This is a genomic window from Streptomyces olivaceus (assembly GCF_000721235.1).
Lineage (GTDB): Bacteria > Actinomycetota > Actinomycetes > Streptomycetales > Streptomycetaceae > Streptomyces > Streptomyces olivaceus.
The window spans coordinates 1-49,231 of record NZ_JOFH01000040.1; the positions used below are offsets into that span (position 1 = coordinate 1).

The 49,231-nt window shown below is 69.2% G+C and carries 46 protein-coding genes, 1 tRNA gene and 2 pseudogenes; 11 read left to right on the plus strand and 38 right to left on the minus strand.

What is annotated here, in order from left to right:
- Window positions 1-380: 380 nt before the first annotated feature.
- Together IG94_RS0132480 and IG94_RS0132485 are read right to left on the minus strand one after the other, a co-directional pair.
- Entirely contained in the window at window positions 381-587 is a 207-nt protein-coding gene (locus tag IG94_RS0132480; RefSeq protein ID WP_031045617.1) for a DUF397 domain-containing protein, read from the minus strand.
- Window positions 584-1,429 carry a helix-turn-helix domain-containing protein gene (locus IG94_RS0132485; protein WP_031045619.1) on the minus strand — a complete coding sequence of 282 codons (846 nt, stop codon included), beginning with the start codon at window positions 1,427-1,429 and terminating at the stop codon, window positions 584-586. Before IG94_RS0132485 ends, IG94_RS0132480 begins: the two co-directional genes overlap by 4 nt.
- Window positions 1,430-1,566: 137 nt before the next feature.
- On the opposite strand from IG94_RS0132485, the gene IG94_RS0132490 reads away from it, so the two are divergent.
- The gene (locus IG94_RS0132490) at window positions 1,567-2,031 is read left to right on the plus strand and encodes an ATP-binding protein (RefSeq protein ID WP_043485236.1); all 465 of its coding nucleotides are present in this window, start codon (window positions 1,567-1,569) and stop codon (window positions 2,029-2,031) included.
- Window positions 2,032-2,499: 468 nt separating this feature from the next.
- On the opposite strand, the gene IG94_RS0132495 is transcribed toward IG94_RS0132490, so the two are convergent.
- The 5 genes and pseudogenes from IG94_RS0132495 to IG94_RS0132510 all read right to left on the minus strand — a co-directional run bounded on the left by IG94_RS0132495 (window position 2,500) and on the right by IG94_RS0132510 (window position 5,462).
- Window positions 2,500-2,970: a hypothetical protein gene (locus tag IG94_RS0132495; RefSeq protein ID WP_031045625.1), complete on the minus strand. Its 471-nt coding sequence runs from the start codon at window positions 2,968-2,970 to the stop codon at window positions 2,500-2,502.
- A 15-nt stretch (window positions 2,971-2,985) separates the two neighbouring features.
- Window positions 2,986-3,600 (minus strand): SUKH-3 domain-containing protein, encoded by a 615-nt coding sequence (locus tag IG94_RS43800; protein ID WP_248783098.1) that lies wholly within the window; start codon window positions 3,598-3,600, stop codon window positions 2,986-2,988.
- Between the two features lie 58 nt (window positions 3,601-3,658).
- A pseudogene (locus tag IG94_RS43805) lies at window positions 3,659-3,946 on the minus strand (SUKH-3 domain-containing protein); the annotation flags it as partial.
- Complete coding sequence (locus IG94_RS0132505; protein ID WP_031045627.1) at window positions 3,943-4,128, minus strand: hypothetical protein; 186 nt, start codon at window positions 4,126-4,128, stop codon at window positions 3,943-3,945. The gene IG94_RS0132505 and the pseudogene IG94_RS43805, both read right to left, overlap by 4 nt.
- 206 nt (window positions 4,129-4,334) lie before the next feature.
- A complete protein-coding gene (locus IG94_RS0132510) occupies window positions 4,335-5,462 on the minus strand; it encodes a PP2C family protein-serine/threonine phosphatase (RefSeq protein WP_031045631.1) in 1,128 nt (375 codons plus the stop codon).
- 318 nt (window positions 5,463-5,780) lie between these two features.
- On the opposite strand from IG94_RS0132510, the gene IG94_RS0132515 reads away from it, so the two are divergent.
- Window positions 5,781-6,668, plus strand: coding sequence for an NmrA family NAD(P)-binding protein (locus tag IG94_RS0132515; protein WP_052410973.1), 888 nt, complete (start codon window positions 5,781-5,783; stop codon window positions 6,666-6,668).
- A gap of 36 nt (window positions 6,669-6,704) precedes the next feature.
- Entirely contained in the window at window positions 6,705-7,133 is a 429-nt protein-coding gene (locus IG94_RS0132520; protein ID WP_031045638.1) for a pyridoxamine 5'-phosphate oxidase family protein, read from the plus strand.
- Between the two features lie 45 nt (window positions 7,134-7,178).
- On the opposite strand, the gene IG94_RS0132525 is transcribed toward IG94_RS0132520, so the two are convergent.
- The 4 genes and pseudogenes from IG94_RS0132525 to IG94_RS0132535 all read right to left on the minus strand — a co-directional run.
- The gene (locus IG94_RS0132525; protein WP_031045641.1) at window positions 7,179-8,159 is read right to left on the minus strand and encodes an SUKH-3 domain-containing protein; all 981 of its coding nucleotides are present in this window, start codon (window positions 8,157-8,159) and stop codon (window positions 7,179-7,181) included.
- Between the two features lie 57 nt (window positions 8,160-8,216).
- Window positions 8,217-9,239: a hypothetical protein gene (locus tag IG94_RS43810; RefSeq protein WP_224326558.1), complete on the minus strand. Its 1,023-nt coding sequence runs from the start codon at window positions 9,237-9,239 to the stop codon at window positions 8,217-8,219.
- Entirely contained in the window at window positions 9,236-9,883 is a 648-nt protein-coding gene (locus IG94_RS41055; RefSeq protein WP_078892520.1) for a hypothetical protein, read from the minus strand. The genes IG94_RS43810 and IG94_RS41055 overlap by 4 nt, the downstream gene beginning before the upstream one ends.
- Window positions 9,884-9,949: 66 nt before the next feature.
- Window positions 9,950-11,155, minus strand: a pseudogene (locus IG94_RS0132535) (acyltransferase family protein); the annotation flags it as partial.
- Window positions 11,156-11,883: 728 nt separating this feature from the next.
- On the opposite strand from IG94_RS0132535, the gene IG94_RS0132540 reads away from it, so the two are divergent.
- Both IG94_RS0132540 and IG94_RS0132545 read left to right on the plus strand, forming a co-directional pair.
- Complete coding sequence (locus tag IG94_RS0132540; RefSeq protein WP_031045651.1) at window positions 11,884-12,240, plus strand: MerR family transcriptional regulator; 357 nt, start codon at window positions 11,884-11,886, stop codon at window positions 12,238-12,240.
- A gap of 49 nt (window positions 12,241-12,289) precedes the next feature.
- Window positions 12,290-12,649, plus strand: coding sequence for a hypothetical protein (locus IG94_RS0132545; protein ID WP_031045653.1), 360 nt, complete (start codon window positions 12,290-12,292; stop codon window positions 12,647-12,649).
- 95 nt (window positions 12,650-12,744) lie between these two features.
- Here the strand turns inward: IG94_RS0132545 and IG94_RS0132550 are convergent, their stop codons facing one another.
- From IG94_RS0132550 to IG94_RS0132575, 6 genes are all read right to left on the minus strand, one after another.
- Entirely contained in the window at window positions 12,745-13,149 is a 405-nt protein-coding gene (locus tag IG94_RS0132550; protein ID WP_031045656.1) for a CBS domain-containing protein, read from the minus strand.
- 47 nt (window positions 13,150-13,196) lie between these two features.
- Window positions 13,197-14,657 (minus strand): DEAD/DEAH box helicase, encoded by a 1,461-nt coding sequence (locus IG94_RS0132555; RefSeq protein ID WP_031045659.1) that lies wholly within the window; start codon window positions 14,655-14,657, stop codon window positions 13,197-13,199.
- Window positions 14,658-14,896: 239 nt separating this feature from the next.
- Window positions 14,897-15,100: a cold-shock protein gene (locus tag IG94_RS0132560; RefSeq protein ID WP_031045667.1), complete on the minus strand. Its 204-nt coding sequence runs from the start codon at window positions 15,098-15,100 to the stop codon at window positions 14,897-14,899.
- 392 nt (window positions 15,101-15,492) lie between these two features.
- Entirely contained in the window at window positions 15,493-16,851 is a 1,359-nt protein-coding gene (gdhA, locus tag IG94_RS0132565) for an NADP-specific glutamate dehydrogenase (RefSeq protein ID WP_031045670.1), read from the minus strand.
- Window positions 16,852-17,165: 314 nt separating this feature from the next.
- Window positions 17,166-17,375, minus strand: coding sequence for a 4-oxalocrotonate tautomerase family protein (locus tag IG94_RS0132570; RefSeq protein ID WP_031045672.1), 210 nt, complete (start codon window positions 17,373-17,375; stop codon window positions 17,166-17,168).
- Window positions 17,376-17,428: 53 nt separating this feature from the next.
- Window positions 17,429-18,199, minus strand: a complete 771-nt coding sequence (locus IG94_RS0132575; RefSeq protein ID WP_031045675.1) for an SDR family oxidoreductase — start codon at window positions 18,197-18,199, stop codon at window positions 17,429-17,431.
- Window positions 18,200-18,276: 77 nt separating this feature from the next.
- Between IG94_RS0132575 and IG94_RS0132580 the strand changes: the two genes are divergently transcribed.
- A complete protein-coding gene (locus IG94_RS0132580) occupies window positions 18,277-19,134 on the plus strand; it encodes a helix-turn-helix transcriptional regulator (RefSeq protein ID WP_031045677.1) in 858 nt (285 codons plus the stop codon).
- Window positions 19,135-19,158: 24 nt separating this feature from the next.
- Here the strand turns inward: IG94_RS0132580 and IG94_RS0132585 are convergent, their stop codons facing one another.
- Window positions 19,159-19,581 (minus strand): LmrA/YxaF family transcription factor, encoded by a 423-nt coding sequence (locus IG94_RS0132585; protein WP_224227743.1) that lies wholly within the window; start codon window positions 19,579-19,581, stop codon window positions 19,159-19,161.
- Window positions 19,582-19,740: 159 nt separating this feature from the next.
- On the opposite strand from IG94_RS0132585, the gene IG94_RS0132590 reads away from it, so the two are divergent.
- Window positions 19,741-20,598: an alpha/beta fold hydrolase gene (locus IG94_RS0132590; RefSeq protein ID WP_031045681.1), complete on the plus strand. Its 858-nt coding sequence runs from the start codon at window positions 19,741-19,743 to the stop codon at window positions 20,596-20,598.
- Between the two features lie 42 nt (window positions 20,599-20,640).
- Here the strand turns inward: IG94_RS0132590 and IG94_RS0132595 are convergent, their stop codons facing one another.
- Together IG94_RS0132595 and IG94_RS0132600 are read right to left on the minus strand one after the other, a co-directional pair.
- A complete protein-coding gene (locus IG94_RS0132595) occupies window positions 20,641-20,850 on the minus strand; it encodes a DUF397 domain-containing protein (protein ID WP_031045683.1) in 210 nt (69 codons plus the stop codon).
- Window positions 20,847-21,695 (minus strand): helix-turn-helix domain-containing protein, encoded by an 849-nt coding sequence (locus IG94_RS0132600; protein WP_031045685.1) that lies wholly within the window; start codon window positions 21,693-21,695, stop codon window positions 20,847-20,849. The genes IG94_RS0132595 and IG94_RS0132600 overlap by 4 nt, the downstream gene beginning before the upstream one ends.
- Window positions 21,696-21,852: 157 nt before the next feature.
- On the opposite strand from IG94_RS0132600, the gene IG94_RS0132605 reads away from it, so the two are divergent.
- Window positions 21,853-22,284, plus strand: coding sequence for an ATP-binding protein (locus IG94_RS0132605; RefSeq protein WP_031045690.1), 432 nt, complete (start codon window positions 21,853-21,855; stop codon window positions 22,282-22,284).
- Between the two features lie 2 nt (window positions 22,285-22,286).
- Here IG94_RS0132605 and IG94_RS0132610 read toward each other — a convergent pair whose 3' ends face one another.
- From IG94_RS0132610 to IG94_RS0132640, 7 genes are all read right to left on the minus strand, one after another.
- The gene (locus IG94_RS0132610) at window positions 22,287-23,423 is read right to left on the minus strand and encodes a hypothetical protein (protein ID WP_031045693.1); all 1,137 of its coding nucleotides are present in this window, start codon (window positions 23,421-23,423) and stop codon (window positions 22,287-22,289) included.
- Between the two features lie 206 nt (window positions 23,424-23,629).
- Window positions 23,630-24,577, minus strand: a complete 948-nt coding sequence (locus IG94_RS0132615; protein WP_031045694.1) for an RpnC/YadD family protein — start codon at window positions 24,575-24,577, stop codon at window positions 23,630-23,632.
- Window positions 24,578-24,791: 214 nt separating this feature from the next.
- Window positions 24,792-25,985, minus strand: a complete 1,194-nt coding sequence (gene tuf / locus IG94_RS0132620; RefSeq protein WP_031045706.1) for an elongation factor Tu — start codon at window positions 25,983-25,985, stop codon at window positions 24,792-24,794.
- Window positions 25,986-26,158: 173 nt separating this feature from the next.
- Window positions 26,159-28,285, minus strand: a complete 2,127-nt coding sequence (fusA, locus tag IG94_RS0132625) for an elongation factor G (RefSeq protein WP_031045721.1) — start codon at window positions 28,283-28,285, stop codon at window positions 26,159-26,161.
- 39 nt (window positions 28,286-28,324) lie between these two features.
- Window positions 28,325-28,795, minus strand: coding sequence for a 30S ribosomal protein S7 (rpsG, locus tag IG94_RS0132630; protein WP_031045724.1), 471 nt, complete (start codon window positions 28,793-28,795; stop codon window positions 28,325-28,327).
- 2 nt (window positions 28,796-28,797) lie between these two features.
- Window positions 28,798-29,169 carry a 30S ribosomal protein S12 gene (gene rpsL, locus IG94_RS0132635; RefSeq protein ID WP_003948652.1) on the minus strand — a complete coding sequence of 124 codons (372 nt, stop codon included), beginning with the start codon at window positions 29,167-29,169 and terminating at the stop codon, window positions 28,798-28,800.
- A gap of 309 nt (window positions 29,170-29,478) precedes the next feature.
- The gene (locus tag IG94_RS0132640) at window positions 29,479-30,552 is read right to left on the minus strand and encodes a glycosyltransferase family 2 protein (RefSeq protein WP_078892519.1); all 1,074 of its coding nucleotides are present in this window, start codon (window positions 30,550-30,552) and stop codon (window positions 29,479-29,481) included.
- 101 nt (window positions 30,553-30,653) lie between these two features.
- Between IG94_RS0132640 and IG94_RS0132645 the strand changes: the two genes are divergently transcribed.
- Window positions 30,654-31,949 carry a glycosyltransferase family protein gene (locus IG94_RS0132645; RefSeq protein WP_031045730.1) on the plus strand — a complete coding sequence of 432 codons (1,296 nt, stop codon included), beginning with the start codon at window positions 30,654-30,656 and terminating at the stop codon, window positions 31,947-31,949.
- 182 nt (window positions 31,950-32,131) lie between these two features.
- Here IG94_RS0132645 and IG94_RS0132650 read toward each other — a convergent pair whose 3' ends face one another.
- The 11 genes from IG94_RS0132650 to IG94_RS0132700 all read right to left on the minus strand — a co-directional run bounded on the left by IG94_RS0132650 (window position 32,132) and on the right by IG94_RS0132700 (window position 46,444).
- Window positions 32,132-36,031, minus strand: a complete 3,900-nt coding sequence (locus IG94_RS0132650) for a DNA-directed RNA polymerase subunit beta' (protein ID WP_031045732.1) — start codon at window positions 36,029-36,031, stop codon at window positions 32,132-32,134.
- A 97-nt stretch (window positions 36,032-36,128) separates the two neighbouring features.
- A complete protein-coding gene (gene rpoB / locus IG94_RS0132655) occupies window positions 36,129-39,614 on the minus strand; it encodes a DNA-directed RNA polymerase subunit beta (protein ID WP_031045735.1) in 3,486 nt (1,161 codons plus the stop codon).
- Window positions 39,615-40,202: 588 nt separating this feature from the next.
- On the minus strand, window positions 40,203-40,592 hold the full coding sequence (gene rplL / locus IG94_RS0132660) for a 50S ribosomal protein L7/L12 (protein ID WP_031045738.1): 390 nt from the start codon (window positions 40,590-40,592) through the stop codon (window positions 40,203-40,205).
- 118 nt (window positions 40,593-40,710) lie between these two features.
- Window positions 40,711-41,241, minus strand: coding sequence for a 50S ribosomal protein L10 (gene rplJ, locus IG94_RS0132665; RefSeq protein WP_031045742.1), 531 nt, complete (start codon window positions 41,239-41,241; stop codon window positions 40,711-40,713).
- Window positions 41,242-41,558: 317 nt separating this feature from the next.
- Window positions 41,559-42,410: an SCO4651 family lipoprotein gene (locus IG94_RS0132670; RefSeq protein WP_031045745.1), complete on the minus strand. Its 852-nt coding sequence runs from the start codon at window positions 42,408-42,410 to the stop codon at window positions 41,559-41,561.
- A 147-nt stretch (window positions 42,411-42,557) separates the two neighbouring features.
- A complete protein-coding gene (locus IG94_RS0132675) occupies window positions 42,558-43,424 on the minus strand; it encodes an SCO4651 family lipoprotein (RefSeq protein ID WP_031045748.1) in 867 nt (288 codons plus the stop codon).
- A gap of 145 nt (window positions 43,425-43,569) precedes the next feature.
- Window positions 43,570-44,295: a 50S ribosomal protein L1 gene (gene rplA, locus IG94_RS0132680; protein ID WP_031045752.1), complete on the minus strand. Its 726-nt coding sequence runs from the start codon at window positions 44,293-44,295 to the stop codon at window positions 43,570-43,572.
- Window positions 44,296-44,372: 77 nt separating this feature from the next.
- Window positions 44,373-44,807, minus strand: a complete 435-nt coding sequence (rplK, locus tag IG94_RS0132685) for a 50S ribosomal protein L11 (RefSeq protein WP_003974315.1) — start codon at window positions 44,805-44,807, stop codon at window positions 44,373-44,375.
- 200 nt (window positions 44,808-45,007) lie between these two features.
- Window positions 45,008-45,895 carry a transcription termination/antitermination protein NusG gene (gene nusG, locus IG94_RS0132690; protein WP_031045754.1) on the minus strand — a complete coding sequence of 296 codons (888 nt, stop codon included), beginning with the start codon at window positions 45,893-45,895 and terminating at the stop codon, window positions 45,008-45,010.
- 80 nt (window positions 45,896-45,975) lie between these two features.
- Complete coding sequence (gene secE, locus IG94_RS0132695; protein WP_031045756.1) at window positions 45,976-46,263, minus strand: preprotein translocase subunit SecE; 288 nt, start codon at window positions 46,261-46,263, stop codon at window positions 45,976-45,978.
- Window positions 46,264-46,371: 108 nt separating this feature from the next.
- A tRNA-Trp gene (locus IG94_RS0132700) sits at window positions 46,372-46,444 on the minus strand.
- A gap of 248 nt (window positions 46,445-46,692) precedes the next feature.
- Between IG94_RS0132700 and IG94_RS0132705 the strand changes: the two genes are divergently transcribed.
- The gene (locus IG94_RS0132705; protein WP_031045759.1) at window positions 46,693-47,919 is read left to right on the plus strand and encodes a pyridoxal phosphate-dependent aminotransferase; all 1,227 of its coding nucleotides are present in this window, start codon (window positions 46,693-46,695) and stop codon (window positions 47,917-47,919) included.
- Between the two features lie 136 nt (window positions 47,920-48,055).
- The gene (locus IG94_RS0132710; protein ID WP_031045762.1) at window positions 48,056-49,087 is read left to right on the plus strand and encodes an adenosine deaminase; all 1,032 of its coding nucleotides are present in this window, start codon (window positions 48,056-48,058) and stop codon (window positions 49,085-49,087) included.
- Window positions 49,088-49,231: the final 144 nt, after the last annotated feature.

Consider the following 49,231-nt stretch of genomic DNA (forward strand, 5'->3'; position numbering starts at 1 on the left):
GTGCGCACCCGCTGCGGATCACCCGGCGTCGGGTCCTTGTCCAGGTCCAGGACATGCCAGTCACTCGGCCTGTGGCCCACCATCACGCAACCCCCGTCACCCCGCGCGCACCAGTAAGCGCCTGTCAGCACAAGTGAACTTACCGGGCACGGCAGTTCGACGGAAAGGTGCTGGGGCCCAGCGGTCCGCCCGGCGGTGGGGCGAACCGCGGTGCCGGCAGCAGTGCAGACGAGCCCTCGCTGAGCGACGCCCGCAAGGTGCATCGCCTTGGACGCTCCGGGGCGAGGCGCCCGCCAGCGAGCGAGCTGCTCGCCCCGGCCGGGTGACCTCGCGCACCGCACATGTCACCACGCGAGGCACGGACAGGCGACGGGCTCAGGTCACCGTGACCGGTGGCGTCCCAGGTCCGCCGACGACGCGACGAACGCCGTCCACGCCTGCGGCGTGAGCGCGAGTCGGGGGCCGGACGCCTGCTTGGAGTCGCGGACGTGGATGGTGAGGGCGGTGGGGGCGACTTCGATGCAGTCGTTGCCGTTACTGCTGCTGCTGTAGCTGCTCTTGAACCAACGGAGTTCCGGCGTGCTCATAGCTCTCCCAGGATTTGCTCGATGAAGACCAGAGACTCCTCTGGTGTGAGCGCCTGAGCCCGGATGATGCCATGGCGCAGATCGAGAACGCGGACTTGCCTGGGCTGCGAGACGGGGCGACCTCCGAAGTCGCCGTCGGTACGCCCCATCGCCGTACCGTCCGCGAACTTGAGCACCTCGACAAGCCCACCCGTTCCCGGGTGGTTCGCGCAGGCGGTCGGCATCACCTGAAGCTCCACGTACGGCAACTTGGCCACGTCCAGCATGTGTTCGAGCTGACGGCGCAGCACCATTGTGCCCCCGACCGGGCGGCGCAGCGTCACCTCTTCCAGGACGAAGCTGAACTCCGGCGCGGGCGGGCGCTCGAATACGGACTTCCGGGCCATACGAGCGACCGTCATGCGCTCCAGTTCGTCCGGCGAGTAGGCGGGACGCCAAGTGCGGAGCAGCGCCCGCGCGTACTCCTCCGTCTGCAGGAGCCCGTGGATGTTGTGGTTGCTGTACAGCAGCATCTCGACCGACCGTTCCTCCAGCTCGGCCAGTTGCCGCACCTTCTTGGGGTACCGCGCCTTGCGCATGTCCTCCATGAAGGCCCTGAGATGCCCCTGCGCCTTCAGGATCTGGTCCGCCCTGTCCAGGCACTCCGGGCGAGGGATGCGGGCCCCGCGTTCGATCTTGCGGATCATGTCCTCGCCGTAACCGAGGGCCGTCGCCAGCTCGGGCACGCTCACCCCGGCCGCCTCCCGGCAGACCTTGAGCAGCCGGCCCACCGCCTGCACCACCGGCTCGCTCTCGTCGCCCGGCTCGACATCCCAGCCCGCCTCGTCGACACCCTTGTCCACGGCTCCTCCTCGGCTCGCACGCGTACCTGTACAACGCCCGGGACAGTCGAGACAGCCGAGACAAAAGCCGGGACAGTGACGGTACGTACAGGAGTTGTCACTCACCCACGGAAGCACGTTCCGACACGCTGAGTGATGTGAATGAGGAATCTCAGGGTCCCGCGCCCCGGCTCGCCGGCCCCGTCCGCAACTTCAGCCTCCAGCTGTCCCACACGCCACGCGGCGCCCGTCTCGCCCGGCTGCTCGCCACCGAGCAACTGCGCACGTGGGGGCTACCGTCGCACCCGGCGGAGCTCATCGTCGCGGAGCTGGCCACGAACGCCGTCGCCCACGGCCGCGTCTCCGGCCGGGACTTCCGGCTGTCGCTGTACGTCATCGGCGACACGCTCCGCATCGAGGTCACCGACACGCGCGGTGCCCGGCTGCCGTGCCCGCAGCACTCCGCGACCGACGCCGAGTCCGAGTCCGGCCGCGGCCTGCTGCTGGTGGAGGCGCTCGCCGACCGCTGGGGAGTCGTACCCGGCCCGCCTCCGCGCAAGACTGTGTGGGCGGAGGTGGGGACGGGCCTGGCCGGAGCACGCCCCCTCGTCCCGCCCCAGTGACAGGCGACGCCGCTCAGTACGTGCTGGGACCGGACGTGCAGGCCGGGTGCTCAGTCGGCCCAGGGGACACGTACCGGCTTGCGCTTCCACCACTCACCGAGTTCCTCTTCCGGTCTGTCCTTTGTGGGCCGAATCCAAGGACGGAGCGAAAGATTCGGATCGGGAGCAGTGGCAGCATGGAAACGGGCGTCCAAGCATTCCAGGAGCTGAGAGAGTGCCTGCCCTCCTTCCTCCTCGACAGCTCTACTTCCAACCGATCCGGCATCGCATCTGGCGACAGCTTCCAGTACGGGCCCGAGAAGCCTCTCCCACACAGTTCTGCTCTCCGGGGCATCCCGGAATACGTCGAACGGCTGTCTCCTGACCCGCCTGGACCGGCTGCCCTCGCCCTCATCCGCCAATTCATTCCCCCTTCAGCTGTCATCTTTCGTTCGACGCCCCCGTCGTCAGGGTGTTCGATCATCGTGGTCAGCGACGCCCGCGCACCGTCCTCCAGATGTCGCCGACCGCGTAGGCGGATGTGAGCCGCCAGGCATCCAACTTGTTACGCACAGACGACCAGACGTTCCAGCACTTCAGCCACGTCGGCAGATCGCGGAACGGCACGAAGGTGAGGGTGTCGCCGATGCCGTTGAGCGCGATGCTGCGGCGGCCCAGCCCCTTGGCCCGCAGCGCGGCGTACAGCTCCGGCGTCAGCGCGCCGTTGAGACGAGCCGCGGTGCCGGCCGCAGTGCAGGCGAATACTCGCTGGGCGACGTCCTCCAATTGCATCGCCTTGACGATCCGGGGCGACGCCTCCTCCAACGAGCAGTTGAAGGCCAGTCCGATCGCCGCCGTGCCGAGGCTCTTCTCGCCGCGCTCGAACGCGGCGTCCCATTCCGCGGGGTCGTCCAGGGCCAGTAGTCGCTCCCCGGTTTCCCAGTTCCAGTCGGTTGTCATGACGTTGCCCTCCCGCTACTCGGCCAGAGGGCCAATCGCCCTGGCGAGGCGCTCGATGGCCTGGTCAGGTGCGGCTGCCAGGAGCCAGACCTGGTCCATGCCCTCGTAAACCGCACCGTCCGCCGCCATCATCAGGTGCGTGTTTCTGCGGTCTCGCATACCGACGGGGTAGAGGTCAGTTCCCGCCTGCTCGGCGAGGTCTTCGATGATCTCTGCGTCCCAGACCGCCAGCAAGGGGTCCAGCGAGAAGTCACGCCGCGGCATCGAGACACCGGAATCGCGGTGGGGCACCCCTACCGCACCGAACTCGGCCAGGAAATCCCGTGCGGCGTTGTGTATCTCGAACGTACCGATGCCCCGCAGAATGCCCTCCCAGGTCGCAGTGGGTAGGGAACGCCCCGGAAACCAGCCACCCGCCCACAGCACCCTGTCCGTCTCCGCTGACCACCGCGATCCGGCCTCGGGACCGATGTTCCCGGCCTCGAAGCGCTGTCGGAACGCCTGCCCGGCCGACGATGGCTCCGACACCCAGAGGCCGGCCCGGGATCCCTGCACTTCCACCAGGCGGTCCAGTGCCTGGTCGGCGTCCGTTGCCAGCCGTTGCACACGGTCCCTTACGAGGTACAGCACGCCCCCCCTCGCTCATGCCGAGAAGACTTGCTCCCTCGTCGGCCGCGCCCACGGGATACAGGGACACGCCCGCTTCCCTGCCCGCCCCGGCGAAGCGTTCGTCCTGCCATTCGGCCATGAGGGGGTCGAAGCGGACGGCCGATGCCGTGGTGATCGAATCCGCGGGCAGGCCATACGTCACCAGGCCGCCGAATTCGGAGAGGAAGCGTTGTGCGGCGTCATGGATGACGAAGGCTCCACGCTCACGCAGTATTGCCTCCCAGGTGGCCGTCGGCACGCGGCGGCCCGGGTGCCAACCCGCCCGCTGGAGCACCCTGTCCGTCCGCGTCGTCCATTGCCGGATCACTCGCGGAGCGTCCAGAACGGCGAGTCTTTCAGCGGGATCGGCTGAATCGGCAACCGGGAGACGTCGGCGTGCGCGTCGACCTCCGGGCGGGAGGTGCCGCAGCCCTCTACGAGTACGTTCACCATGTCCCGGAAGTACTCCAGCATCCCCGCGTCGAGGTCGAGCACGAACTCGGCGGTCATGACGCCAGACTCCTTTCGTCCTCTCCTCGCGCATCGGAACCCAGACGCTACCGCTTGGAGAACGTCGCGCCGGAGCCGCGAGACGGGTGGACTGCCGTCCGGCGAAGAAAGCGGAAGGGAGCGTACGGCTCCCTCCCCCAGGCTTACTCGGCAGCACCCCATGAGACACGTGAACCTACAGGGCGCCCTGCTGAGCCGCGCTCGCGCTACGGACGCCGCCTACGCCGTACCGTCAGGATGGCGATGTCGTCGTGGGGTGAGGTCTTGCCCGCGTAGGCGTGGGCGTCCTGCTGGAGGGCCCGGGGGAGGTCGCTCGGCGGCAGGGTGCCAAGGGCGGCGAGGCGGTCGGACAGGGGATAGAAGGCGCCGTCCGCCGCGCGGGACTCGGTCAGGCCGTCGGTGCTGAGCAGCAGGGTCGTGTCGCCGGGGAAGGGGAAGCGGCCCACGCGCACGGGCTCGGTCGTGAGGGCGGCGAGGCCGAGGGGGACGCCGTTGTCCAGCGGAGGCGTGGTCACCGAGTGCGCGGCGATCAACTGCGGTGGTACGTGGCCGCAGTTGACTGCCTGCACTTCCCCGCGGGCGTCGATGTTGAGGACGAGGACGGTGACGAACCGTTCGTCGTCGCCGTCCCGTGCGACGGAGGAGTTGTGCCGCGTCACGGAGGCGTCGAGGGCGTCGACCAGCGCGGTGAGGGTGGGCTCGCGGTGGGCGGCCTCGCGGAAGCTGCCGATGACGGCGAACGCCGCGCCCACCGCGGCCAGCCCCTTGCCCTGGACGTCGCCGATGAGGACGCGGGTTCCCCAGGCCGACTCGACGACGTCGTAGATGTCCCCGCCGACCAGCCGGTCCTCCTGCACCGGTTCGTACACGCCGTCCACCCGGACGTCCTCGGTGAGCAGGGGCAGCGGGCGCAGGATCTGCTGCTGCATGGCCACGGCCGCGGAGTGCAGCCGCACCATCGTGTGCTCCCGGTGGATGCGGCGACGGCAGGCGTACAGCGATGCCGCGATCAGGCAGGCGGTGAGCACCAGCAGCAGCACGCGGTCGGCCAGCGCGATGTCGCTGCCGCCCGTCAGGAACGCGCTGGAGCCGAGGAGCGCGGTCCAGACGCAGACCAGCGCCGTCTGCCGAACCGTGCACAGCGCCGCCGCCGCGGCCGGCAGGAACACCAGCAGCCCGACCAGTGCCATGACCGAGTTCGCCAGCGATCCGATCAGCGCCACCAGCAGCGTGACGGTGAGCATGCCGAGGAGGAGCTGGCCCGTCCTCGGCGGCTGGACGGTCTCGCGGGAGGCGGTGGGGGCGGCGGAGTGCTGGCGAGGGGGTCGCGACACACGGTCTCCTCGATCGGGCGGTGAACTCCCGCATTGTCGGGTGTCCGCCGTCGTACCGGCCCTCGCCCCGCCGGGGCATTCGGGGGACGCGACCGCCCCGGGGAGAGCGGTCGGCGCCCGGGCAGCGTGCCGTCGCGGCCGGGGCCCAGACCCCGGGGCGCGGTCAGAGTCGAACTGCCGAACGGCGGCGAGCCGTGGGCCCGCATGCCGCGGAAGGGGGCACCGAAGGCTTTCATGACCCCGAAGGGAGACGATGGCAAAGGCCATCCGGCTTCTCGACCATGGATTCGTCCAGGCTGACGCCGTTGGATGGTGGTCATGAGCAACGACGTCACTCACAGCGGCAGTACACACAGCACCGGCAAGACGGCGGATCTCGTCCTCGTCCTGGGCGCCACCGGCAAGACCGGCAGGCGGGTGCTGGCCCGGCTGCGGCTGCGCGGTACACCGGCGCGGCCCGCCTCCCGGTCCAGCCCGACCCGCTTCGACTGGTCCGACCCCGGCGGCTGGGACGCGGCCCTGCGGGGTGCCACCGCCGTGTACGTGGTCCCGCCGTCCGTACCGGGGCCGGTGCACGAGTTCGCGGCGCGGGCCGAGGCCGCCGGCGTACGGCACCTGGTCCTGCTCTCCGGGCACGGCGCCGACCGGTGGGGCGACTCCGCCTTCGGGCTGGACATGCGCTCGGCCGAGGACGCCGTACGCCGGTCCGGCCTGGAGTGGACGATCCTGCGGGCGTCGAACTTCAACCAGAACTTCGACGAGGACGTCTTCCACGCCCCGTTGCTCGACGGCGGGCTGGCCCTCCCGGCCGGCCCGGTGCCCGAGCCGTTCGTCGACCTGGAGGACGTCGCCGACGTCGCGGCGGCGGTCCTGGCCGAGCCGGACCGGCACGCGGGGCGGACGTACGAGCTGACCGGGCCGCGCGCGCTGACCTTCCCGGAGGCCGTCGAGCTGATCTCCCGGGCATCCGGGCGGCCCCTCACCTACACGCGGGTCTCCCCCGACGCGTACACAGCGGCCCTGGTCGCAGAGGGCCTGGGCGAGGAGGACGCCCGGCACGTCGCCGAGATGTTCGTGATGATGGAACGCCAGGACATCTCCGACACGGCGGACGGCGTCACCGCCGTACTGGGACGCGCGCCGCGGACCTTCGAGGAGTACGTCGTACGGGCCGCGGCGGCGGGAGCCTGGCGGCAACGGCCGTGACCTCCGACCCCCCGCCCCCGTACGAGAGGGCACACCATGAGTAACGCCACCAGCCTGCTGACCGCCGACGACCTCCGCTTCCTCCGACGTCCCCTGCACGGCTTCCTGTCCGTGGCCGCCGGGCCGCGACCCCCGCAGCCCCGGCCGGTGTGGTTCGAGGCCACCGCGCGGGGGACGCTCCAGTTCTTCACGGCGCCCGACTCGCTGAAAATGCGGCGGCTGAGGCGCGACCCGCGCGTCTCGATCGTCGTGGCGGCCCCGGTGGGCGAACGCGAGCGCTGGGTGTCGGTCACCGGCCGCGCCACCGTGGAGCCCGACGGCGCCCACGACCTGTGTTCCCGCCTGGCCGCCCGCTACTGGGACCTCGACGACGAGTCCCGGCGCCACGACCTGGCCGAGATGCTGGCCGCCGACCAGTGCCGGGTCGTCATCCACCCGGAGGCAGTACGGCGCTACGCGCACTGACGGGATGCCCTGGGCAATCGGCGCTGTCCCGCATCGACGCGAACGTCAGCGGATTCCGCGAACGAGCTTGTCCAACGCCGCGTCCGCCGTGTCCGCCAGCAACTCGACCTCGTCCATGCCGACGTACACCGCGCCGTCGTCCGCCACGGTCAGGTAGAAGCTGCCCCGGGGGAGATGCCCTACCGGGTACAGCCGGGCATCGGCTTCCTCACCGAGGTACTCGATGATCTCGAAATCGTCTGTGGCCGACGTCGGATCGAGCCGGAAGGGCGATCTCGCCGCGTTCACCCCCGGTCCCCTCTCGCGTACCTCCAGCCCACCGAACTCGCTGAGAAATCGCCGCGCGGCCTCGTGCATGGCGTAGCCCTTGTCGGCTTCGTGCAGGGTGCGTTCCCAGGACTCAGTGGAGACTGCGCGCCCTGGCTGCCAACCGGCCAACCGCAGCACGCGCTCCGTCTCGGGTGACCACCTGGGCACTCCGTCCGGACCTCGGGTGGCACCGAAGCCGGGCGGGAGCTCGAGATGATCGCCCACGAGTACGAAGGGCAGGGGAGCATCGGTACGTCGCTCGACGGTGAGTACCTCCAGCGCCTCGTAGGCGCCTCGCGCCAGCAGTTGCGCGCTGCCGTCGCCGACGAAGACAGAACCGTCGGCGGCCATCCCCAGCCAACTGGTCGCCTCGTCCACGCGCCCGACGGGGTACAGAGGGGCGCCGGCGCTTTCACTCATGCGCAGCACGACCTCGCGGATCTCCACGCCTGCCTCGCGGGGCGTGTCGGCATCGCAAGGCACGAGCCGGAACGGGGACTGCGGCATCAGCGGGCCGGGAGTCCAGTCCGCCGTCGAGAGACCGGCGAACTCACCGAGGAAACACCTCGCTGCATCGTGCATCCCTAGGCCGCTGAACTCCCGGAGACGGCTTTCGTACCTGTCGAGGGGCACGGATCGTCCGGAATACCATCCTGCCGACCGCAGGACGCGGTAGGTCAGGGGTGACCACTCTGCGGGCACGTCGTTGCTCGTCATCACATCACCACTGAGGTCAGAGGCGCACCCAACTGCCCGTGCACGAGGCACGCCCGCTCAGGCCATACCGGCCCTGAGGAAGTTCTCCACCTCCGAGATTGTGGTCTGCCACTCGGAGATCTCCCGTCCGTCGTCGTCAACCGTGCGGCGCGGGCACACGAAGCGCCAGGGCTCGGCGGGGACGAACTGTTCCTCCAGCTCATCCAGGAAGATGATCGCGTTCTGGACGTGGACCATGTTCCCGGACCTGTAGACAGGCCAGCAGAAGACGAAGTTGCTGTCGGCCGGGTCATGGATCGACGTGACGAGGCAAGAAATCGCGCCGTCGCCGCCTTCGACCAGAACCCCCAGGGATCGGGTCCAGCCCGCTCGGTACTGGTCGACGTCCCAGTAGCTCAGGCTCATGGGGAAGCGCTCCTCGAAGTCTCCCACTGTGATGGCCCCCATCGCCTCACGGGCGCGTTCGCCTTCAGCAGGCGACGGGACTGAGAGAACTTCGACGGAGAAACGGTCAGATCGTGATGTGGTGGGAATGCGCGTCACAAGTTCCGGTCCTCTGGCCGTCAAGCTCGGGTGGGCCACGGGGCGCGTAGCGGTTTCCGCTGCCACCACTCGCCGAGCCGCTCTTCCGGCTTGTCCGCCGTCGGACGTGCCCAGGGGCGGAGCGAACGCTGCGGGTCGGGGAGGGTGGCGGCGCGGAAGCGGTGCGTCCAGCCCGGTCAGTAGCTGCCCGGGCTGTCCTTCGACCGCCTCGTCGGGCAGCGCACGCATCACCTGGTCCAGTGCGTCCCTGGAATCGAGGTCGTTGCCGTAGGCGCTGACGGGGTAGAAGTCGTCGCCGTCCCAGCCGGGTTCCAGCCGGCGGACCAGGCGCTCCCAGGACGCGAACCGGTCCGCCACCGAATACACGGGCGTTGTCATCTCCGCGGCGATGCGCGGCGCGACTCGTGACCTCTCCACCGCCAGCCGTTCCGCGTCGCACCGGGCGATCGCTTCCAGCGTCGTCCGCGACAACGCGCCCCACGCCGCACCGGCCTCCGGAGCGGCCCAGAACGTGTCGTGAGCCCGGTGCTTCGTCACCCCACGAACCGGAACGTGGACGTCACCGCGTCGAAGATGTCGAAGAAGGAGTCCGCCAGGTCGAGGATCTGGCTGCTGCCCGCCACCAGGGCGACCTTGCCCTCCTGGCCCGGGACCGGGATGTAGGTCTGCATCAGGACCGCGCGGACGGTGCGGTTGAGGGTGTCGTCGGGGACCGGGATGTCCTCGACGCCCTGGGTGCGGGCGGCCGGGCCCACGCCGGGGATGTCGACCGTCGTCACCTTGCGCCAGGAGTCGCCGGGCTTCCTCGCCTCCTTGACGGCGAGTTGGGCGGCGATGGCCGCCGGGTCGGTGGGGAGGGGGTCGCCGGAGGAGGCGCGGCCGCCGACCAGGGAGACGGTGACCGAGCCCGTGATCGGGGTGTCGCCGCCGAAGCTCTCCGCCATGCAACCGCAGTACAGCGCGCCCGACTTCCACGCGTCGGCCGCCGCCTTCTGGAGGAAGGTGACGTAGGCGGAACGGGAGGGCTTCAGTTCGGGGTGCTGGCGGATGCGGTCGTCGACCATGCGGCGGATCGAGTCGTCCCGCGACTCCGGGCGCACGTCGAACTCCCACCACGACTCCGGGACCTTGATCCGGAACCCGCCGCGTTCGACGGTCAGTGCTTCGGTGTAACGGGGCATGGGGCCCATCTTCGCACCGGCGAGAGGGCCGTCGGCAAGGGCGTCAGGTCCGCTTGTCCGCGGCCCGAGTCGGGCGAAGGACGTGTCCAGGCCCTTCTTCAGCAGGCGCGACACCGGGCGTTCGACGAGGCGGTGGATCAGGTAGCCGAGCAGGAGGAAGGCGCCGATGAGGGCTACGAGGAGCAGGCGCGGGTCCATCGTGTCGTGGAGGCGGGCGATGAGGGCCGTGCCCGCCGCGTAGTGGATCAGGTAGAGCGGGTACGTCATCGCGCCGGCCGTGACCAGCCACTTCCAGCGGATGCGGTCCGTGTACCCGAGCGCGACGGCGACCATGAAGAGCAGGAAGACGGTGAAGATCGCCACGCTGCCGCGCCAGCCCGAGACGTGTTCGACCTGGTCGATCCGGTCCCCCAGCTCCAGTTGGCCCATGAGCCACGCCATCGCGAGGATGCCCCACAGGAGCAGGTCCTGGCCGAAGCGGTGCATGAGGTAGAGGGCGAGACCGGCGATGAAATACCAGGCACCCTCCGGGTTGGCGACCAGTTCCAGCAGGTGGAGGTCTGAGATCGGCGCGAGCATCGCCACCGCGCCCCACACGCAGCAGAAGACCACGACCCTGCGGTACGTCAGGCCCATCGCGACCACGACGAGGAAGAGGAGGTAGAAGCGGAGCTCGGACCAGAGGGTCCAGTAGACGCCGTCGACGTTCGGTACGGCGGAGCCGGACTGGAGCATGGTGAGGTTGAGGAGGATCTCGCGCAGGCGGAGGCGTTCCCACACGCCGGGTACGGCGACCAGCACGGCGGTGGTGAACAGCACCCCGAACCAGTACGCCGGGTAGAGCCGGATCACGCGGGAGACGAAGAACTGGCGGGGCGTGCGGCCCCAGCACGACATGCAGATGACGAAGCCGCTGATCACGAAGAAGATCTCGACGCCGATCCAGCCGTAGGAGGCGAAGCGGAACACCGTGGGCATGATGTCCGACACCGGGCGGTCCCAGATCGGGTTGCCGGGGCGGTCGGCGCGCCAGGTGCCGGCGTAGTGGTGCGCGGCCACCATCAGCGCGGCGAGGATGCGGATGCCGTCGATGACGTAGAGGCGGCCGCCACCCGGGCGCTTGCCGCGGGGCGCGGGCTTCCCGCTCGCGCTCGTACTGCTGGGCGCGGGGCGCCGGCCCGGCGGGACTGTGGCGAGCGGCGGGAGTGGCTGCCTCGTCCGTACCTCCGCCCCTTCGGGCGCCACTGTTCCGTTGTCCGCTGCACGCACCATTCGAACAGACAAGAACAGCGGCTACGAAAACGGTAGGGCTTTGGGCAAGGTGCCACCCAGGTTCCCTGCCGTGTTCGTGTGGCGTTCGCCTCGGGTTCAGTGACGCCTCCCTGCCACCGGAACCCGCTGCCACTGCCACTGCCACAGCCGGGCACGCGGCCGCGTCCCTCGCCGAGTCCGGCGCAAGTGGTCTCCGCGATACAGAGAACCGCTCACCCGTCCGGAACAAAATCTGTTGTGGCCGCAGTAGACATACGGAGGTGGCTGGGGTTAATGTCTTGCTGTAGCCAGGAAGTCAGTGAGGCGCGGCAGACACGAACTGCCCGCATGCAGAACACATGCAGAACAGCGGTAGCGGTACGGCGGTGGAGTGGCGGGGCCAGAAGTGCGAGGGCCCCCTCGCTGATCGCCGGACCGGGCGGCCGGTCAGGGCCGCCGACAGCAGCAGGACCGGCAAGACCGACAGGTACGAGAGAGAGAAGGAGGAGGACGCCATCAGGATCGCCCGGTCGAGAACATCCTCACCGGGTACCGCAGGCCCCGGAACGGAAGGTGGTCCCACGGTCACGCATCCGCGATCCCTCAGCTGCCCGTCCCTCGACGAGGGCCGGTGCGGATACAGAAGGTCGGCAGTGCAGTAGGCCGACAGATGGTGTTACAAATCCCTCGGGGCCTTGGTGCCGTACGGCACCAAGGCCCCTCGACGCGTTCCGCAAGCAGAGGTGCAGATGACCCCAGACACACCGCTCGACCGACTCGACGACGACGACTACCCCGCCTACACCATGGGACGGGCGGCCGAGATGCTCGGCACCACGCCCGCCTTCCTACGGGCCCTCGGCGAAGCCCGGGTGATCACGCCCCTGCGCTCCGAGGGCGGCCACCGCCGCTACTCCCGCTACCAGCTCCGTATCGCCGCCCGCGCCCGCGAGATGGTCGACCAGGGGACCTCCATCGAGGCGGCTTGCCGCATCATCATCCTGGAGGACCAGCTCGAAGAGGCCCGGCGCATGAACGACGAGCTGCGACGCGACGGTGCCGGAGCCGCCGGCGACAACCCCGGGAGCGCCCGTCCTGCCCGGTAGCGCCGATCGGGCGGTCCGCCCGGCGGACCAGTGGATAAAATCCCTTGCCATGCCGAAGCCTGACGAGCTGATCATTGACATCGCTGCCCTTGTCGAGTCCGGGCAGAGCAGCCGGATGTCCTTGACCGTAGTCACCCACGGTGCCGTCATCACCGGTCGCCTGGCCCCCGAGAGCGTGTGGAGGCAGAGGGTGTCGGAAGTACTGACGGACTCCGCCGACCTGGCCGACTTCTCCGCCGTCTTCGAGAAGTCCACGCAGGAGGACGGACCGCCCACGCACCTGCACTTCCACGTCGCCCGGATCCTCCAGGGCACGATGGGCATCCCGGAGACGGGCGGGATGTACCGCGTGGCGATCGAGGACGTCAGCGCCTGGACCGTGGGCGACTTCAGCTACTCCGACCGCTGATCCCGCCGCTGATCCGATCGCTGACCCGCTGACCCGATCGCTGATCCAACCGCTGATCCAACCGCTGCCCCGATCCCGTGCCGCGGTGGGGCGGTTCAGCGGGAGAGGGCGAGGACGCCCAGGGCGTTGCCGTCCTCGTCGACCACAGGCAGGGCCGCGACCCGGCGGTACCGCATCGCGCGCTCGGCCTCGGCCAACGTGGCCAGCGGCGAGGCGAAGGGCCCGGTGCCGTCGGCGACGTCGCGCAGGCGGACCCGGTCCGTGTACGCGGATCCGTCCCGCACGGCCCTCAGCCGGTCCCGGGTGACCAGGTCGGCGTACTGGCCGTCCTCGTCGCAGACGAGGAGGTGCCTCGTGCCCGCGGCGGCCATGACGGACAGCGCCACCTCGACCGTCATGCCGTCCCAGACCTGGGGCCCGGCGGCGTCCATGGCGTCGGCGACGGTCCTCGGCACGGTCTCGGCGCCGGTGGCGCGCGGATACGTCTGGAGCAGCGTCAAGTAGTGCCTCCTGCGGAGATGGAACGGCTGTCCGAGCGGGGCAGGCCCTAGGCTGCGGCGTCGGTGACGGACCGCCGGGCCGGCGCCCGCCGGATAGCCGGAGCCGAGCGGCGTCGGCTCCGTGAGCCGGCGCTGCGCTTGGAACGCTCGGTGACCGGTGCGGTGATGACGACCGGGACGCCGGAGGGGGCCTGCGCGCCGGTGATGCGGTGCAGGGCCTCCGCGCCGGCGCGGACCTGGGTGGTCTGCGGGACGATGCCGGCCGTCGCCATGAGGCGGATCACGGCGCGGCGCTGCTGAGGAGTGACCAGGGTGACGACGCTGCCGGACTCGCCGGCGCGTGCCGTACGGCCGCCGCGGTGCAGATAGTCCTTGTGATCGGTCGGGGGGTCGACGTTGACGACGAGGTCCAGGCTGTCGACGTGGATCCCGCGGGCCGCGACGTTGGTCGCCACCAGCACGGTGACGTGCCCGTCTTTGAACTGCGTGAGCGTACGGGTGCGCTGCGGCTGTGACTTGCCACCGTGCAGGGCGGCGGCCCGCACCCCGCTGTTCAGAAGGTGCTCGGTGAGGCGGTCGACGGCGTGCTTGGTGTCCAGGAACATGAGCACCCTGCCTTCGCGGGCAGCGATCTCGGTGGTGGCCGCGTGCTTGTCGGCGCCGTGGACGTGCAGCACGTGGTGCTCCATCGTGGTGACCGCGCCGGCCGACGGATCGACGGAGTGCACGACCGGGTCGCTCAGGTAGCGGCGTACGAGCAGATCGACGTTGCGGTCGAGGGTGGCGGAGAACAGCATGCGCTGGCCGTCCGGACGCACCTGGTCGAGCAGCGCGGTGACCTGCGGCATGAAGCCCATGTCGGCCATCTGGTCAGCCTCGTCGAGGACGGTGACGCGGACCCGGTCCAGTCGGCAGTCGCCGCGCTCGATCAGGTCCTTGAGGCGTCCGGGGGTGGCGACGACGATCTCGGCGCCCCCGCGCAACGCGCCGGCCTGCCTGCCGATCGGCATCCCGCCGACCACTGTGGCCAGCCGCAGCTTCACCGATCGGGCGTACGGCGTGAGCGCGTCGGTGACCTGCTGCGCCAGCTCACGCGTGGGTACGAGGACCAGCCCGAGCGGCTGCCCGGGCTCGGCACGCCGCCCGCTCGTGCGGGCCAGCAGAGCCAGCCCGAAGGCGAGGGTCTTGCCGGAACCGGTACGCCCCCGGCCGAGTACGTCACGGCCGGCGAGGGAGTTCGGCAGGGTCGCGGCCTGGATCGGGAACGGTACGGTCAGGCCCTGCGAGCCGAGCGCGCCCAGCAGTTCCGCGGGCATGGTGAGATCGGCGAAGCGCTCCACGGCGGGCAGCGCCGGGGTGACCGTCTCCGGGAGGGCGAACTCGCCCTGCGCCGCGACGGACCGGCGGCCACGGCCGCGAAAACGGTTGATGTCCGGACCGGCGGCTACGTTCCCCGCTCCGGCCATGCGTGCGCGTGCGGAGCGGTCGTTCATACGTGTGCGGCTCATGCGAAACCTTCCTTGATGCATTGCGGCGCGTATCAAGGAATTCCCGCAGCGGAGAGCGCATGGAGAATTGCAAGAACAGGCCGGGAGAGCGGGAATCCTTTTTCCATGGAACAGAATTTCGTGGATTCCTCGTGGTCGTCCCGCAGGCAGGAAGCGCTGCGGAGACTACATGCAGCTGGGGCCCGCACCCCGAGGGATGCGGGCCCCAGCTGCAGTGCGCGCCCGAGGGCGTGCCGGTGTCAGGCGAGGACGATGTTCTCCGCCGTCGGGCCCTTCTGGCCCTGCGCGATGTCGAACGTCACCTTCTGGCCCTCGAGCAGCTCACGGAAGCCCTGGGCGGCGATGTTCGAGTAGTGGGCGAACACGTCGGCGCCGCCACCGTCCTGCTCGATGAAGCCGAAACCCTTTTCCGCGTTGAACCACTTCACGGTGCCAGTAGCCATGTCTTGTCTCCTTCGGGGCAGTGCATCGACGCCCGCACTTCACGAACGCCGTGTCGCCGCGATGATCACCCCGCCGGAAAAGACCGGTGTCAAAGTACGCTTCCGACGGCACGAGGGCCGACCGGTAAGAGCTTCACATTCGGGAACCACAACTGCAACTGATAGCGACAGTAGCACGTTGTGGCACCCAATACGGGCTGAGTAATTCCACTCCGCCAGCCGCTGCAATTAAACTGTCCGCTCATTCCGTAAAACCCTCGCCCCGCGGCTACAGGTATGCGGGGGTGGAGGTATGGGGGATGCGGGTGTTCCCGGGTGCAGGTACGCGGGTGCCCCGGTGTACGACGGCGGGGCCCCACCGGATCGCGGTGGGGCCCCGTCCGTCGGGTCCGTCAGATGACGCCCTGGGCCAGCATCGCGTCCGCCACGCGCTCGAAGCCGGCGATGTTCGCGCCGGTGACGTAGTCGCCGGGGGCGTCGTAGCGCTCGGCCGTCTCGTGGCAGGTGGTGTGGATGTTGTTCATGATGTCGGCCAGCTCCTCCTCCACCTTCGCCGCGGTCCACGACGTACGGGCGTGGTTCTGCGCCATCTCCAGGGCGCTGACCGCCACGCCGCCCGCGTTGGCGGCCTTGCCCGGGCCGAAGGCGACGCCGGCCTGCTGGAGGAGGTGCACGGCCTCGGGGGTCGCCGGCATGTTGGCGCCCTCGGAGACCGCCTTGACGCCGTTGCGGACCAGGGTCGCGGCGGCGTTCTCGTCCAGCTCGTTCTGGGTGGCCGACGGGAGGGCGAGGTCGGCCGGGACGTCCCAGACGCTGCCGCCGGGGACGAAGCGGGCCGAGGAGCCCCGGCGCTCGGCGTAGGTGTCGACCCGGCCGCGCTCGACCTCCTTGACCTGCTTGAGCAGCTCCACGTCGACGCCCTTCTCGTCGACGACGTAGCCGGAGGAGTCCGAGCAGGTCACGGCGTTCGCGCCGAGGGCGGCCAGCTTCTCGATGGTGTAGATCGCGACGTTGCCGGAGCCCGACACCACCGCCGTCTGGCCCTCCAGGTCCTCACCGCGCTCCCGGAGCATCGCCGCCGCGAAGAGGACGTTGCCGTAGCCGGTCGCCTCGGGGCGGATCAGCGAGCCGCCCCAGCCCTGGCCCTTGCCGGTGAGGACACCGGCCTCCCAGCGGTTGGTGATGCGGCGGTACTGGCCGAAGAGGTAGCCGATCTCCCGGCCGCCGACGCCGATGTCCCCGGCCGGTACGTCCGTGTGCTCGCCGATGTGCCGGTGCAGCTCCGTCATGAACGACTGGCAGAACCGCATGACCTCCGCGTCGCTGCGCCCGTGCGGGTCGAAGTCGCTGCCGCCCTTGCCGCCGCCGATGCCGAGGCCGGTCAGGGCGTTCTTGAAGATCTGCTCGAAGCCCAGGAACTTGATGACGCCCAGGTTGACCGAGGGGTGGAAGCGCAGACCGCCCTTGTACGGGCCCAGCGCGCTGTTGAACTCGACGCGGAAGCCCCGGTTGACGTGGACGCGGCCCTTGTCGTCCTGCCACGGCACCCGGAAGAGGACCTGCCGCTCGGGCTCGACCAGCCGCTCGATGAGGCCGGGCTCGGCGTACTCCGGGCGGGCCGCGACGACCGGCGCGAGCGTTTCCAGGACCTCGTGGGCGGCCTGGTGGAACTCGGGCTGGGCCGGGTTGCGGTGCTCGATCTCGGTGAGCAGATGGTCGAGGGTGGTCCTGGTCTCGCTTCGCGTCGTCACGGGGGCCCTTTCTGGCACGGCTGACACCGGAGACCGGGGCGGGGTGGGGGTACGCGTCCGCGTGCGTGAGGGGGCGTACGTCCGTCGTCCGGTCGGTCCGGTGGTGGGCGCTCGGCGCCGTTGCCGCGCGCGGGACACTTAAGTGTTACGCGCATGTAAACATCCTGGCCAGCACCTGGCGCAGAGTGCGCCCACTATATGAGACACAGATTTCTCATATCGGGTGATAGTCGGCACGTGGAGTGCCTCTATCCGGCCTCACCGTATCCCCGGTCGTGCTCCCCTCCGTCCCCCTCACTCCTCCTCCCTCCCCCTCACTCCTCCCCGTTCAGCATCGCGGCCGTGAGGACGTTGCCCGCGACGCCCCAGCCGCCGTCGGGGACCTCGTCGACGAGGACGACGGTCGTGGGGCGGGCCCGCTCCCCGTATATCTCCGCGTAGAGGTCGGTGGTGCGCTCGACGATCTTCTTCTTGTCCTCGGCGGTGAGGGTGCCCGCGGGGACCTTGAACTGGGCGAAAGGCATGCGTGTCTCCTGGGAGGGGTGCTGGTGGTGTCGTGTGGGTGGGCCGCAGGGCGTCAGACCAGGCCGCCGTTGGCGCGAAGGACCTGGCCGTTCACCCAGTGCCCGGCGGGGCTGCCGAGGAAGGCGACCACGTTGGCGATGTCCTCCGGGCTGCCCAGCCGCTCCAGGGGCGGGGTCTTCGCGAGCTGGTCGATCTGCTCGGGTGTCTTGCCGTTGAGGAACAGGTCCGTGGCCGTCGGGCCGGGCGCGACCGTGTTCACGGTGACGTCCCGCCCGCGCAGCTCCTTCGCCAGGATCAGCGTCATCGCCTCCACGGCGCCCTTGCTCGCCACATACGCCCCGTACGTGGGGAACTGCGTGCCGACCACCGAGGTCGAGAACCCCACGAACGAGCCCCCGGCCCGCAGCCGCCGCGCCGCCTGCTGCGCGACCACGAAGGTGCCGCGGATGTTGGTGCGGTGCATGGCGTCGAGCGCCGCCAGGTCCAGGTCGGCGATGGTCGACAGGGTCATCCGGCCGGCCGAGTTCACGACCACGTCGACGCCGCCGTACTCGGCCTCCGCGCGGTCGAACAGCGCGGCGACCTCCTTCTCGTCCGCCACGTCCGCCTGTACGGCGACGGCCCGGCCCCCGGTGCCGGTGATCGACGCCACCACCTCCTCGGCGGCGGAGGCGTCGCGGGCGTAGTTCACGACGACGGCCAGGCCGTCCGCGGCGAGCTTTTGGGAGACCGCCCGGCCGATGCCGCGCGACCCGCCGGTGACGACGGCGACCCGGGTGTCGGCCTCTGGTGCGGGGTTCTGCTGGTTCGTGTGCGTGGTCATGCCTCCACGATGCGCGCGGCCGGCCGACGCAGCCAGGGGATGCCATCCCCTGGGTCAACGGCCCCTCCGGTCGCAGAATGGACGGTATGAGCGCTGTGAAATACGCCAAGCTGGGAACGTTCCTGCGGTCGCGCCGCGAGCGCATCCGCCCGGCCGACGTCGGGCTCCCGGCCGGGCCCCGGCGGCGGGTGCCGGGGCTGCGCCGCGAGGAGGTCGCCCAGCTCGCGGGGGCGTCCGTGGACTACTACAACGAGCTGGAGCGCGGCGCGGGCTCCCAGCCCTCCGAGCAGATGGTCGCCGCGCTGGGGAGGGCGCTGCGGCTGTCCGCCGACGAGCGGGACTACCTCTACCGGCTCGCCGACCGGCCGGTGCCCGTGCAGGGCGGAGCGGCCTCGCACGTGCACCCCGGCATGCTGGACCTCCTCGACCGCATGCCCGCGACCCCGGCGCAGGTCATCACCGACCTGCACGTCACCCTCGTACAGAATCCGCTGGCCGTGGCCCTGCTCGGCGACCAGTCCGGGCTGCGGGGGCCGCGGGCCAGCTTCGTCCACCGCTGGTTCACCGAGCCGGAGGCCCGCGACCTCTACCCCGAGGCCGACCACGAGACCCAGTCCCGCTCCTTCGTCGCCGACCTGCGGGCCGCCGCCGCGAGGCGGGACGCGAAGGACGCCGAGACGGGCACGATGATCCGTACGCTGCTCGGCGTCTCGCCGGAGTTCGCCGCGCTCTGGGCCGACCACGAGGTCGCCGTCCGGCGCAAGGACCGCAAACGGCTCCTCCACCCCGAGCTGGGCCTGATCGAGGTCAACTGCCTCCACCTCTTCAGCGAGGACGGCCGCCAACGCCTCCTCTGGTTCACCCCGGCGGTCGGTACGGAGAGCGCGGGGCTGCTGGAGCTCCTTGGGGTGGTGGGGACGCAGTCGGTCTCCTGAGCCTCCCGCTGTTGGTGCCGGGGATCAGTCCGCGTCGGCCTGGGCGATGGCGGTGCGCACCAACGTGGCCATCGACCGGCCGGCCACCCGCAGCGGCTCCGGATCACGGGCGGCCCGGCTGGGCATGAAAGCTCCCTCCAGCACCATGACCATCGAGTACGCGAGGGACTGCGCCGTCTTCGGTTCGGCGACCCCATGGCCGAACCACCGCGTCGCCGCGCCGACCCACTCCTCGAAGACCTCCGCCGTCGCGATGCGCAGCACTTCGTTGCTGCTCGCGACTTCCAAGGCCACTGTCCCGATCGGGCACGCGTCGGCGTAGTCGGCCGCTTCGAGGTCGTCCGCGGCCGCTTCGAACGCGTGCACGACGGATTCCACCGGGTCCGACACGCTGTCCAGCAGGACCAGGACCATGCGGCCGTACGCGGTTCCGGACGTGCGGATCATGTCCTCGGCCAGTTGCTGCTTGCCGCCGGGGAAGAAGTGGTAGATCGAGCCGAACGGCGCGTCCGCCTCCGCCGCGATCCGCTTCTTCCACCCCTCTCCCCTCCAAAATTACAGTAGAACGATCTACCAAGCAGGCGGTCTGTCAAGCGGGAGGTCGAGATGCCGAGAATCGAGTTGTCGTCCGGACCGATCGACTACCAGGACACCGGTGGTGAAGGGCCTGTGCTGGTGTTCGGCCACGGTATGCCGATGAACGGGACCCAGTGGCGCAAGGTGGTCCCGATGCTGGACGGATACCGCTGCGTCATGCCCACGCTGCCCCTGGGCGCCCACCGTCAGCCGATGAACCCGGACGCCGACCTGTCCCAGCGCGGTGTCGCCCGTCTCCTGGGGGAGTTCATCGAGCGGCTCGGTGCGGGCCCGGTGACCCTCGTCCTCAACGACTGGGGCGGGGGGCAGTTCCTGGTGTCGGAGGGGCGGGATCAGCAGATCGCGCGCCTGGTGCTGGTGGCCTGCGAGGCCTTCGACAACTTCCCTCCGGGGCCGGCCAAGGCGCTGGCGCACGTGTGCAGGGTTCCCGGCGGCGTCTGGCTCCTGACGCGCCTCATGCGCGTTCCCGCCATCCGCCACGCCCGGAGTGGATACGGCGGGATGAGCCTGCGCGGGATCCCCGACGAGATCATGGACGACTGGTTCGCTCCCGCCACCCGCGACAGGGCCATCCGCAGGGACTTCGCCAAGTTCGCCACCGGAGCACCCGGACGCAAGACCCTGCTCGCCTGGAGTGAGCGACTGCGCGACTTCGACCGCCCGGTACTGGTCGTCTGGGCGACCGAGGACCGGCTGATGCCGCGCGAGCACGGCCCCCGGCTGGCCGCGCTGTACCCGCAGGGCCGCCTGGTCGAGATCGCCGACTCGTCCACCCTCATCCCCGAGGACCAGCCCGAACGACTCGCCCACGCACTCATCGACTTCCTGACCCGAACCGGAGCGGAGCCGTCCCGACACATCTCCTGAGCGAGGGCGCGGCGGAGCCCCGGCAGCCGCGCCGCACGCCCGTTACTCCTGCGAGGCGTACGGCAGGAAGCTCGCCCAGGCGTCAGGGGTGAGCGCGAGCCGGGGGCCGTCGGACTGCTTCGAGTCACGGACGTGGACGGCGCCGGGCGCTGCCGCGATCTCGACGCAGGAGTTGCCGTCGTTGCCGCCGCTGTAGCTGCTCTTGAACCACGCCAGCTCGGGGCCGTCTCCGGCGGTGGACTTGCAGATCATGTTTCTCCCAGCAGTTCTTCGATGAAGGCCAGCGACTCCTCCGGCGAGAGTGCCTGAGCCCGGATGGTGCCGTAGCGCAGCTCAAGGATGCGCAGGTGCCTGGGCTCGGTGATCGGCCGACCGCTGAAGGCGCCGTCAGATCGTCCCACCGCCGTTCCGTCCGGGAACTTCAGCACCTCGATCCGCCCGTCCAGGCCGGAGTGGGTGCCGCAGCTCGTCCGCATCACCTGCAGCACGACATTGTGCGACCGTCCCACCTCCAACAGGCGTTCAAGCTGCGCACGCCAGACCATTGTGCCGCCAATGGGCCGTCGTAGCGGGCCCTCTTCCAGGACGAAACTGAGCGCGGGAGCGGGTGAGCGTGCGAAGACCGACTGCCGGGCCAGACGCGCTGCCACCATGCGTTCCACGTCGTCCGGCGAATACGGCGGCTGAGCCGCTCCGATCACCGCGCGCGCGTGCTCCCGCGTCTGCAGCAGCCCGGGGATGATGTGGCACTCGTACAGGGCGATCTCGACCGCCTTGCCCTCCAACTTCCCCAACTCCCGCACCCGCTTCGGGTACCGGACCTTCTTCACGTCTTCCCAGGCCGCCGAGAGCAGCCCACCCGCACCCAACACCTCGTCGGCCCTGTCCAGATACTCCTGCCGGGGAATCCGCTTGCCGCCCTCGACTTTGTATACGAGATCCTCCCCGTACCCGACCGCCACCCCGAAGTCGCCGGCCCGCATCCCCGCGGCCTCGCGTCGCAGCTTCAACTGCCGCCCCACCGTGGTGATGACCGCGACGCCCCACTCGTCGTCGGGGTCGACCTCCCACCCCGCCTCGTCCGTCTCGACCGTCATCCCGCACCCCTTCGTCGCACTCGCTGCCTTGCCCCAGCGCCCTACCCGTACGGCACGGACCGACAGCCCCGACACCGATGGACAAGCACCGGACAGTCACAGCACGTACTCACTGAGTCACTTCTCACAGTACGCAAGCACGGCCACGCTGAGTGACGTGAACCAGAACTCCGCCGAACTCACGACTCACGCCCGCAACTTCAGCGTGCAGCTCTCCCCCACGCCCCGCGGTGCCCGTCTCGCCCGTCTGCTCGCGACGGAGCAGCTCCGTGCCTGGGCACTCCCGCTGGACCCCGCACGGCAACTCGTCGCCGAGCTGGCGGCGAACGCAGCGGACCACGGCCGCGTTCCCGGCCGCGACTTCCGGCTCGCGCTGTACGTCGTCGGCGCGGTCCTCCGCATCGAGGTGACCGACACCCGTGGGCAGGACCTGCCCCGGCCCCAAGTTCCCGCTTCCGACGCGGAGTCCGGCCGTGGGCTGCTGCTGGTGGAGGCGCTGGCGGACCGTTGGGGCGTGACCGAGGGGCGCTTCCCGCGCAAGACCGTCTGGGCCGAACTGCGCTGCACACCACCGCAACCCACGTTGTGAGGTCAGGTCCGGGAGACCTTCCCGCAGTCGTCCGGCTCGCTCCCCGTGAGGGGGCGGCTGCGGTCGTAGGGGTCGGCCAGCGGGCCGGTGGCGCGTTCTCCGCCGGGGTCCTCGTCGCCGAAGCCGGGGTGCAGGTAGCCGTCGTGGATGCCGCAGCTGGTGTTGCCGTACTCGGAGAAGTACCGCTCCACCAGCAGCTTGCCCTCGGTCACCTCCCACCGGGCCGGGTCGTTCAGGGTCAGGGTGAGCACGCGGCGGATGATGGTGCGCGCCACCGGACCGTCCTGGTCGTTGGCCCGCACCCGCGGGTAGACGAAGGTGTAGTCCGCGTCGACCTTCACGACGCCGGGTTCGCCCGCGGCGAGCGTCATGCGGCCGCGGACCTTGACGGCGTCGCCGGCCGGGCGGGTCTCGTGCGGGTCGAAGCGGGTGAAGAGTCTCAGCGGGTCGTGGTCCTCGTCCGGCCGGCTGAGGGAGCGGCGCAGCTTCGGCAGCAGTTCCGGCTGCTTCGGGTCGAGGACGTCCAGCGCCTCGTCCGGGTGCTCCCCGCGCAGTACGCCGGCGTCCAGATTGGCGGCGACCAGGAGTTCCTTGGTGCGGCGCAGCGCGAACGCCACGTCCGTCTCGCTCATGCCGGACAGCGCCTTCGCCTCCGGCACCTCGATGGCGTCGGCGCCCTCGGCCCACCGCTCGGCAGGTGAACCGCGGAACGGATGGTCGCGGGTGGCCCGCGCCGACCCGGCGGGCTCGGCGGGGGCACCGGTGGGGCGGCCCGTCTCCGCCGCGAGCGGAGTCGCGGAGCCGTCGTCCCCGCCGCCGGGCAGCCGGTCCAGGACCAGCGAGGGCCGTACGGCGACGACCGCGAGGACCGCCAGCGCCAGCACGCCGGCGACCGCCCACGTCCGGCGGCGGCGAGGACGACCGTCCCTCTTCGGCGCCGGCCGCGGGGTACGCCGTGCCGCCGCCGTCTCCTCCTCGCGCAACCGCCGGGCCACCATCCGTGCCCGCGCCGACGGCTCCTTGGGCGCGGAGGCACTCCCGCCCTCGGCGGCCTCCCGCAGGAATGACTCCAGCTCCTCGTCGGAGAGGGAGGAGGACGGATCGTCGCCGGAACGGTCGGGGGGTGGGAGGGGGCTCACGGGCTCACTTTCCGGGTGGCGGTGTCGGCGATCAATCGTGCCGCCATGTGAAGGAAAAGTGCCGCCCGGTGTCGTAATTCGTGACCGAACCTGTATGTCCCGCTCGGCGCCGACTCGCGTCAGGCCCTCCGACACCTCAGCACGGCCGGCGCCCTACGGCGAGTCCCGGCCACCGCCGTCGCTGTGACGACCCGCATCAACCAGACTCAGCTCTCCGGCTCCCCTTCGGCGTCCACGAACAGCTCGGCGGCCGACGCCGCCGTGATCGCCCGGGTGAACCATGCACCCAGCACTTCGAGATCGCCACAGCTCAGAATGCACGCCCGCTCGTCCTCGGACACCTGGATTCCCCGGTTCCGCAGCAGCAGCAGAATGTCCTCGGCGCGCCCAGCCACACGCCCCTCCTCGCGCCCTTCCTGGCGCCCTTCCGAACGCCCTTTCTCACGCCCTTCCGCCCGAAGGTTCTGCGCGGTCTCCGACTGGAAGAAGGAGAGGTCGGCGGCCATGATCTGCCTCCAGAGATTCGCGGCCGGCGTCGTGCCGAGGCCTTGTTCCATGTAGACGGCGAACTTGCTTGCGGTTTTCTCGTCGTCGGCCGACAGGTCTTTCAGTGCCGTCCCCAGCGCTTTCAGTATGGCACCGGCGTCCGGATCCCGGCGGCGCAGAGCCGCGGAGAGGACGGTCAGCGGAATGTCCCGCGCCGCCTCCTCGGAGCTGCGGATCACCGGCAGGCTGTCCGGCCCCAGGACCAGGGGGCGCACCGTGAGCGAGGGCCACTGCGGAGGGCCGATGTCCACGTGCTGACTCGCCCAGGCCGCGGTGCGGCGGTCGGCGCAGACGACCAGGAGGACCGGCGGCAGACGGTACTTGGCGTGCAGGTACGAGGCGTAGTACGCCCAGCTCGCGGGCTTCTTGGGGTCCGGGGCGCTCTGGGACTCCACGGCGAGGAGGAAGCCGGCGCCGCCCTCGGTGTCCAGGCGCAGGAGTGTGTCCACGCGCCGTTCGAGCGGGCGGTTCTCGGTGAGGTCGGTGGGGAGAGGGCCTGCCGAGACCGGGGCGTCGAAGGTGATGCCGATGCTCTTGACCGCTCGTACGAAGAGGGCCGGATCCTCCTGGAAGATCCTGTGCAGCGCCTCGTGAGGTGAACTGACCATGTGTCAGACGATAGATGCCGCCTGGCAACCCATCGCGACATATGCCAGTACGTCCTGCAAACGGGTGAACAGCACCCCGATGGCGGTTGACGTCGCGTTCCGCCTCCGGCGCGACCCGCGGGCCCCCACGCGAAAGGGCCCGCACGACCGAAGTCGTGCGGGCCCTCTCAGGCATCAGCCCATGCCAGTCAGTCGACCGACAAGCAAGCGGTGCTTACTTGTTGATCTTGGTGACCTGGCCGGCGCCCACGGTCCGGCCACCCTCGCGGATGGCGAACTTCAGGCCCTCTTCCATGGCGACGGGCTGGATGAGCTCCACCTTCATCTCGGTGTTGTCACCCGGCATGACCATCTCGGTGCCCTCGGGGAGGGTCACGACGCCGGTCACGTCCGTCGTACGGAAGTAGAACTGCGGACGGTAGTTGTTGAAGAAGGGGGTGTGACGGCCACCCTCGTCCTTCGACAGGATGTAGGCCTGGGCCTCGAACTCGGTGTGCGGGGTGACCGAGCCGGGCTTGATGATGACCTGGCCGCGCTCGACGTCCTCGCGCTTGATGCCGCGGAGCAGCAGACCGACGTTCTCACCGGCCTGACCCTCGTCCAGCAGCTTCCGGAACATCTCGATGCCCGTGACCGTGGTCGTGGTCTTGTCCTGCTTGATGCCGATGATGTCGACGGTCTCGTTGACCTTGAGGACACCACGCTCGATGCGGCCGGTGACGACCGTACCGCGACCGGTGATGGTGAAGACGTCCTCGATCGGCATCAGGAACGGCTTGTCGATGTCGCGCGCCGGCTCCGGGATGGCCTCGTCCACGGCCTTCATGAGCTCGAGGACCGAGTTGCCCCACTCCTTGTCGCCCTCGAGGGCCTTCAGGGCGGAGACCTTGACGACCGGCAGGTCGTCGCCCGGGAACTCGTACTCGGAGAGGAGCTCACGGACCTCGAGCTCGACGAGCTCCAGGATCTCCTCGTCGTCCACCATGTCGGCCTTGTTCAGGGCGACGACGATGTACGGAACGCCGACCTGGCGGGCCAGGAGGACGTGCTCCTTGGTCTGCGGCATCGGGCCGTCGGTGGCGGCGACCACGAGGATGGCGCCGTCCATCTGCGCGGCACCCGTGATCATGTTCTTGATGTAGTCCGCGTGACCGGGGCAGTCGACGTGCGCGTAGTGACGCGTCTCCGTCTGGTACTCGACGTGCGCGATGGAGATGGTGATACCGCGCTGGCGCTCCTCGGGCGCCTTGTCGATCATGTCGAAGGCCGAGGCCTCGTTCAGGTCCGGGTACGCGTCGTGCAGCACCTTGGTAATGGCGGCCGTGAGGGTCGTCTTACCGTGGTCGATGTGACCGATGGTGCCGATGTTGACGTGCGGCTTAGTCCGCTCGAACTTCGCCTTCGCCACTGGGGTCCTCCTGTGGAGTGGTTCTGTACGCCTTACTCATCGGCGCCAGGTGATCTTTGCTGGAAAGCCCGGGTGCCGGGGGCATTCCACCGGGTTCGCGGCGGAATGCCCCATGCAGGCTCCGGGGTCAAGCCTAAAGCGTGAGCACGGGGTCCGTTGAACGGAGGAGTCCGTTACTCGCCCTTGGCCTTCGCGATGATCTCCTCGGCGACGTTCCGGGGAACCTCGGCGTAGGAGTCGAACTGCATCGAGTAGCTTGCGCGACCCGACGTCTTGCTGCGGAGGTCTCCGACGTAGCCGAACATCTCCGACAGCGGCACGAGGCCCTTCACGACGCGGGCACCCATCCGCTCCTCCATGGCCTGGATCTGGCCACGGCGGGAGTTGATGTCACCGATGACGTCACCCATGTAGTCCTCGGGCGTGGTGACCTCGACGGCCATCATCGGCTCCAGGAGCACGGGGGAAGCCTTGCGCGCGGCCTCCTTGAAGGCCTGCGAACCGGCGATCTTGAAGGCGAGCTCGGAGGAGTCGACCTCGTGGTAGCCACCGTCGATGAGCGTGACGCGGACGCCCGTCATCTCGTAGCCGGCCAGGATGCCGAACTGCATGGCCTCCTGGGCACCGGCGTCCACCGAAGGGATGTACTCCTTCGGGATGCGGCCGCCGGTCACCTTGTTCACGAACTCGTACGACGCGTCGCCGCCGGTGATCGGCTCGATCGCGATCTGCACCTTGGCGAACTGACCGGTACCACCGGTCTGCTTCTTGTGGGTGTAGTCCACGCGCTCGACGGTCTTGCGGATCGTCTCACGGTAGGCGACCTGCGGCTTGCCGACGTTGGCCTCGACCTTGAACTCGCGCTTCATCCGGTCGACGAACACCTCGAGGTGCAGTTCGCCCATACCGCCGATGATGGTCTGGCCGGTCTCCTCGTCCGAGTGCACCTGGAAGGAGGGGTCCTCCTCGGCCAGGCGCTGGATCGCGACGCCGAGCTTCTCCTGGTCGCCCTTCGACTTGGGCTCGATGGCGACCTCGATGACCGGCGCCGGGAAGTCCATGGACTCCAGGATGACCGGGTTCTTGTCGTCGGACAGCGTCTCACCGGTGGTGGTCTGCTTCAGGCCCATGACGGCGACGATGTCACCGGCGCCCGCCGACTCGATCTCCTCACGCTTGTTGGCGTGCATGCGGTAGATCTTGCCGATGCGCTCCTTGCGGCCCTTGACCGAGTTCAGCACCGCGGTGCCGGAGATCAGGCGGCCGGAGTACACCCGGAGGAAGGTGAGCTTGCCGAGGTGCGGGTCGCTCATGATCTTGAACGCCAGCGCGGCCAGCGGCTCGTCCTCGGACGGCTTGCGCGTGATGACGACCTCGGGGTCCTTGACGTCCTGGCCCTCGATGGCCTCGACGTCGAGCGGGGTCGGCAGGTAGCGCACGACCGCGTCGAGCAGGGGCTGGACACCCTTGTTCTTGAACGCGGTGCCGCAGAACACCGGGGTGACCGTGGTGTCCGCCGACTTGCCGGAGGTGATGGTGACGCGGCGGATCGCGGCGTACATCTGCTCCACGGTGGGCTCCTTGCCCTCCAGGAACAGCTCCATGATCTCGTCGTCGTTCTCCGCGACGGCCTCGACCAGCTTGCCGTGCCACTCCTCGGCGGCCTCGGTGTGCGTGTCGGGGATGTCGACGGTCTCGTACATCTCGCCCTTGGCGGCGTCCGCCGACCAGACGTACGCCTTCATGCGGACCAGGTCCACGACGCCCTGGAAGTCGGCCTCGGCACCGATGGGGAGCTGCATGACGAGCGGCTGGGCGCCCAGGCGGCCCGAGATCATCTCCACGCAGCGGTGGAACTCGGCGCCGGTACGGTCCAGCTTGTTCACGAAGCAGATGCGGGGCACGCCGTAACGGTCGGCCTGACGCCACACCGTCTCGGACTGCGGCTCGACACCGGCGACACCGTCGAACACGGTCACGGCACCGTCGAGCACGCGCAGGGAGCGCTCCACCTCGACGGTGAAGTCGACGTGCCCGGGGGTGTCGATGATGTTGATCGTGTAGTCGTTGTCCTCGAGCGGCCAGTGACAGGTGGTGGCAGCGGACGTGATCGTGATGCCACGCTCCTGCTCCTGCTCCATCCAGTCCATCGTGGCGGCGCCGTCGTGGACCTCACCGATCTTGTACGACACACCGGTGTAGAACAGGATCCGCTCGGTGGTGGTCGTCTTGCCCGCGTCGATGTGGGCCATGATCCCGATGTTGCGGACCTTGGCCAGGTCAAGTGAAGTGGTAGCCATAAGGCTTCAGTCTTCTCTCGGTCTCGATGTGGGTAGCGACTACCAGCGGTAGTGCGCGAAGGCCTTGTTGGACTCGGCCATCTTGTGCGTGTCCTCGCGCTTCTTCACAGCGGCACCCAGGCCGTTGGAGGCGTCGAGGAGCTCGTTGAGCAGACGCTCGGTCATGGTCTTCTCGCGGCGGGCGCGGGAGTAGCCGACGAGCCAGCGCAGCGCGAGGGTGTTGGCGCGACCGGGCTTGACCTCGATCGGCACCTGGTACGTCGCACCACCGACGCGGCGGGACTTGACCTCGAGGGTCGGCTTGATGTTCTCCAGCGCGCGCTTCAGCGTGATGACCGGGTCGTTGCTGGTCTTCTCACGCAGACCCTCCATGGCGCCGTAGACAATGCGCTCGGCGGTGGAGCGCTTGCCGTTCATCAGCACCTTGTTGATGAGGGAGGTCACCAGAGGGGAACCGTAGACCGGGTCGATGATGACCGGGCGCTTCGGGGCGGGGCCCTTACGAGGCATTTCTACTTCTCCTTCTTGGCGCCGTAGCGGCTGCGGGCCTGCTTGCGGTTCTTGACACCCTGGGTGTCGAGCGAGCCGCGGATGATCTTGTAGCGAACACCGGGCAGGTCCTTCACACGGCCGCCGCGCACGAGCACGATGGAGTGCTCCTGCAGGTTGTGCCCCTCACCCGGAATGTAAGCGGTGACCTCGATCCCGCTGGTCAGACGCACACGCGCGACCTTACGCAGGGCCGAGTTCGGCTTCTTCGGGGTGGTCGTGAACACACGCGTGCAGACGCCACGACGCTGGGGCGAACCCTCGAGTGCGGGCGTCTTGTTCTTCTCGACCTTGTCCTGCCGGCCCTTGCGGACCAGCTGCTGGATCGTAGGCACTACTTCTCCGGTTTCTGTGTGCCGAATGGTGAAGCTAACCTGGAACGTCACCGACCCACGCGGTCGGGTGTGTCGAAGCCGCGAGCCCCTGCCGCCAGGCGGAAGGAAAGCGCGGATTGCGGTGGCCGGTCACGGCCTCCGATGCGGTTGTAGGCACGCGCGGAGGCCAGGGCACACCCCAGGCACAAGGTCTGAGCGTACCTATCGCATTCGCTGCGGTCAAAACAAATGGGCGAGACCGGCTCCCGCACCCGTTTCCCGCCGTTCTGCCCCGATCGACCGCGCCGCTACGCCTCTACGGGGGGGATCTCAGGCCCGCGGCAACGGTACGCGCGGCTCGTCCGGCTCCGGGACGTGCGCCGTGCCCTTCGTGACCGCCGCGCCCTCCGTACCCGCTGTGTCCGCTGTGTCCGCTGTACTCGCCGTGTCCGCCGTGTCCGCGCGGACGAAGTACGTCGGCCGGTTCTGCACCGCCGTGTAGATGCGCCCGACGTACTCGCCGAGCAGGCCGACGCAGATCAGCTGCACGGCACCGATGAAGACCACGCCGGTGAACAGCGAGGTCCAGCCGGGGACGGTGCGGCCCAGCGCGAAGGCGGTCAGCGTGTAGACCAGCAGCATCAGGCAGACCACGAAGGCGCCGGCGCCCAGCCAGGTGGCGATGCGCAGCGGGGCCGCGGAGAACCCGGTGACGCTGTCGACCGCGAGCCGGATCATCCGGCCCAGCGGGTACTTGGTGCGGCCCGCCGGGCGCGGAGCGCGCTCGTACCGCACCTCCCCGCTGGGGAACCCGAGCCACGGCACCAGCAGCCGGTACACCCGCTGCTGGTCGGGCAGGGCCTTCAGGGCGTCCACGGCGGCCCGGCTGAGCAGCCGGAAGTCCCCCGCCTGGGCCGGGACCGACGGACCCGCCAGGCGCCGCATGAGGCGGTAGTAGACGCCCGCGGACCACCGCTTGAACCCGGAGTCGCTGCTGCGGTCGGCGCGCACGCCGTAGACGATGTCGAGCCCCTCCGCGCGGGCCAGCGCCAGCATGTCGGGGATCTTCTCCGGCGGGTCCTGGAGGTCGGCGTCCAGGCTCACCACGTACGCGCCGCGCGCCCGGTCCAGGCCCGCGGTGAGGGCCGCCTGGTGGCCGGAGTTGCGCCGCAGCGCCACCACCCGCAGCTCCGGCCAGCCCAGCCGGAAGGCGGCGAGCAGCTCCGCCGTGCGGTCGCCGCTGCCGTCGTCCACCGCCACGACCTCGTGGGGGACGCCCAGCTCCGCCAGGACCGGGCGGACTCGGCTGACCAGCGCGGGCAGGACGTCCTCTTCGTTGAACATCGGGATGACGACCGACAACACGACCGGTTCGTGCCGCTCCGCGTCCCGCTCCTCCGGCACCGCGCCTCCCCTCCCCGTGACCTTGAGTACAGATGTGCGACTCTTGTGCGATCTTATGGCAGCGCTGGACGCGTGAGGGTGGCCCGAGGGGGATGACAGCCATGGAAACGGCTGCCGGCGACACGATGACCGACGGGCCGACCGGCACGGCGGACGAGGGGCCGGGCGACCGCCCGGACCGCTCCTGGCGGACCTGGCCCCCGGCCCTGCCGCCCGGCGCCCGGCCCTACCTGAACCCGCTGCTCCTCTACGGTGTCACGAAACTCGTCGGCCTCGGCGTCTTCGCCGCCCTGCTCACCTACGCCGGGGACTTCCGCGAGAAGAACCCGCGCTTCGGCGGCGGCGCCCACTGGTGGGACGTCCTGGGCACCTGGGACGGCTGGTGGTACCTCCAGGTCGCCGAGCACGGCTACCACCCCACCCCGCTGATCCCTCTCGAACCCGGCGGCCTCTTCACCGTCCAGCAGAACTCGGTCGCGTTCTTCCCGCTCTACCCGGCCCTGATCCGCATGGTCTCGGAGACCACCGGCCTCGGCCTGTACGGCTCCGGGATCCTGGTCTCCGTCGTGTCGTCCTTCGTGGCCGCGGCCGGCATCTACGCCGTGGTCTCGCTGCTCGCGGGCGCCCGGGCCGGCACGGTCGCCGCCGGGCTGTGGGCGGTGGCGCCGGGCGCGGGCGTCGAGTGGGCCGTCTACTCCGAGTCGCTGTTCGTCGCCCTCGCCGCCTGGACCTGCTACGCCGTGATGACCCGGCGCTGGCTGACCGCCGGGCTCCTCGCCTTCACCGCCGGCCTGAACCGCCCCACCTCCGCCGTCCTCATAGGCGCCGTGGGCCTGGCCGCGCTGGTCGCGCTGGCCCGTCCCGCGACCCGGCGCGAGCACGGCGTACGCGGCCCGGTGTACGCCATGGTCGTCGCGCCGCTCGGCCTGCTCCTCTACGTCGCCTGGGTCGGCTGGAGCAGCGGCGAGGCCATGGCGTACTTCAGGCTCCAGCGCGAGGGCTGGGCGCACTACTTCGACTTCGGCGCCTACACCTGGGACGTGCTGCGCAACCTCGCGGTGGGCCGCGGCGACTACCCCTTCGCCTTCTCCACGCCGGACCTGCTCTCCCTCCTCCTGGTGCTGGCGCTGCCCTTCCTCCTCGCCCTGATGCTGCGCAGGAGGCCGCCGCTGGTGCTCGTCGCGTACACCCTGGCGACGATCGTCACGGTGCTGGGCACCCAGCAGATGTTCGGCAACACCATGCGCTACCTGCTGCCCGTCTTCCCCCTCCTGCTCGCCCCGGCCGCGGCCCTGGCCCGCCAGAAGCTGCCCGCCCTCGCGGTCTTCTTCACCACGGCGGCACTCGCCTCCGGCTGGTACGCCCACTACGTCATCTTCGAGCTGGGCGTGCCGTAGCCGACCGGCGGCAGCGGGATCAGACCGGCCGCCGCACCGGACTCGGCCGGCAGCGCCCTGGCGGCGCGCCCCTGTCCGCAGGACCCCCGGCCCCGCATGCCGAAGGGCGGCCACCCCGCGTGGGGTGGCCGCCCTTCGTTCAAGCTGCCCGACTACGAGCTGCCCGTCTCCGGGCTGCCCGCCTACTGGTTGTACGGACCGTAGTCGTAGTCCTCCAGCGGAACGGCCTGGCCGGAGCCCGTGCCGAACGGCGAGTAGTCGATGTCGTCGTAGCCGACGGCCGAGTACATCGCGGCCTTGGCCTCCTCGGTCGGCTCGACCCGGATGTTGCGGTAGCGGGACAGGCCCGTACCGGCCGGGATGAGCTTACCGATGATGACGTTCTCCTTGAGGCCGATGAGGCTGTCGGACTTGGCGTTGATCGCCGCGTCCGTCAGCACTCGGGTCGTCTCCTGGAAGGAGGCGGCCGACAGCCAGGACTCCGTCGCCAGCGAGGCCTTGGTGATACCCATCAGCTGCGGACGACCGGAGGCCGGGTGACCGCCCTCCTGGACCACGCGACGGTTCTCGGTCTCGAACTTCGTGCGCTCGACCAGCTCGCCGGGCAGCAGCTCGGCGTCGCCGGACTCGATGATCGTCACGCGGCGCAGCATCTGCCGGATGATGATCTCGATGTGCTTGTCGTGGATCGACACGCCCTGCGAGTTGTAGACCTTCTGGACCTCGCCGACCAGGTGGACCTGGACGGCACGCTGACCCAGGATGCGCAGCACGTCGTGCGGGTTGGTGGCACCCACGGTGAGCTTCTGGCCCACCTCGACGTGGTCGCCCTCGCCCACGAGCAGACGGGCACGCTTCGAGATCGGGAACGCCGTCTCGTCGCTGCCGTCGTCCGGGGTGACGACCAGCTTCTTGGTCTTCTCGGTCTCCTCGATCCGCACGCGGCCGGAGGCCTCGGAGATCGGGGCGACACCCTTCGGGGTACGGGCCTCGAAGAGCTCGACGACACGCGGCAGACCCTGCGTGATGTCGTCACCGGCCACACCACCGGTGTGGAAGGTACGCATCGTCAGCTGGGTGCCGGGCTCACCGATGGACTGGGCGGCGATGATGCCGACCGCCTCACCGATGTCGACCAGCTTGCCGGTGGCCAGCGAGCGCCCGTAGCACATGGCGCAGGTGCCGACCTGGGACTCGCAGGTCAGGATCGAGCGGGTCTTGACCTCCTCGACGCCGTGGGCGACCAGGGCGTCGATCAGGACGTCACCGAGGTCGACGTTGGCCGGCGCGATCACCTTGCCGTCGATGACGACGTCCTCGGCGAGCATGCGGGCGTAGACGCTGGTCTCGACGTCCTCGGTCTTGCGCAGCGTGCCGTCCGCGTCGCGCGAGGCGATCGGCAGCTTGAGGCCGCGCTCGGTGCCGCAGTCCTCCTCGCGGATGATGACGTCCTGGGAGACGTCGACCAGACGACGCGTGAGGTAACCCGAGTCGGCGGTCCGCAGAGCGGTGTCCGCCAGACCCTTGCGGGCACCGTGCGTGGAGATGAAGTACTCCAGCACGGACAGGCCCTCACGGAAGGAGGCCTTGATGGGACGCGGGATCGTCTCGTTCTTCGCGTTCGACACCAGACCACGCATACCGGCGATCTGACGCATCTGCATCATGTTGCCTCGTGCACCCGAGTTCACCATCATGGAGACCGGGTTGGTCTTCGGGAAGTTGTCGTTCATCGCCTCGGCGACCTCGTTGGTCGCCTTGGTCCAGATCGCGATGAGCTCCTGCGTGCGCTCTTCCTTGGTGATCAGACCGCGCTCGTACTGCTTCTGGACCTTCTCGTCCTGCGCCTCGTAGCCCTTGACGATCTCCTTCTTCGCGTCGGGAACGACGATGTCGGAGATGGCGACGGTGACGCCGGAACGGGTGGCCCAGAAGAAGCCGGCCGCCTTCAGGTTGTCGAGCGTCGCCGCCACGATGACCTTCGGGTAGCGCTCGGCGAGGTCGTTGACGATCTCGGAGAGCTGCTTCTTGCCGACCTCGTAGTCGACGAACGGGTAGTCCTCGGGCAGCAGCTCGTTGAAGAGCGCACGGCCCAGCGTGGTCTTCAGGGTGAAGGTGTCACCCTGCTGCCACTCCGGCTCACCCTCCTCGCGGACCGGGGGTTCGAAGCCGCGGGGCGGGATGGTGCCCACCGGGAAGCGGATGTCGACCTTCGCCTGCAGCGTCAGGTCTCCGGCGTCGAACGCCATGATCGCCTCGGCGACGGAGCCGAAGGCACGGCCCTCACCCTTGGGGCCGCGCCCCTCGGAGTCGGTGGTGAGGAAGAACAGACCGAGGACCATGTCCTGGGTCGGCATCGTCACCGGACGGCCGTCGGCCGGCTTGAGGATGTTGTTCGAGGACAGCATCAGGATGCGGGCCTCGGCCTGCGCCTCCGCGGACAGCGGCAGGTGCACGGCCATCTGGTCGCCGTCGAAGTCCGCGTTGAACGCGGTGCAGACGAGCGGGTGGATCTGGATGGCCTTGCCCTCGACCAGCTGCGGCTCGAAGGCCTGGATGCCGAGGCGGTGCAGGGTGGGCGCACGGTTCAGCAGGACCGGGTGCTCCGCGATGACCTCTTCGAGCACGTCGTACACGACCGTGCGGCCGCGCTCGACCATGCGCTTGGCGCTCTTGATGTTCTGCGCGTGGTTCAGGTCGACCAGGCGCTTCATCACGAACGGCTTGAAGAGCTCCAGCGCCATCGCCTTCGGCAGACCGCACTGGTGCAGCTTGAGCTGCGGACCGACGACGATCACGGAACGCGCGGAGTAGTCCACGCGCTTGCCGAGCAGGTTCTGGCGGAAGCGGCCCTGCTTGCCCTTGAGCATGTCGGACAGCGACTTCAGCGGGCGGTTGCCGGGGCCCGTGACCGGGCGGCCGCGGCGGCCGTTGTCGAAGAGCGCGTCGACGGCCTCCTGGAGCATGCGCTTCTCGTTGTTCACGATGATCTCGGGCGCGCCGAGGTCGAGAAGCCGCTTCAGGCGGTTGTTGCGGTTGATGACGCGGCGGTACAGGTCGTTCAGGTCGGAGGTCGCGAAGCGGCCACCGTCCAGCTGCACCATCGGACGCAGGTCCGGCGGGATGACCGGCACGCAGTCGAGCACCATGCCCTTGGGGCTGTTGCTGGTCTGCAGGAACGCGGAGACGACCTTGAGGCGCTTGAGCGCACGGGTCTTCTTCTGGCCCTTGCCGGTGCGGATGATCTCGCGGAGGCGCTCGGCCTCCTCGTCGAGGTCGAAGGACTCCAGGCGCTTCTGCAGCGCGGCGGCGCCCATCGAGCCGTCGAAGTAGGTGCCGAAGCGGTCGCGCAGCTCGCGGTAGAGCAGCTCGTCGCCCTCCAGGTCCTGGACCTTGAGGTTCTTGAACCGGTTCCACACCTCGTCGAGGCGGTCGATCTCGCGCTGCGCACGGTCGCGCAGCTGCTTCATCTCGCGCTCGGCACCCTCGCGCACCTTGCGGCGCACGTCGGCCTTGGCGCCCTCGGCCTCCAGCTCGGCGAGGTCCGTCTCGAGCTTCTTGGCGCGGGCCTCCAGGTCGGAGTCGCGGCGCTGCTCGATCTGCTGGCGCTCGACGGAGACGTGGGCCTCCAGCGAGGGCAGGTCGCGGGTGCGGCGCTCCTCGTCCACGAACGTGATCATGTACGCGGCGAAGTAGATGACCTTCTCGAGGTCCTTCGGCGCCAGGTCGAGGAGGTAGCCCAGGCGCGACGGGACGCCCTTGAAGTACCAGATGTGGGTGACGGGAGCGGCCAGCTCGATGTGGCCCATCCGCTCACGGCGCACCTTGGCGCGAGTGACCTCGACGCCGCAGCGCTCGCAGATGATGCCCTTGAAGCGGACGCGCTTGTACTTGCCGCAGTAGCACTCCCAGTCCCGGGTCGGACCGAAGATCTTCTCGCAGAAGAGTCCGTCCTTCTCGGGCTTGAGGGTGCGGTAGTTGATGGTCTCGGGCTTCTTGACCTCGCCGTGGCTCCACTGACGGATGTCGTCAGCGGTGGCCAGACCGATCCGGAGCTCGTCGAAGAAGTTGACGTCGAGCACTATGCGTCAATCCCTCTCAGGGTTGTAAGTCTGTGGTCTGAAACGGGGGTCGCGGGATCGGCGGGGCCTTCGGGCGGAAGGCCCCGCCTGACTCCCGTCAGACCTCTTCGACGCTGCTCGGCTCGCGCCGGGACAGGTCGATGCCGAGCTCCTCCGCCGCGCGGAAGACGTCCTCGTCGGTGTCACGCATCTCGATGGACATGCCGTCCGAGGACAGCACCTCCACGTTGAGGCACAGGGACTGCATCTCCTTGATGAGCACCTTGAAGGACTCGGGGATGCCGGGCTCAGGGATGTTCTCGCCCTTGACGATGGCCTCGTAGACCTTCACGCGGCCGGTCACGTCGTCGGACTTGATGGTCAGCAGCTCCTGGAGGGCGTACGCGGCGCCGTACGCCTCCAGCGCCCACACCTCCATCTCACCGAAGCGCTGGCCGCCGAACTGGGCCTTACCACCCAGCGGCTGCTGGGTGATCATCGAGTACGGGCCGGTCGACCGGGCGTGCAGCTTGTCGTCGACCAGGTGGTGGAGCTTGAGGATGTACATGTACCCGACCGAGATCGGGTCCGGGAACGGCTCACCGCTGCGGCCGTCGAACAGCCGCGCCTTGCCGGACGGGAGCACCATGCGCTCGCCGTCGCGGTTCGGGATGGTGTGCTGGAGCAGGCCGGCCAGCTCGTCCTCGCGCGCACCGTCGAAGACCGGGGTGGCGACGTTGGTGCCGGGCTCGACCTTGTCGGCGCCGATGCCCTGGAGGCGCTGCGCCCACTCCTCCGCGAGGCCGGAGACGTCCCAGCCGCGGCTGGCGAGCCAGCCGAGGTGGATCTCCAGGACCTGTCCCGGGTTCATGCGGGACGGGACACCCAGCGGGTTCAGGATGATGTCGACGGGCGTGCCGTCCTCCAGGAACGGCATGTCCTCGATCGGGTTGATCTTGGAGATGACGCCCTTGTTGCCGTGGCGGCCGGCGAGCTTGTCACCGTCGGTGATCTTGCGCTTCTGCGCCACGTACACGCGCACCAGCTGGTTGACACCGGGGGGAAGCTCGTCGCCCTCCTCGCGGTCGAAGACGCGGACGCCGATGACCTTGCCGATCTCGCCGTGCGGCACCTTCAGGGAGGTGTCGCGCACCTCGCGCGCCTTCTCGCCGAAGATCGCGCGGAGCAGGCGCTCCTCGGGGGTCAGCTCGGTCTCGCCCTTGGGCGTGACCTTGCCGACGAGGATGTCGCCGGCGACGACCTCGGCACCGATGCGGATGATGCCGCGCTCGTCGAGGTCGGCGAGGACCTCCTCGGAGACGTTCGGGATGTCCCGGGTGATCTCCTCGGGGCCGAGCTTGGTGTCACGGGCGTCGACCTCGTGCTCCTCGATGTGGATCGAGGAGAGGACGTCGTCCTGCACGAGGCGCTGCGACAGGATGATCGCGTCCTCGTAGTTGTGGCCCTCCCACGGCATGAACGCGACCAGCAGGTTCTTGCCGAGCGCCATCTCGCCGTTCTCGGTGGCCGGGCCGTCGGCCAGGACCTGGCCCTCGATGACCCGGTCGCCCTCGGCGACGATGACCTTCTGGTTGACCGAGGTGCCCTGGTTGGACCGGGAGAACTTGGCCAGGCGGTACGTGATGTACGTGCCGTCGTCGTTGGTGGTGGTGATGTAGTCCGCGGAGACCTCCTGGACCACACCCGGCTTCTCGGCCTTGACCACGTCGCCGGCGTCGGCGGCGGAGCGGTACTCCATGCCGGTGCCGACCAGCGGGGACTCGCTCTTGATGAGCGGCACCGCCTGGCGCATCATGTTCGCGCCCATGAGGGCACGGTTGGCGTCGTCGTGCTCCAGGAACGGGATCATCGCGGTCGCGACCGACACCATCTGGCGCGGCGAGACGTCCATGTAGTCGACGTCGTCACCGGGGACGTAGTCGACCTCCCCGCCACGGCGGCGGACCAGGACGCGGGCCTCGGCGAACCGCAGGTCGTCGTTGAGCGTGGCGTTGGCCTGCGCGATGACGAAGCGGTCCTCCTCGTCGGCGGTCAGGTAGTCCACGTCGTCCGTGACCTGGCCCTCGACGACCTTGCGGTAGGGCGTCTCGATGAAGCCGAACGGGTTGATCCGGCCGTACGAGGCGAGCGAGCCGATCAGACCGATGTTCGGGCCTTCGGGCGTCTCGATCGGGCACATGCGGCCGTAGTGCGACGGGTGCACGTCGCGGACCTCGAAGCCGGCCCGCTCACGGGAGAGACCACCCGGGCCGAGGGCGTTCAGACGACGCTTGTGCGTCAGCCCCGACAGCGGGTTGTTCTGGTCCATGAACTGGGACAGCTGGCTGGTGCCGAAGAACTCCTTGATGGAGGCGACGACCGGCCGGATGTTGATCAGGGTCTGCGGCGTGATCGCCTCGACGTCCTGGGTGGTCATGCGCTCGCGCACGACGCGCTCCATACGGGCGAGACCCGTGCGGACCTGGTTCTGGATCAGCTCGCCGACGTTGCGGATGCGGCGGTTGCCGAAGTGGTCGATGTCGTCGGTCTCGACGACGATCTCCCGGCCCGACTCGCCGACCGTCTCGGTCTCACCGGCGTGCAGCTTCACCAGGTACTTGATGGTGGCGATGATGTCGTCGCTGGTGAGCACGCCGGCGTCCAGCGGCTCTTCGGCGCCGAGCTTCTTGTTCACCTTGTAGCGGCCGACCTTGGCGAGGTCGTAGCGCTTCGGGTTGAAGTAGAGGTTCTCGAGAAGCGTCTGCGCCGCCTCGCGCGTGGGGGGCTCACCCGGACGCAGCTTGCGGTAGATGTCGAGCAGCGCGTCGTCCTGGCCCTGGGTGTGGTCCTTCTCCAGGGTGGCGCGCATGGACTCGTACTCGCCGAACTCCTCCAGGATCTGCTCGGTCGTCCAACCGAGGGCCTTGAGGAGGACGGTCACGGACTGCTTGCGCTTGCGGTCGATGCGCACACCGACCATGTCGCGCTTGTCGATCTCCATCTCCAGCCAGGCACCCCGGGACGGGATGATCTTGGCCGAGAAGATGTCCTTGTCGGACGTCTTGTCGATGGAGGAGTCGAAGTAGACGCCCGGCGAACGGACCAGCTGCGACACGACGACACGCTCGGTGCCGTTGATGACGAAGGTGCCCTTGTTGGTCATGAGCGGGAAGTCGCCCATGAAGACCGTCTGGGACTTGATCTCGCCGGTCTCGTTGTTGGTGAACTCGGCGGTGACGAAGAGCGGGGCCGCGTACGTGAAGTCGCGGTCCTTGCACTCGTCGATGCTGTTCTTCGGGGGCTCGAAGCGGTGGTCGCGGAAGGTCAGCGACATCGACCCGGAGAAGTCCTCGATCGGGGAGATCTCCTCGAAGATCTCCTCCAGACCGGACTTGGTGGGGACGTCCTGACCTGACTCCAGAGCCGACTCGACGCGAGCCTTCCAGGCGTCGTTGCCGAGCAGCCAGTCGAAGCTCTCGGTCTGCAGCGCGAGGAGGTTCGGAACCTCGAGGGGCTCCCTGATCTTTGCAAAGGAGATGCGCAGCGGGGCGGTGCTGGCAGCGTTGTTCGTATTCGCGGTCGAGGCATTGCGCGAGGCGGCCAAGAGGGGGTCCTTCCGAGGGCTCGGACTCACTACGCGCGTACCGGCCCCTCTTCCGTGCACGAAGACAGGGGGTGCCTGATGTGGCTAAAGAGCCAGGTCAGGCATGCTCTGGTCGTCAGTGCTCGGGCGAGGGCAGACCCCTGGTGACGGGCAGGGGGCAGCTAACAGGCAGCGCAAAGGGTCAGTGTAGCCACTTGGCACACTGATGTCCAGTGCGGTTCTCGGGGACCGTGTTCACTCCTCGTTGTTCTCACCACCTGTGCGGCAAGGCCTCGCCCTCAACGCACCCAGATACTGCCCTCTTCGCCGTCGATCCATGCCTCGGATTCGGATCCTTTGACGACGCCCTGAGAATTGCGCGCTGCGTGCGGTTCGTCAAGGCCCCCCTTGGCCCGAACCGGTTGCCTCCAGCGGCTCTCAGGGCCCCGGAGACGGCACGACGAAGATCACCATACTCTTCACCGTCACGCGTGCAAGGCAGCCGCCGCCGGACCCCGGATACGCCGAAGAGCGACCACCCGGATGGATGATCGCTCTTCGGTGCTACGGCGTTACAGACCCTGACGGATCCGTGGGGCCGGTGCGGTCTTACTTGACCTCGACGGAGGCGCCGGCGCCCTCGAGGGACTCCTTGGCCTTCTCCGCGGCGTCCTTGGCGACCTTCTCGAGGACGGGCTTCGGGGCGCCGTCCACGAGGTCCTTGGCCTCCTTCAGACCCAGGGAGGTCAGCTCGCGCACGACCTTGATGACCTGGATCTTCTTGTCGCCGGCGCCGGTGAGGACGACGTCGAACTCGTCCTGCTCCTCGGCGGCCTCGGCGGCGGCGCCACCAGCGGCACCACCGGCGACGACGACCGGCGCGGCAGCGGCGGCGGTGACGTCGAACTTCTCCTCGAAGGCCTTCACGAACTCGGAGAGCTCGATGAGGGTCATGTCCTCGAACTGGGCGAGCAGGTCGTCCTGGCTGAGCTTCGCCATGATGGCGGTCCTTCCACTAATTCGGCAGGTGCCGGATGTACGGGGTGAGGCGGGCGTACGTCGGGCCCGCTGCGATCCGTGCCGCGCTCAGGCGGCCCGGATCAGAAAGCGAGCCGAATTACTCGGCACCGCCCTGCTCGTCCTGCTTGGCACGGAGCGCGTCCAGGGTGCGGACGAGCTTCGACGGCAGCGCCTGGAAGACAGAGGCAGCCTGCGACTGCTTGCCCTTCATGGCACCGGCCAGCTTGGAGAGCAGAACCTCGCGGGACTCGAGGTCCGCAAGCTTCTTGATCTCGTCGGCGGACATCGCCTTGCCGTCAAGGACGCCGCCCTTGATGACGAGATTCGGGTTGTCCTTGGCGAAGTCGCGCAGACCCTTCGCCGACTCCACCGGGTCACCGGTGACGAAGGCGACGGCCGTCGGACCAGCGAAGAGCTGGTCGTCGAGCGTGATCCCGGCCTCGTTGGCCGCAATCTTGGTCAGCGTGTTCTTCACCACGGCGTACTGGGCGTTCTCACCGAGCGACCGGCGCAGCGTCTTGAGCTGCGCCACGGTGAGACCGCGGTACTCGGTCAGCACGGCGGCGTTGGAGCTGCGGAACTTGTCCGTCAGCTCGGTAACCGCGGCAGCCTTCTCGGGCGTTGCCATAGAGCCTCGGCCTCCTTCCGGGTGATTCGGACCGCGCGGACCCGAAGGAGGACTGGGGCAAACGAAACGCCCCGGCGCAGGCGCACGGGGCGTGGCTCGACCATTCGCCACCCGCACGGGGCGGGGACTTCCGGGAGCTCATCCACAGTCACCTGCGCGGGTCGTCCGCAGTTCAGCGGATCCTTCGGCCACCGTGCCCTCTTTCGAACACACGGCAACGACCAGCGGTCTTTGGCTTCTGTGGAAGCGTACGGGACCGGGGCAGTGTCAAGCAAATCCGCTCTCACGGCGACCCGGCGGGGTGAACGGCGGGGGTGTCAGCCCTCGTCCAGCCCCTTCATCATCTCGGCCAGGTCGGCGGTCTCCTCGGCCGGCGGCGCGGTGACCTTCACGGGCTCGTTGATACCCAGGAAGGTGACGGTCATGTCCAGCGGCCCCTTGTCGGCCTCGCCGCGCATCCGGAACTGCTTGGGCCGGTCGTCGCCGTCGACCCACATGTCCATCGTGAGCCGGTCGACGCCCATCTTCTCGTACTGCTCAAGACTCTTCTGACGCTTCTCCCGGGTGGCCTCCTCCTCGCCCCCGAGGGACTTCTCCAGGTCGGCGACGGCGACCGTGCCCTTGTAGTGGGTGGTCTGCACGCCCTCGACGGTCTCGGTGCCGACCTTCTCGACGTCCTTGGCGCCGGTGAGGAAGGTGGACTCGGTCGCCGGGTTCTTCTCGGCCTGGGAGGCGCCGCCCAGCTGGTTCAGCTCGTCCCCGGCACCCATCGCGTCCAGGTCGAACTTGAGCCAGCTCTTGCCGTCCATCTCCTTGGCCGCCTCGGGGCCGCCGCCGATGTACAGGGCCTTGTCGACGAGCCGGATCTCCGCGCTGCCGTCGGCGCCCTGGTCGAGCGCCGTCATCTTCATGCTCATCGCGAGCGCGGGCTTGATCTGCATCTGCGCCTCGGCCTTGACCTGCCCCTCCTCGGGGACCTTGCCGGTCATGCGGTAGCGCAGGGAGTCGATCTGCTCCGTGTTCTTCGCCGCCTTGGCCACGGCCGCGGCCGGCGTCATGTCCGCGGACTCCCCGGCCTTGTCGTCGCCCTTGGCACAGCCCACCGCACCTGCGGCGAGCGCCAGCGCGGCCAGCCCGGCGCCGACCGGCACGCGTACGGAAGTCTTCATCGATGTCCCCCCACGGGATTCAACTGCGGCTCAACGGGATTCAAGTAACTCACAACTTCTCCACAGCAAAGACGCGAGCGTAGCCGAAACGGTTCGAACGAGTTTGTGAATTACCGATCTTGTGCATCGCCTGCCGTCGGCGCCGGGCTACCCGCCCTGGGAGGCCAGCAGTTCCTTGAAGTCCGCCGTGTCCGCGGCGGGCGGGCGCTCGGCGGAGACGGTGACGCCGTACTCGCTGTAGTACGCGGTCTGCGTCAGCTCCCCGTTCTCGGTGCGCCCGCGCTCGACCTTCTTGACCAGCAGGTCCCGGTCGTCGACCCAGATGTCGACGGTCTGGGCGGTGGCGCCGCCCACCGTGCCGGTCCAGTGCGTGGTGCGCCGGCCGCGCGTCTTCTCCTCCCCCACCCTGCGCACGTCCTCGGCGGTCAGCAGCAGCTTCACCGCCTGGTTGGGGGTGGTGTTGCGCATCTGGTCCGCGAACCCGGCGCCCGCGCCCCCGCCGAGATCCTCCAGGTCCTCGTAGACGTACTTGATCCAGTGCCGGCCGCCCACCCGGTCGGCGAACTCGTCGCCCACCTCGGCGTAGTAGGCGTCGGGCAGGTAGCGGGCCTCCATGGCGGTGGTACCGAGCCGGCGCATGGTCTCGGCCGTGGTGCCGCCGGTGTACGTGATGGTGAGGGTGCCGGTGAGGCCGTCGTCGCGCCAGCCGAGGGCGCCGGCGGCCTTCAGCGAGAGTTCGCTGCCCATCACGGTCGTGGACTCCACCCGCGCCGAACCCGCTCGTCCGGTGGCCCGCTCCACGGCGCGCAGGGCCTCGGCCGCAGGGCCGGTGAGGGACGGGGCGGGCGGGGCGGTGGAGGAGGGGTCGGAAGGCTGCGGAGTCGCGGCGGGCGGGGCGGATCCACCGGGGCCGCCGTCCGCCGGGCCGCCGGAGGACGTACAGCCGGTGAGGCCCGCCAGCGTGGCCGTCAGCGCGATCGCGACGACCGTGCGGCATACCGTCGTGCCCGTCATCCGCCCACCCCCTGAGCCCCGTGCGTCCCCCGCGCCTCGTACGCGAGTCCGCTCCCCGCACGCTAACCCAGGGCACCGGGAAAAGGGACGGGCCCCGCACCTCGGAAGGTGCGGGGCCCGTGAACCGGTTGGGCGAGCCGTTGGCTCAGACCGCGGCCGGGTCCTCCTCGACGAGGAGGTTGCGGGTGCGGTTGGAGTCGAGCGGAATGCCGGGGCCCATCGTGGTGCTGATGGCGGCCTTCTTGATGTAACGGCCCTTGGCGGCGGACGGCTTGAGACGGAGGACTTCCTCCAGCGCCGCGCCGTAGTTCTCCACCAGCTTGGTGTCGTCGAACGACGTCTTGCCGATGATGAAGTGCAGGTTCGAGTGCTTGTCGACGCGGAACTCGATCTTGCCACCCTTGATCTCGGTGACGGCCTTGGCCACGTCCGGGGTCACGGTGCCGGTCTTGGGGTTCGGCATGAGACCACGGGGACCGAGCACGCGGCCGAGGCGGCCGACCTTGCCCATGAGGTCCGGGGTGGCGACGACGGCGTCGAAGTCCAGACGGCCCTTCGACACCTCGTCGATCAGTTCGTCGGAGCCGACGATGTCGGCGCCCGCGGCGGTCGCGGCCTCGGCACGGTCACCGGTCGCGAAGACCAGGACCCGGGCGGTCTTACCGGTGCCGTGCGGGAGGTTCACGGTGCCACGGACCATCTGGTCGGCCTTGCGCGGGTCGACACCCAGGCGGAAGGCGACCTCGACGGTGCCGTCGAACTTGGTCGTGGAGGTCTCCTTGGCGAGACGGACGGCCTCGAGCGGGGCGTAGAGCTTGTCCCGGTCGATCTTCTCGTCCGCAGCGCGGAGAGACTTGCTGCGCTTGCTCACTACTGCTCCTGTGGCTTCTTAGGAGTCGTGGTACGGGCCGAGCAGGCCCCACCACTTCTGCTGCTGGAAGGTGGGGGTCAGCCCTCGACCGTGACGCCCATGGAACGGGCGGTACCGGCGATGATCTTCTCCGCCTGGTCCAGGTCGTTGGCGTTGAGGTCGGGCATCTTGGTGGTGGCGATCTCACGGACCTGGTCACGCGTGATCTTCGCGACCTTGGTCTTGTGCGGCTCGCCGGAGCCCTTCTCCACGCCCGCGGCCTTGAGGATCATCTTCGCGGCCGGCGGGGTCTTCGTGATGAAGGTGAAGGAGCGGTCCTCGTAGACCGTGATCTCCACCGGGATGACCCAACCGCGCTGCGACTCGGTCGCGGCGTTGTAGGCCTTGCAGAACTCCATGATGTTGACGCCGTGCTGACCCAGCGCGGGGCCGACCGGCGGGGCCGGGTTCGCGGCACCGGCCTGGATCTGGAGCTTGATGAGCCCCGTGACCTTCTTCTTCTTGGGAGGCATAGCTCTCCGGGTCCTTTCGATTCGGGTCCTGCCTGGGTTCGGGAGCTACCCGGACACAGGCATACCGCACAACGATAACGGGTATGGATGTGCGGTTTAAAACCGAGCAGGTCAGACGACGCGTGAGCGTTCGCCTGACCTGGTCGGAAGCTGTACGTCCAGAGGAGTACCCGGGTGCCGGTGTGCCGGTGAGGCAGGTACTAGTTCTTCTGGATCTGGTCGAAGCTCAGCTCGACCGGGGTCTCGCGGCCGAAGATCTCGACGAGGCCCTTGACCTTCTTCGAGTCGGCGTTGATCTCGTTGATCGTCGCCTGCAGCGTCGCGAACGGGCCGTCGGTGACGGTGACCGAGTCGCCGACCTCGAAGTCCAGGACCTGGACCTCGACCTTGCGCTGCGGAGCCGGCTTGCCCTCGGCCTCGGCGGCCTCGCGGGCGGCCTTCTCCTCGGCCTCCGGGGCGAGCATCTTGACGATCTCGTCCAGCGTCAGCGGGTACGGGTCGTAGGCGTTGCCGACGAAGCCGGTGACGCCGGGGGTGTTGCGGACGACACCCCAGGACTCGTTGGTCAGGTCCATGCGGACCAGGACGTAGCCCGGCAGCTTGTTCTGGCGGATCGTCTTGCGGTCGCCGTTCTTGATCTGGACGACCTCTTCCTGCGGCACCTCGGCCTGGAAGATGTAGTCCTCGACGTTGAGCGAGACGGCGCGCTGTTCGAGGTTGGTCTTCACGCGGTTCTCGTAACCGGCGTAGGTGTGGATGACGTACCACTCGCCGGGCAGGACGCGCAGTTCCTGGCGGAGCTTCTCGATCGGGTCGACGTCGGGCTCGTCGGCCTCGGCCTCCGCTTCGCCGGCCTCGCCGGTCTCCGCGTCGTCGGCCGCTGCGCCGTCGGCCTCCGCGCCGGCCGTCTCGTCGGTCGTCGCGGTGGGCTCGTCGGCCTCGGCCGCGTCCGTGGCGACGGCGTCGTCGGCAGCCTCGGCCTCGGCGGAGGCCTTGGTGTCCTCGTTGCCGGCGCCCTCGACGGTGCCGAGCTCGTCCTTGACGGACTCGGCCGGCTCGATGGCGTCGTTCACGTTCGGGTCAGACACTGTGGCTGCTTCTTCCTGGATACATAGGGGTGGAACACGCGAAAGGGGCGCCGGGTACCTCGGCGCCCTTCGCTCTCGACTCAGCCGAAGACGTACTTGGCGGCGTGAGAGAAGCCATAGTCAATCAGAGTCACCAGGCCGATCATGATGACCACGAAGATGATCACCACGGTGGTGTACGTCGTCAGCTGGTTCCGGCTCGGCCAGACAACCTTGCGAAGCTCCGCGACGATCTGGCGGTAGAAGAGCGCGAGCCGCTTCAGCGGGCCCTTCTTGCCTCGCTTGCCGCCCTTGCGTGACTTCTTCTTGGAGTCCGGCGCCTCGTCCTCGGCATCAGGCATGTCGATGGAGCCCACGGCGTCCGTCACTCGTCCTCACCTGATTCCGGGTCGTGGCCGCGCCGCACCCGGTCGGAGCCGCACGGCGATGCATTGCTGTACGTACATGCGCACACATCCTGGCGATGGTGTGTGTAGCAGGGCCGGAGGGACTTGAACCCCCAACCGCTGGTTTTGGAGACCAGTGCTCTACCAATTGAGCTACGACCCTTTGTGTGTTCCCCAACGTACCGCATTCGTCCGGATGCTTGGTGTGCACCCGGTGATCGCGGGCCGGTGAAGGCCAACGAGGTGAGAGTGTACGTGCTCAGGGCCCGGGCGTCGAACAGAAAGCACGTCCGGACTGATGTTCACGGCCCTTCACGGCCTGACCGTTCTGGTGTTCAACGCCTGGACCGGTCCGGTTCAGTCCGTGAAACCCCTGTGCCCGGGAAGTTTCCGGTCTGGAACGATGGGGTCATGAGCGCTGCAACCCCACCCACCGAGCGCCGGGTCTCCGCCCGAGTCGGCGCGATCTCCGAGTCCGCGACCCTCGCCGTGGACGCCAAGGCCAAGGCCCTCAAGGCCGCCGGGCGTCCCGTGATCGGCTTCGGCGCGGGCGAGCCCGACTTCCCGACGCCGGACTACATCGTCGAGGCCGCCGTCGAGGCGTGCAAGAACCCGAAGTTCCACCGCTACACGCCGGCCGGCGGGCTGCCCGAGCTGAAGGCCGCCATCGCCGCGAAGACGCTGCGCGACTCCGGCTACGAGGTCGACCCGTCGCAGATCCTCGTCACCAACGGCGGCAAGCAGGCGATCTACGAGGCCTTCGCCGCGATCCTCGACCCGGGCGACGAGGTCATCGTCCCGGCGCCGTACTGGACGACGTACCCCGAGTCGATCCGGCTGGCCGGCGGCGTTCCGGTCGAGGTGGTCGCCGACGAGACGACCGGCTACCGGGTGACGGTGGAGCAGCTGGAGGCCGCGCGCACCGAGAAGACCAAGGTCGTCCTCTTCGTGTCGCCGTCGAACCCGACGGGCGCGGTGTACGGCGAGGCCGAGACCAAGGCGATCGGCGAGTGGGCCGTCGAGCACGGCCTGTGGGTGCTGACCGACGAGATCTACGAGCACCTCGTCTACGGCGACGCCGTCTCCGTGTCCCTGCCCGCCCTGCTGCCCGAGCTGCGCGACAAGTGCGTCGTGGTCAACGGCGTGGCGAAGACGTACGCGATGACCGGCTGGCGGGTCGGGTGGGTCATCGGCCCCAAGGACGTCGTCAAGGCCGCGACGAACCTGCAGTCGCACGCCACGTCCAACGTCTCCAACGTGTCCCAGGCGGCGGCGCTGGCCGCGGTCTCCGGCGACCTGGACGCCGTGGCGACGATGCGTGAGGCCTTCGACCGGCGCCGCCAGACCGTCGTGCGGATGCTCAACGAGATCGACGGCGTGCTGTGCCCGGAGCCGGAGGGCGCGTTCTACGCGTACCCGTCGGTGAAGGCGCTGCTGGGCAAGGAGATCCGCGGCAAGCGTCCGCAGGACACGGTCGAGCTGGCCGCGCTGATCCTGGAGGAGGCCGAGGTCGCGGTGGTGCCGGGTGAGGCGTTCGGCACACCCGGGTACCTGCGGCTGTCGTACGCGCTCGGGGACGAGGACCTCGTCGAGGGCGTGAGCCGGATCCAGAAGCTGCTGGCGGAGGCGCGGGACTGACGTTCCCGTCCCCGGCGGGGGCCGTACTCCGGTAGCGGGGTACGGCCCCCGTTTGTGTGTGCGTTGTTTGTGCGAGCAAGACCACGTATGGGGAAAGTGCTGTCGGGTCGGGTGTGTCGTACGGCAGGATCACGGAATGGAGCGTGTACGTGATCTCTCTGAACTGCCCAAGGCCCATCTCCACCTGCACTTCACCGGGTCGATGCGGCCCACCACCCTGCTGGAACTGGCCGACAAGCACGGCGTCCGGCTGCCCGAGACGCTGACCGAGGCGCTGGGCCGCGGGGAGTCGCCGAAGCTGCGGGCGACCGACGAGCGGGGCTGGTTCCGCTTCCAGCGGCTGTACGACGCGGCGCGGTCGTGCCTCCAGGAGCCGGAGGACATTCAGAGACTGGTGCGGGAGGCCGCGGAGGAGGATCTGCGGGACGGGTCGGGGTGGCTGGAGATCCAGGTCGACCCGACGTCGTACGCGCCGCGGCTGGGCGGGCTGATCCCTGCGCTGGAGGTCATCCTGGACGCGGTGGAGACGACCGTGCGGGACACCGGGATCGGGATGCGGGTGCTGGTGGCCGCGAACCGGATGAAGCATCCCCTCGACGCGCGGACGCTGGCGCGGCTGGCGGTGCGGTACGCCGAGCGGGGCGTGGTCGGCTTCGGGCTGTCGAACGACGAACGGCGCGGGATGGCGCGGGACTTCGACCGGGCGTTCACGATCGCGCGGGACGGGGGGCTGCTGAGCGCGCCGCACGGGGGTGAGCTGACCGGTCCTTCGTCGGTGCGGGACTGCCTGGACGACCTGGAGGCGGACCGGATCGGGCACGGGGTGCGGGCCGCGGAGGATCCTCGACTGCTGCGGCGGCTGGCGGACCGGCAGGTGACGTGCGAGGTGTGCCCGGCGTCGAATGTCGCGCTGGGTGTGTACGAGAAGCCGGAGGACGTGCCGCTGCGGACGCTGTTCGAGGCGGGGGTGCCGATGGCGCTGGGCGCGGACGATCCGCTGCTGTTCGGGGCGCGGCTGGCGGCGCAGTACGAGATCGCCCGCGATCACCACGGCTTCACGGACGCCGAGTTGGCGGAGCTTGCGCGGCAGTCGGTACGGGGGTCGGCGGCGCCCGAGGACGTGAAGGGGCGGCTGCTGGCGGGGGTGGACGACTGGCTGGCGGGCTAGGGGGGTGGCTGGGGTGCTGTGCCTGCGGCGGCCTGTGTGGGGTGCGTGGGGGTGCGGGTAGCGCGTTGGGTTGTGGGGTGGTGCGGGGCCGCGCCGGGGGGTGTCCGTCCTCGGAACGGCGCGGAATCGCTTGGACAGAGATCC

What these genes read in the sequence shown, in the direction of transcription:
- IG94_RS0132555 (WP_031045659.1), bottom strand. Translation starts at nt 14,657, where the DNA reads ATGAGCCGCACACGTATGAACGACCGCTCCGCACGCGCACGCATGGCC.
- IG94_RS0132590 (WP_031045681.1), top strand. Translation starts at nt 19,741, where the DNA reads ATGCCGAGAATCGAGTTGTCGTCCGGACCGATCGACTACCAGGACACC.
- IG94_RS0132525 (WP_031045641.1), bottom strand. Translation starts at nt 8,159, where the DNA reads ATGACGAGCAACGACGTGCCCGCAGAGTGGTCACCCCTGACCTACCGC.
- IG94_RS0132645 (WP_031045730.1), top strand. Translation starts at nt 30,654, where the DNA reads ATGGAAACGGCTGCCGGCGACACGATGACCGACGGGCCGACCGGCACG.
- IG94_RS0132575 (WP_031045675.1), bottom strand. Translation starts at nt 18,199, where the DNA reads ATGACCACGCACACGAACCAGCAGAACCCCGCACCAGAGGCCGACACC.
- IG94_RS0132505 (WP_031045627.1), bottom strand. Translation starts at nt 4,128, where the DNA reads ATGACCGCCGAGTTCGTGCTCGACCTCGACGCGGGGATGCTGGAGTAC.
- IG94_RS0132540 (WP_031045651.1), top strand. Translation starts at nt 11,884, where the DNA reads ATGACCCCAGACACACCGCTCGACCGACTCGACGACGACGACTACCCC.
- IG94_RS0132705 (WP_031045759.1), top strand. Translation starts at nt 46,693, where the DNA reads ATGAGCGCTGCAACCCCACCCACCGAGCGCCGGGTCTCCGCCCGAGTC.
- rplK (WP_003974315.1), bottom strand. Translation starts at nt 44,807, where the DNA reads ATGCCTCCCAAGAAGAAGAAGGTCACGGGGCTCATCAAGCTCCAGATC.
- IG94_RS0132560 (WP_031045667.1), bottom strand. Translation starts at nt 15,100, where the DNA reads ATGGCTACTGGCACCGTGAAGTGGTTCAACGCGGAAAAGGGTTTCGGC.
- IG94_RS0132495 (WP_031045625.1), bottom strand. Translation starts at nt 2,970, where the DNA reads ATGACAACCGACTGGAACTGGGAAACCGGGGAGCGACTACTGGCCCTG.
- IG94_RS41055 (WP_078892520.1), bottom strand. Translation starts at nt 9,883, where the DNA reads ATGCCCCGTTACACCGAAGCACTGACCGTCGAACGCGGCGGGTTCCGG.
- IG94_RS0132710 (WP_031045762.1), top strand. Translation starts at nt 48,056, where the DNA reads ATGGAGCGTGTACGTGATCTCTCTGAACTGCCCAAGGCCCATCTCCAC.
- IG94_RS0132595 (WP_031045683.1), bottom strand. Translation starts at nt 20,850, where the DNA reads ATGATCTGCAAGTCCACCGCCGGAGACGGCCCCGAGCTGGCGTGGTTC.
- IG94_RS0132675 (WP_031045748.1), bottom strand. Translation starts at nt 43,424, where the DNA reads ATGACGGGCACGACGGTATGCCGCACGGTCGTCGCGATCGCGCTGACG.
- IG94_RS0132600 (WP_031045685.1), bottom strand. Translation starts at nt 21,695, where the DNA reads ATGACGGTCGAGACGGACGAGGCGGGGTGGGAGGTCGACCCCGACGAC.
- rplJ (WP_031045742.1), bottom strand. Translation starts at nt 41,241, where the DNA reads ATGGCAACGCCCGAGAAGGCTGCCGCGGTTACCGAGCTGACGGACAAG.
- IG94_RS0132520 (WP_031045638.1), top strand. Translation starts at nt 6,705, where the DNA reads ATGAGTAACGCCACCAGCCTGCTGACCGCCGACGACCTCCGCTTCCTC.
- fusA (WP_031045721.1), bottom strand. Translation starts at nt 28,285, where the DNA reads ATGGCTACCACTTCACTTGACCTGGCCAAGGTCCGCAACATCGGGATC.
- IG94_RS0132580 (WP_031045677.1), top strand. Translation starts at nt 18,277, where the DNA reads ATGGACGGTATGAGCGCTGTGAAATACGCCAAGCTGGGAACGTTCCTG.
- rplL (WP_031045738.1), bottom strand. Translation starts at nt 40,592, where the DNA reads ATGGCGAAGCTCAGCCAGGACGACCTGCTCGCCCAGTTCGAGGACATG.
- IG94_RS0132615 (WP_031045694.1), bottom strand. Translation starts at nt 24,577, where the DNA reads ATGGTCAGTTCACCTCACGAGGCGCTGCACAGGATCTTCCAGGAGGAT.
- IG94_RS0132585 (WP_224227743.1), bottom strand. Translation starts at nt 19,581, where the DNA reads ATGATCCGCACGTCCGGAACCGCGTACGGCCGCATGGTCCTGGTCCTG.
- IG94_RS0132480 (WP_031045617.1), bottom strand. Translation starts at nt 587, where the DNA reads ATGAGCACGCCGGAACTCCGTTGGTTCAAGAGCAGCTACAGCAGCAGC.
- IG94_RS0132545 (WP_031045653.1), top strand. Translation starts at nt 12,290, where the DNA reads ATGCCGAAGCCTGACGAGCTGATCATTGACATCGCTGCCCTTGTCGAG.
- IG94_RS0132670 (WP_031045745.1), bottom strand. Translation starts at nt 42,410, where the DNA reads ATGAAGACTTCCGTACGCGTGCCGGTCGGCGCCGGGCTGGCCGCGCTG.
- IG94_RS0132515 (WP_052410973.1), top strand. Translation starts at nt 5,781, where the DNA reads ATGAGCAACGACGTCACTCACAGCGGCAGTACACACAGCACCGGCAAG.
- rpsG (WP_031045724.1), bottom strand. Translation starts at nt 28,795, where the DNA reads ATGCCTCGTAAGGGCCCCGCCCCGAAGCGCCCGGTCATCATCGACCCG.
- IG94_RS0132570 (WP_031045672.1), bottom strand. Translation starts at nt 17,375, where the DNA reads ATGCCTTTCGCCCAGTTCAAGGTCCCCGCGGGCACCCTCACCGCCGAG.